General features: G+C 61.6%; 56 protein-coding genes (1 of these 56 cut by a window edge). 24 read left to right on the top strand and 32 right to left on the bottom strand.

The window, feature by feature from the left end:
• On the bottom strand, positions 1 to 780 hold a 780-nt coding region (locus AC07OV_RS14580), incomplete at its 3' end, for an AlgP family protein (protein ID WP_495092457.1).
• 192 nt (positions 781 to 972) lie between these two features.
• Between AC07OV_RS14580 and AC07OV_RS14585 the strand changes: the two genes are divergently transcribed.
• Positions 973 to 1650 (top strand): FKBP-type peptidyl-prolyl cis-trans isomerase, encoded by a 678-nt coding sequence (locus tag AC07OV_RS14585; protein WP_176994417.1) that lies wholly within the window; start codon positions 973 to 975, stop codon positions 1648 to 1650.
• Positions 1651 to 1705: 55 nt separating this feature from the next.
• Here the strand turns inward: AC07OV_RS14585 and rsd are convergent, their stop codons facing one another.
• The 7 genes from rsd to AC07OV_RS14620 form a co-directional block, all read right to left on the bottom strand.
• Positions 1706 to 2164 (bottom strand): sigma D regulator, encoded by a 459-nt coding sequence (rsd, locus tag AC07OV_RS14590; RefSeq protein WP_176994418.1) that lies wholly within the window; start codon positions 2162 to 2164, stop codon positions 1706 to 1708.
• A 210-nt stretch (positions 2165 to 2374) separates the two neighbouring features.
• Complete coding sequence (locus tag AC07OV_RS14595; protein WP_494996302.1) at positions 2375 to 2896, bottom strand: disulfide bond formation protein B; 522 nt, start codon at positions 2894 to 2896, stop codon at positions 2375 to 2377.
• 236 nt (positions 2897 to 3132) lie between these two features.
• Positions 3133 to 4374, bottom strand: coding sequence for a heme biosynthesis protein HemY (locus tag AC07OV_RS14600; RefSeq protein WP_494996303.1), 1242 nt, complete (start codon positions 4372 to 4374; stop codon positions 3133 to 3135).
• Between the two features lie 5 nt (positions 4375 to 4379).
• Positions 4380 to 5495, bottom strand: coding sequence for a uroporphyrinogen-III C-methyltransferase (locus tag AC07OV_RS14605; protein ID WP_495092458.1), 1116 nt, complete (start codon positions 5493 to 5495; stop codon positions 4380 to 4382).
• 42 nt (positions 5496 to 5537) lie between these two features.
• Positions 5538 to 6287 carry a uroporphyrinogen-III synthase gene (locus tag AC07OV_RS14610; RefSeq protein WP_495092459.1) on the bottom strand — a complete coding sequence of 250 codons (750 nt, stop codon included), beginning with the start codon at positions 6285 to 6287 and terminating at the stop codon, positions 5538 to 5540.
• Positions 6284 to 7225 (bottom strand): hydroxymethylbilane synthase, encoded by a 942-nt coding sequence (gene hemC, locus AC07OV_RS14615; RefSeq protein WP_495092460.1) that lies wholly within the window; start codon positions 7223 to 7225, stop codon positions 6284 to 6286. The genes AC07OV_RS14610 and hemC overlap by 4 nt, the downstream gene beginning before the upstream one ends.
• A gap of 137 nt (positions 7226 to 7362) precedes the next feature.
• Positions 7363 to 8109 carry a LytR/AlgR family response regulator transcription factor gene (locus AC07OV_RS14620; RefSeq protein ID WP_176994422.1) on the bottom strand — a complete coding sequence of 249 codons (747 nt, stop codon included), beginning with the start codon at positions 8107 to 8109 and terminating at the stop codon, positions 7363 to 7365.
• A 503-nt stretch (positions 8110 to 8612) separates the two neighbouring features.
• On the opposite strand from AC07OV_RS14620, the gene argH reads away from it, so the two are divergent.
• Entirely contained in the window at positions 8613 to 10007 is a 1395-nt protein-coding gene (gene argH / locus AC07OV_RS14625) for an argininosuccinate lyase (RefSeq protein WP_176994423.1), read from the top strand.
• 105 nt (positions 10008 to 10112) lie between these two features.
• On the opposite strand, the gene AC07OV_RS14630 is transcribed toward argH, so the two are convergent.
• A complete protein-coding gene (locus AC07OV_RS14630) occupies positions 10113 to 10772 on the bottom strand; it encodes a glutathione S-transferase family protein (protein ID WP_494996306.1) in 660 nt (219 codons plus the stop codon).
• Positions 10773 to 10898: 126 nt separating this feature from the next.
• Between AC07OV_RS14630 and AC07OV_RS14635 the strand changes: the two genes are divergently transcribed.
• From AC07OV_RS14635 to AC07OV_RS14645, 3 genes are all read left to right on the top strand, one after another.
• Complete coding sequence (locus AC07OV_RS14635; RefSeq protein WP_178920286.1) at positions 10899 to 11183, top strand: hypothetical protein; 285 nt, start codon at positions 10899 to 10901, stop codon at positions 11181 to 11183.
• Positions 11184 to 11278: 95 nt separating this feature from the next.
• The gene (locus tag AC07OV_RS14640; protein WP_176994426.1) at positions 11279 to 11533 is read left to right on the top strand and encodes a TIGR02647 family protein; all 255 of its coding nucleotides are present in this window, start codon (positions 11279 to 11281) and stop codon (positions 11531 to 11533) included.
• 167 nt (positions 11534 to 11700) lie between these two features.
• The gene (locus AC07OV_RS14645) at positions 11701 to 14541 is read left to right on the top strand and encodes a class I adenylate cyclase (RefSeq protein WP_495092461.1); all 2841 of its coding nucleotides are present in this window, start codon (positions 11701 to 11703) and stop codon (positions 14539 to 14541) included.
• On the opposite strand, the gene rnk is transcribed toward AC07OV_RS14645, so the two are convergent.
• The 3 genes from rnk to cyaY form a co-directional block, all read right to left on the bottom strand.
• On the bottom strand, positions 14538 to 14951 hold the full coding sequence (gene rnk / locus AC07OV_RS14650) for a nucleoside diphosphate kinase regulator (RefSeq protein WP_135311347.1): 414 nt from the start codon (positions 14949 to 14951) through the stop codon (positions 14538 to 14540). The two genes, AC07OV_RS14645 and rnk, sit on opposite strands and share 4 nt — an antisense overlap.
• 131 nt (positions 14952 to 15082) lie before the next feature.
• Entirely contained in the window at positions 15083 to 15301 is a 219-nt protein-coding gene (locus tag AC07OV_RS14655) for a DUF1289 domain-containing protein (protein ID WP_494996308.1), read from the bottom strand.
• Between the two features lie 2 nt (positions 15302 to 15303).
• Positions 15304 to 15636: an iron donor protein CyaY gene (gene cyaY, locus AC07OV_RS14660; RefSeq protein ID WP_248485311.1), complete on the bottom strand. Its 333-nt coding sequence runs from the start codon at positions 15634 to 15636 to the stop codon at positions 15304 to 15306.
• 238 nt (positions 15637 to 15874) lie between these two features.
• Between cyaY and lptM the strand changes: the two genes are divergently transcribed.
• Genes lptM through AC07OV_RS14690 form a run of 6 tightly spaced genes read left to right on the top strand, consistent with a single transcriptional unit; the run spans position 15875 to position 20460 of the window.
• Positions 15875 to 16045 carry an LPS translocon maturation chaperone LptM gene (lptM, locus tag AC07OV_RS14665; RefSeq protein ID WP_034110232.1) on the top strand — a complete coding sequence of 57 codons (171 nt, stop codon included), beginning with the start codon at positions 15875 to 15877 and terminating at the stop codon, positions 16043 to 16045.
• 9 nt (positions 16046 to 16054) lie between these two features.
• Positions 16055 to 17302: a diaminopimelate decarboxylase gene (gene lysA, locus AC07OV_RS14670; protein ID WP_494996309.1), complete on the top strand. Its 1248-nt coding sequence runs from the start codon at positions 16055 to 16057 to the stop codon at positions 17300 to 17302.
• A gap of 3 nt (positions 17303 to 17305) precedes the next feature.
• Complete coding sequence (gene dapF, locus AC07OV_RS14675; RefSeq protein ID WP_495092462.1) at positions 17306 to 18136, top strand: diaminopimelate epimerase; 831 nt, start codon at positions 17306 to 17308, stop codon at positions 18134 to 18136.
• Positions 18137 to 18149: 13 nt separating this feature from the next.
• Positions 18150 to 18866, top strand: coding sequence for a DUF484 family protein (locus tag AC07OV_RS14680; RefSeq protein WP_495092463.1), 717 nt, complete (start codon positions 18150 to 18152; stop codon positions 18864 to 18866).
• Positions 18867 to 18868: 2 nt separating this feature from the next.
• Positions 18869 to 19768, top strand: coding sequence for a tyrosine recombinase XerC (xerC, locus tag AC07OV_RS14685; protein WP_495092464.1), 900 nt, complete (start codon positions 18869 to 18871; stop codon positions 19766 to 19768).
• Positions 19765 to 20460, top strand: a complete 696-nt coding sequence (locus tag AC07OV_RS14690; protein ID WP_494996313.1) for an HAD family hydrolase — start codon at positions 19765 to 19767, stop codon at positions 20458 to 20460. The genes xerC and AC07OV_RS14690 overlap by 4 nt, the downstream gene beginning before the upstream one ends.
• A 176-nt stretch (positions 20461 to 20636) precedes the next feature.
• Here AC07OV_RS14690 and sutA read toward each other — a convergent pair whose 3' ends face one another.
• The 4 genes from sutA to glnK form a co-directional block, all read right to left on the bottom strand.
• Positions 20637 to 20963 carry a dormancy-specific transcriptional regulator SutA gene (gene sutA, locus AC07OV_RS14695; RefSeq protein WP_015886504.1) on the bottom strand — a complete coding sequence of 109 codons (327 nt, stop codon included), beginning with the start codon at positions 20961 to 20963 and terminating at the stop codon, positions 20637 to 20639.
• Between the two features lie 103 nt (positions 20964 to 21066).
• Positions 21067 to 21492, bottom strand: coding sequence for a secondary thiamine-phosphate synthase enzyme YjbQ (locus AC07OV_RS14700; protein WP_176994433.1), 426 nt, complete (start codon positions 21490 to 21492; stop codon positions 21067 to 21069).
• Between the two features lie 211 nt (positions 21493 to 21703).
• Positions 21704 to 23044, bottom strand: coding sequence for an ammonium transporter (locus AC07OV_RS14705; protein ID WP_176994434.1), 1341 nt, complete (start codon positions 23042 to 23044; stop codon positions 21704 to 21706).
• 34 nt (positions 23045 to 23078) lie between these two features.
• Positions 23079 to 23417 (bottom strand): P-II family nitrogen regulator, encoded by a 339-nt coding sequence (glnK, locus tag AC07OV_RS14710; protein WP_002555808.1) that lies wholly within the window; start codon positions 23415 to 23417, stop codon positions 23079 to 23081.
• Positions 23418 to 23839: 422 nt separating this feature from the next.
• Here glnK and AC07OV_RS14715 point away from each other — a divergent pair, with 422 nt between their 5' ends.
• Together AC07OV_RS14715 and AC07OV_RS14720 are read left to right on the top strand one after the other, a co-directional pair.
• A complete protein-coding gene (locus AC07OV_RS14715; RefSeq protein ID WP_176994435.1) occupies positions 23840 to 24100 on the top strand; it encodes an accessory factor UbiK family protein in 261 nt (86 codons plus the stop codon).
• A gap of 213 nt (positions 24101 to 24313) precedes the next feature.
• Positions 24314 to 25810: a YifB family Mg chelatase-like AAA ATPase gene (locus AC07OV_RS14720; protein ID WP_495092465.1), complete on the top strand. Its 1497-nt coding sequence runs from the start codon at positions 24314 to 24316 to the stop codon at positions 25808 to 25810.
• A 111-nt stretch (positions 25811 to 25921) separates the two neighbouring features.
• Here the strand turns inward: AC07OV_RS14720 and AC07OV_RS14725 are convergent, their stop codons facing one another.
• Positions 25922 to 27898: a methyl-accepting chemotaxis protein gene (locus AC07OV_RS14725; RefSeq protein ID WP_495092466.1), complete on the bottom strand. Its 1977-nt coding sequence runs from the start codon at positions 27896 to 27898 to the stop codon at positions 25922 to 25924.
• A gap of 177 nt (positions 27899 to 28075) precedes the next feature.
• Positions 28076 to 28996 carry a LysR substrate-binding domain-containing protein gene (locus AC07OV_RS14730; RefSeq protein WP_176994438.1) on the bottom strand — a complete coding sequence of 307 codons (921 nt, stop codon included), beginning with the start codon at positions 28994 to 28996 and terminating at the stop codon, positions 28076 to 28078.
• Between the two features lie 150 nt (positions 28997 to 29146).
• Here AC07OV_RS14730 and AC07OV_RS14735 point away from each other — a divergent pair, with 150 nt between their 5' ends.
• Complete coding sequence (locus tag AC07OV_RS14735; protein ID WP_495092467.1) at positions 29147 to 30550, top strand: NorM family multidrug efflux MATE transporter; 1404 nt, start codon at positions 29147 to 29149, stop codon at positions 30548 to 30550.
• 294 nt (positions 30551 to 30844) lie between these two features.
• Here the strand turns inward: AC07OV_RS14735 and AC07OV_RS14740 are convergent, their stop codons facing one another.
• Positions 30845 to 32509 carry a putative bifunctional diguanylate cyclase/phosphodiesterase gene (locus AC07OV_RS14740; protein ID WP_259172374.1) on the bottom strand — a complete coding sequence of 555 codons (1665 nt, stop codon included), beginning with the start codon at positions 32507 to 32509 and terminating at the stop codon, positions 30845 to 30847.
• A gap of 255 nt (positions 32510 to 32764) precedes the next feature.
• Here AC07OV_RS14740 and rep point away from each other — a divergent pair, with 255 nt between their 5' ends.
• A complete protein-coding gene (gene rep, locus AC07OV_RS14745) occupies positions 32765 to 34774 on the top strand; it encodes a DNA helicase Rep (RefSeq protein WP_102061199.1) in 2010 nt (669 codons plus the stop codon).
• Positions 34775 to 34832: 58 nt separating this feature from the next.
• A complete protein-coding gene (locus AC07OV_RS14750; RefSeq protein WP_010207474.1) occupies positions 34833 to 35405 on the top strand; it encodes a xanthine phosphoribosyltransferase in 573 nt (190 codons plus the stop codon).
• 113 nt (positions 35406 to 35518) lie between these two features.
• Here AC07OV_RS14750 and AC07OV_RS14755 read toward each other — a convergent pair whose 3' ends face one another.
• The 6 genes from AC07OV_RS14755 to dadA form a co-directional block, all read right to left on the bottom strand.
• Positions 35519 to 37441: an acetyl-CoA hydrolase/transferase C-terminal domain-containing protein gene (locus AC07OV_RS14755; protein WP_495092468.1), complete on the bottom strand. Its 1923-nt coding sequence runs from the start codon at positions 37439 to 37441 to the stop codon at positions 35519 to 35521.
• 139 nt (positions 37442 to 37580) lie between these two features.
• On the bottom strand, positions 37581 to 37994 hold the full coding sequence (locus AC07OV_RS14760) for a c-type cytochrome (RefSeq protein WP_176994669.1): 414 nt from the start codon (positions 37992 to 37994) through the stop codon (positions 37581 to 37583).
• Between the two features lie 181 nt (positions 37995 to 38175).
• Positions 38176 to 38724: a cupin domain-containing protein gene (locus AC07OV_RS14765; RefSeq protein ID WP_003176893.1), complete on the bottom strand. Its 549-nt coding sequence runs from the start codon at positions 38722 to 38724 to the stop codon at positions 38176 to 38178.
• Positions 38725 to 38840: 116 nt separating this feature from the next.
• On the bottom strand, positions 38841 to 39914 hold the full coding sequence (gene alr, locus AC07OV_RS14770) for an alanine racemase (RefSeq protein WP_494997539.1): 1074 nt from the start codon (positions 39912 to 39914) through the stop codon (positions 38841 to 38843).
• 79 nt (positions 39915 to 39993) lie between these two features.
• Complete coding sequence (locus tag AC07OV_RS14775) at positions 39994 to 40347, bottom strand: RidA family protein (protein ID WP_145158111.1); 354 nt, start codon at positions 40345 to 40347, stop codon at positions 39994 to 39996.
• Positions 40319 to 41620, bottom strand: coding sequence for a D-amino acid dehydrogenase (gene dadA, locus AC07OV_RS14780; RefSeq protein WP_176994443.1), 1302 nt, complete (start codon positions 41618 to 41620; stop codon positions 40319 to 40321). Before dadA ends, AC07OV_RS14775 begins: the two co-directional genes overlap by 29 nt.
• Before the next feature lie 156 nt (positions 41621 to 41776).
• Between dadA and AC07OV_RS14785 the strand changes: the two genes are divergently transcribed.
• A complete protein-coding gene (locus AC07OV_RS14785; RefSeq protein ID WP_003176896.1) occupies positions 41777 to 42265 on the top strand; it encodes an Lrp/AsnC ligand binding domain-containing protein in 489 nt (162 codons plus the stop codon).
• 104 nt (positions 42266 to 42369) lie between these two features.
• Here AC07OV_RS14785 and AC07OV_RS14790 read toward each other — a convergent pair whose 3' ends face one another.
• Positions 42370 to 42723, bottom strand: coding sequence for a YkgJ family cysteine cluster protein (locus tag AC07OV_RS14790; protein WP_016975913.1), 354 nt, complete (start codon positions 42721 to 42723; stop codon positions 42370 to 42372).
• A gap of 115 nt (positions 42724 to 42838) precedes the next feature.
• Between AC07OV_RS14790 and AC07OV_RS14795 the strand changes: the two genes are divergently transcribed.
• Positions 42839 to 44131: an NAD(P)/FAD-dependent oxidoreductase gene (locus AC07OV_RS14795; protein WP_495092469.1), complete on the top strand. Its 1293-nt coding sequence runs from the start codon at positions 42839 to 42841 to the stop codon at positions 44129 to 44131.
• On the opposite strand, the gene AC07OV_RS14800 is transcribed toward AC07OV_RS14795, so the two are convergent.
• On the bottom strand, positions 44132 to 44356 hold the full coding sequence (locus AC07OV_RS14800) for a DUF1127 domain-containing protein (RefSeq protein ID WP_178920322.1): 225 nt from the start codon (positions 44354 to 44356) through the stop codon (positions 44132 to 44134).
• A 166-nt stretch (positions 44357 to 44522) separates the two neighbouring features.
• Between AC07OV_RS14800 and AC07OV_RS14805 the strand changes: the two genes are divergently transcribed.
• Positions 44523 to 45947 carry an aminotransferase-like domain-containing protein gene (locus AC07OV_RS14805; protein WP_494997537.1) on the top strand — a complete coding sequence of 475 codons (1425 nt, stop codon included), beginning with the start codon at positions 44523 to 44525 and terminating at the stop codon, positions 45945 to 45947.
• Between the two features lie 62 nt (positions 45948 to 46009).
• Positions 46010 to 47578 (top strand): phospholipase D family protein, encoded by a 1569-nt coding sequence (locus AC07OV_RS14810; RefSeq protein ID WP_176994448.1) that lies wholly within the window; start codon positions 46010 to 46012, stop codon positions 47576 to 47578.
• A 96-nt stretch (positions 47579 to 47674) separates the two neighbouring features.
• Here the strand turns inward: AC07OV_RS14810 and AC07OV_RS14815 are convergent, their stop codons facing one another.
• Together AC07OV_RS14815 and AC07OV_RS14820 are read right to left on the bottom strand one after the other, a co-directional pair.
• Positions 47675 to 48817 carry an MFS transporter gene (locus AC07OV_RS14815; RefSeq protein WP_494997536.1) on the bottom strand — a complete coding sequence of 381 codons (1143 nt, stop codon included), beginning with the start codon at positions 48815 to 48817 and terminating at the stop codon, positions 47675 to 47677.
• 179 nt (positions 48818 to 48996) lie between these two features.
• Positions 48997 to 50490 carry an aldehyde dehydrogenase gene (locus AC07OV_RS14820; protein WP_176994450.1) on the bottom strand — a complete coding sequence of 498 codons (1494 nt, stop codon included), beginning with the start codon at positions 50488 to 50490 and terminating at the stop codon, positions 48997 to 48999.
• 230 nt (positions 50491 to 50720) lie between these two features.
• Here AC07OV_RS14820 and AC07OV_RS14825 point away from each other — a divergent pair, with 230 nt between their 5' ends.
• A complete protein-coding gene (locus AC07OV_RS14825; protein ID WP_176994451.1) occupies positions 50721 to 51083 on the top strand; it encodes a cupin domain-containing protein in 363 nt (120 codons plus the stop codon).
• A 71-nt stretch (positions 51084 to 51154) separates the two neighbouring features.
• On the opposite strand, the gene rpmG is transcribed toward AC07OV_RS14825, so the two are convergent.
• Positions 51155 to 51310, bottom strand: a complete 156-nt coding sequence (gene rpmG / locus AC07OV_RS14830) for a 50S ribosomal protein L33 (RefSeq protein ID WP_003176906.1) — start codon at positions 51308 to 51310, stop codon at positions 51155 to 51157.
• Between the two features lie 11 nt (positions 51311 to 51321).
• Positions 51322 to 51555: a 50S ribosomal protein L28 gene (gene rpmB / locus AC07OV_RS14835; protein WP_003176907.1), complete on the bottom strand. Its 234-nt coding sequence runs from the start codon at positions 51553 to 51555 to the stop codon at positions 51322 to 51324.
• 458 nt (positions 51556 to 52013) lie between these two features.
• Here rpmB and AC07OV_RS14840 point away from each other — a divergent pair, with 458 nt between their 5' ends.
• The gene (locus AC07OV_RS14840; RefSeq protein ID WP_495092470.1) at positions 52014 to 53606 is read left to right on the top strand and encodes an ABC transporter substrate-binding protein; all 1593 of its coding nucleotides are present in this window, start codon (positions 52014 to 52016) and stop codon (positions 53604 to 53606) included.
• A gap of 108 nt (positions 53607 to 53714) precedes the next feature.
• Here AC07OV_RS14840 and radC read toward each other — a convergent pair whose 3' ends face one another.
• Positions 53715 to 54389, bottom strand: a complete 675-nt coding sequence (gene radC, locus AC07OV_RS14845) for a RadC family protein (protein WP_176994453.1) — start codon at positions 54387 to 54389, stop codon at positions 53715 to 53717.
• A gap of 143 nt (positions 54390 to 54532) precedes the next feature.
• On the opposite strand from radC, the gene coaBC reads away from it, so the two are divergent.
• Positions 54533 to 55741: a bifunctional phosphopantothenoylcysteine decarboxylase/phosphopantothenate--cysteine ligase CoaBC gene (coaBC, locus tag AC07OV_RS14850; protein WP_099586016.1), complete on the top strand. Its 1209-nt coding sequence runs from the start codon at positions 54533 to 54535 to the stop codon at positions 55739 to 55741.
• 5 nt (positions 55742 to 55746) lie between these two features.
• Positions 55747 to 56157: the 5' portion of a dUTP diphosphatase gene (dut, locus tag AC07OV_RS14855; RefSeq protein WP_176994454.1), read on the top strand. It continues 45 nt past the right edge of the window; the window shows 411 of its 456 coding nt (coding positions 1–411); its start codon is at positions 55747 to 55749; the stop codon falls past the right edge of the window.

The following is a 56157-nucleotide window of genomic DNA, read 5'->3' on the forward strand; positions in this document are numbered from 1 at the left end:
AGCGGTTTTAGCAGCTGGCTTGGCGGCTGGTTTTGCAGCAGCAGGTTTGGCAGCTGGCTTAGCGGCTGGTTTCGCAGCGGTGGTTTTAGCAGCTGGCTTAGCGGCTGGTTTTGCAGCAGCAGGTTTGGCAGCTGGCTTGGCGGCTGGTTTCGCAGCAGCGGTTTTAGCAGCTGGCTTGGCGGCTGGTTTTGCAGCAGCAGGTTTGGCAGCTGGCTTAGCGGCTGGTTTCGCAGCAGCGGTTTTAGCAGCTGGCTTAGCGGCTGGTTTCGCAGCAGCAGTTTTAGCAGCTGGCTTAGCGGCCGGTTTTGCAGCAGCAGTTTTGGCAGTTGGCTTGGCAGCAGCTTTAGCAGGTGCTTTCGCAGCAACAGCTTTTGCAGGCGTACGAGCGCCCAGCACTTTGGCTACAGCTTCCTTCACACGACCAACGCCCTGGGCCAGTTTCAGGCTTTCTTGAGCGTCTTTTTTGAGTTGGGAAATGTAGGTGCGGGTTTCAGCTTGGCGATCCTTGAGGGCGTCCAGCAGGTCCTCAAGTTCTTTGACAGCGTCTTTGGCTTTGGCTTGTGCCTTGGCCTTGCCGGCAGTGGCGGCGTCTTGCAGTTTGGTGCGGGATTTGTGCAGCTTCTCTTGCGCTTTACCGCGTTGTTTTTCCAGCTTGGCGAGCAGCTTTTCTGCATCGGCCAACGCTTGGGAACAAGCGCTTTCCAGGTGTTCGAGCAAGCTGCCCGAAAGTTGTTGGAGTAAATGCAACGGGGTATTAACAGGCTTCTGTTTGGCCGACATGGTTTACCTCCTGGCTGACGTGGGTGCGGCTCATACTAGCCCTCTGCTCTTACCGCCGCTAGGGCATGTTGACAGTATCGTTTGCGTTGCGTTGCAACGCGCGAAAATTCTTATCGATATAACGAAAAACCGCGCCACTTTTTACCCATCCACACTGGCATAATCCGTCGCACTTTCGGCGGGAGAATGCCCATGTCGCGTTACCTTTTTCTAGTGCTTGGCTTGGCGATTTGCGCAGCCAATGCGGGCGAGCAAACGCCGTCCAAAACGACGGCCCCAGACCCGCACGACCTCGCCTACAGCCTGGGTGCCAGTCTGGGCGAGCGCTTGCGCCAAGAGGTTCCCGACCTGCAGCTCCAGGCATTGCTCGACGGTCTCAAACAAGCCTACCAAGGCAAACCCCTGGCCCTGGACAATGCGCGCATTGAACAGGTGCTCGCCCAGCATGAAGCGCAAAGCGAAGCCGATGCCCAGGTTCCACAAACCGAAAAGGCACTCGCCGCCGAGCAGCAATTTTTAGCCAAGGAAAAAGCACTGAGTGGCGTGCGCGAATTGGCGGATGGCATCCTGCTCACCGAGCTCTCGCCCGGCAGTGGCAGCAAGCCATTGGCCAGTGATGAGGTACAGGTCAAATACGTGGGGCGATTGCCCGATGGGACCGTCTTCGATCAGAGCACGCAACCGCAGTGGTTCCGCCTGGACAGCGTAATCAGCGGCTGGAGCAGCGCCTTGCAGCAGATGCCGGTCGGCGCGAAATGGCGCTTGGTGATTCCTTCTGCCCAAGCCTATGGCGCTGACGGCGCAGGTGAGTTGATCCCACCCTATTCGCCACTCGTATTCGAGATCGAACTGCTCGGAACCCGCCACTGACCCAATAAAAAACGGTGCGCCATGCGCACCGTTTTTTTTACCTCGCCATCAGGGTTCAGGCCTGGGTGGCGGACTCTTCCTTGTGCGCGTTGTGCAACACTTCGATCAGGCAATCTTCCAGCTCGAAACGCTCATGAAGCAGCGCGCCCAGCTCCTGGAATTTCGCCGCCACGCAGTTGCCGGCATCGCACAGATCAGTGAACGCCAGCAACTTTTCAGTGATGGCGTCGATACGCGGATAAATGGTTTCGGCAAGGTCCAGGCCACGCTGATCGTCAAAGGCTTCCGCCTCCTTGGTCAGTTGCTCGTAGACCCCGAAGTGGCCAGCAGACACGTAGTCCACCAAGACCCCACAGAAATCCTGCAACGGTTCGCGGTTCTGTGCCAATGCTTCGGGCTTGGCGCCGAGAGCATCAAAGGCCCGAACCAGTTCGTGACGTGCCTTCAGCCAGCTGTCGATCAGCTTATGCACACCACCCCAGCGTTCCTGAGCATTCTGACAACTTTCCAGCATGATGATCTCTCTTCCCTAGTAGGGGCGCTGCCGCCTGGTGCCCGCGCAACACTTCAAGGATAAAGCAGCAGCCGGACAAGGCTGCATCTGACAAACGGTTTCGCTAATGCGTGCGGGCCAGATTATGCCCGCATGACTATGGCTTCAAGGTACGCAGGACAGAAAGTTCATACAAGTGTTTAATCCCGTCCTACAACCTTCGGCCCACTCTCAGCGCTTTGCCAACCCCAAGGATTGGCTGAAAAACAGCCGTGAAAACTGCAGGATGCCCAGGATCAGCATCGCCACGAAGCACAACAGACTCCACTCCGGCAGGCTCAGGTCAAACAGCGTCCAGTTGATCTCGACGCAGTCCACGGTGCCTTTGATGGTCGATCGCAAAGCTTGCCAAAACGACAGGTTTTCGATCATCGATTGCAAGCTGGGCCAGCACTCGGCCGGCTGATCCGGTGCGACATTTTGCAGCAACACCTGGCGTACAGCAGTGACCGCCCCCAGCAACGCACAACCCATACTGGCCACCCCATACAGGACGACCGCAGGGCGCTTGGGGTTATGAAGGGCGGCCACCAGGTTGATCAAGGTGAACGTCGCCACAAAGAGGCGTTGCACCTGACACAGGAAGCAGGGACGTAGCAGCGCGCCGTACTCGACATAAAAAGACGCGCCCAACGTCAGCGCACCCGCCAGGAACGCCAGGAAAAACAAGGAGCGTGAAGGGGCCAAAGACATTGTTTATCCGTACCGCAGGAGACAGGCCGCTACGGTAGAGGAAAGGCCTGACTCCTTTCAATACGCACTAGAGCAGACGATTCGGCGAGGGCATGAGGATATGCCGTCAGAACCTGGATGACTTCGAGCAGCCAACAGTAGGAATTTGCTTGCCCATCTTCTGTCCCCCGTATTTACAGGGAATCGAACGGCTGGCCCCGGAAACTTCCGAACCAGCCTCCGCTTGTTTTCCTATCTCACGCTCGCACAGGTACTGGCAACGGTGACGCCAGCAAACGATTGTCCAGAAGCCCCAAGCCTTCCTGGAACAACTGGTTGCTGCGTTCTGTGTCACCCAATTGCGCGAGCAAGCGTGCCAGCTCGGCACAGGCTTCAGGATTGCGCTGCACCTGCAAGCTGCTCTCCAAGTAGTCCCGCGCCTTGCCCCACAGGCTGTTCTGCAGGCACAGGCGCCCCAGCGTCAACAGCAGGCTGGCGTCCCCCGGATGGTCCTTGAGCCAGCCTTCGGCAAACTTCAACTGGCGGGCCGGATCGCTACCACGCAGCAGACCATAGAGCCGGATCAAGTGGCTGTCGTAGCCGCGTTTGATAGCACCGCGCAGTACTTCCTCGGCTTTCGTATCGGCGCCCAGCCGGCGCAGCTGCTCGGCGTAGGCCAAGACCAGGGGCGGCTCCTGACGTTGGGCAGAAGTGAGTTGTTCCCACGCACGCTCAAGGGACTGCAACCCGGCTTCGCTCTGGTCTTCGCGCTGGGCTGCCAGGCTGAGGTTTTCACCCCAGGCGCGGCGCTCAAGTTCGGCCAGTTCCGGGGCAGGCAGCACCTTGTCTTTACGCAGCTCAGGCATCAGTCGAATCACCGACGACCAATCGCCGCGCTGCTGATGCAGGCGCTGCAACTGGCGCAATACCTGGGCGTTATGCGGGTGGCGCTCGTGCATCGCCTGCAGGGTGGTCAGCGCACCGTCGGTATCGCCACGGTCCAGTTGCAGCTGCGCATGGCTCAGGGCAACCGCCAGCTCGGCCTGGGGCTGACGCTCCAGGGCGCGCTCCAGCAGGCCGTCGGACTCTTCATAACGCCCCTGTTCGTTGGCGGCACGCGCGGCGCCAAGGTAGTAAAGCAGCGGCTGGCGCTCAGCCTCAGCGGCACGGTGCAAGTGGCGTTCGGCGCTGGCCCAGCGGCCTTCGGCAAGGTCCATCTGGCCCTGCTCGATCGCAATCTGTACGCGGCGGCTGCGGTTGCGTCGCGACCATGGGTTGACCACCCCACCCGAGGTCGTGAGCAGGCTCAGCAACACGCGGACCAGGTAGATCGCCAGGCCGACCACAAACAACGCGACCAGCGTGGCCCACAGGCTCGACTCGTAATGCAGCAGATGGGGATAGGTAATCAGCACGTAGCCGGTGTGTTTCGAAATGCCCACGGCCAGTGCCAGGGCGATTGCAACCGCCAGCACCAGGATCACATAGAAACGCTTCATCGGCTCTACTCCTGGGTCGCCGGCGTACCCGCCGCCGCCTTGGCTTCATCAGCAGACAGGTGACGACGATCCAGGTAGGCCTGCACCGCCGCAAGGCTCGCCGCCAGGTCCGGTGTCACCACCGAAACGGCTTTCGGCTCAAGCTCGGCGATACGCGCCAGCATGGCCTTGCTCTGCGGGTTGTCCTGATTGAAGTTGTCCTGCAATACGCTGCGCGCTTCACCAAGGGCACGGCTATACACCGCCGTTTCGCCATTGAGCGCGGCCCACTGCGCCTGCTCCAGTGCCAGGCTCAACGCCAGGCGCACCTGGTTCAAGCCCTGGCCCGCGAGCAGCGGACGGATGTTGTCATCGGGGTTGAAGTCGATGCGAAAATAGCGGGATATCTGCTCCCACCATTGGCTCCAGCGGCTGTCCGTATCGGTGGTCGGACGCCCTTGCGACGCCGGCTCGGTGAGTTGGTATTCCGGCGCGATGGCCGCCAGTTGCACCACCTGGTCACGCAGCGCTGCCAGCTGCAGGTACAGCCCGGTGCGGTCCGGCTGCTCGACACTGCGCAGGGCAACGAGGCTCTTGGCCAACTGCTCACGCGCGGCATAGGAACCCGGGTCGCTCTGCTCACGCAGGATCTCGTCGGCACCCTGCACCAGCGCCTGGGCACTGTTGATGTCCTGCAGGGCAGACAGGCGCAAGCTGGCCAGACGGATCAGGTGCTCGGCTTCCGCCAAACGCCAGTCCTGGCGGCTGGCGCCCAGCACGGTTTCCAGGCGCTGGCTCAGGCGTTGCTGATCGCCTTGTAGCTGGGCGACCAGACGTCGGCGCTCCTCCAGTTCATCTGCGGCGGGCAGCTGTGCCAGGCGAGTGGCCAGTTGCTGCTGGCTCTGCTTGAGCGACTGGGATTGGTCATCGAGGGTCTGCACCTGCCCCAGCTGTTGCTGGCTGCTGGCTTGCAGGGCACGGACCTGCCAGATCCCCCAACCGCCGGCAGCAACCCCCGCGGCGCCGAGCAACAGGGCCACGACTGCCAGACCATTGCCACGACGTGGCGCGGTGACTGGTGGCTCAACCGGCGCACTCAGTGCGGGCTGGGCTTCTTCTTTAGGCAAGGCTGTTTCGCTCACGTATCCGTCCTTTGCGTATTCAGAGAGTGGGAGCGGCTTGCCTCATGGGGCAGAGCTGCGCAACGCCACTAACAAAGCCGCAGCACTCGCGCCGCGACAATCCACAACTTTTTCTGCGCCCGCTGCCCGTGCCATCTCACAGACTCGCGGGCTCGGCACGAACAACGGCAACTGTGCCACGTGCGTCCAATCCGGGCCGGCCAACGCCTGCAGGTGTAAAAAACCCTGCCCACTGCTGACCACCAGGCCATTCAAGCGTTCCAACTGGATGCGTTGCATCAGTGCCCCGGCGGCGTACACCGGCAGGAAACGGCGGTACAACTCCAGATACTCGACACTAGCACCTTGCTCGCGCAAACGCTCAGCCAGCAGCTCCCGGCCGCCCTCCCCGCGCAGGATCAACACCCGTGCACCGGGCCGTGCAATCGCTTCACGCAGGGCCGGCAGCGCCAGCAAGGCCTCGCTGTCGTCGCCGGTTTGCGGATAATGAACGTCCAGGCCCTGGTCGGCCAGTACCTGCGCAGTCGCAGCACCGACACTGAACCACGGCAGGTGCGGCCAGCGTCGGTCCAACCGCTGCACAGCGAGGCGCGCAGCCGGCTTGCTGACGACGATCACCGCGCAATAGCGGCCTAGATCATCGAACACAGCCTGCTGTGCCGGGGTGATGGGTAAAGGTTCGGTGTCCAGCAAGGGCAGGCTGCTGCTGAAGATGCCCGCATCGGACAACGTCGCCGCCAGTGCTGCCGACTCCTCGGCAGGCCGCGTCAGCAGCACACGCCAGTCGGTCACTGCGGACCGGCCTCGCCATAGACTTTCTGCAGGATGGCGCCGGCACCTTTTTCCAGCAGCTCTTCGGCCACCTGAATGCCCAAGGCCGTGGCATCACGCTGTGGGCCGCGCACTTCAGCAGTCAGCAAAGTGCCGCCGTCTGGGTCACCCACCAGGCCACGCAGCCACAGGTTTTCACCCTCAAGCACGGCGTAGCAGGCGATCGGCACCTGGCAACCGCCATTGAGGTGCTTGTTCAAGGCACGCTCGGCGGTCACACGAACTTCGGTGTCGGGATGATCGAGAGGCTTGAGCAACGCGTGGATTTCACTGTCGGCGGTACGGCATTCGATGCCCACGGCGCCCTGCCCGCCTGCTGGCAGGCTGTCCTCGACGCTGATGGCCGAGGTGATGCGATCCTCGAAACCCAGGCGGATCAGGCCGGCGGCGGCGAGAATGATCGCGTCATACTCGCCCGCATCCAACTTGGCCAGGCGCGTATTGACGTTGCCCCGCAGGAAGCGGATCTGCAGGTCCGGGCGACGGGTCAGCAACTGTGCCTGGCGACGCAGGCTGGAGGTGCCGACGATGCTGCCTAGCGGCAGATCGTCGAGAGAAGCATACGTGTTGGAAACGAACGCATCGCGTGGGTCTTCACGCTCGCAGATGCAGTACAGGCCCAGGCCTTCGGGGAAGTCCATCGGCACGTCTTTCATGGAGTGCACGGCGATGTCGGCTTCGTTTTCCAGTAGCGCGGTTTCCAGTTCCTTGACGAAAAGCCCCTTGCCGCCGATCTTCGACAGCGGCGAGTCGAGCAGCTTGTCGCCGCGACTGACCATGGGCACCAGGGACACTACGAGGCCCGGGTGGGCCTGCTCAAGGCGTGCTTTGACGTATTCGGCCTGCCACAAGGCCAGGGCGCTTTTACGGGTGGCGATGCGGATTTCGCGAGAGGACATGGATCAATCCGTACTGAATAGATACGGCAGATAATAACAGCTCAGGCAAATACGCTTTGATTTGAATCAGCAAGTGCGGGGCCTCCCTGGCCACGTCGCACCGGGATATGGATTACAGGCCGCGCCAGAGCCGCGGGCTAAAGTTGCTGCATCATCTTGCGCACACCGGCGACATGGCGTCGGCTGACGATCAGGGCATCGCCGTTAAGCCCTTTGAGGAACAATTGGAAGTGCCCCAATGGCGTGCGCTGCAGGCGTTCTATTCGCTCGCGGGCAACCAGCGCGTTGCGGTGGATGCGCACGAAACGATCGCCGAATTCATCTTCAAGGGCCTTGAGCGGCTCATCGAGCAATACCTCGCCGGCCTCATGGCGCAGCGTCACGTACTTGTGATCGGCAATGAAGTAGACCACCTGGCTCAGGGGAATCAGCTCGATGCCTTTACGGGTACGGGCGCTGATATGGCTGCGCGGCCCGTTGCCGCTCTGGGCTGCCGGCTGGGTCAACGCCGCGAGCTGGACACGGTTGGGGCGCTCGGCCTTCTTCAAGGCCTTGAGCAGCGCTTCGCCCGTCACTGGCTTGAACAGGAAGGCTACGCCACTGTCCTCCAGGGTCTGCGCGGGGAACTCGTCCTGGGCGGCGCACAACACCACGGCCGGTGGTGATTCACGTTCGCTCAGGCGGGCAGCGACTTGCAGGCCATCGAGGCCGGGCAGGCGGATATCAAGCAACACCACGTCCGGCTTGAGGCTGTCGATCAACGCCAACGCCTCTTCGCCCGTGGTGGCGCTCGGTTCAAGGACTGTATAACCCTCGAGTTCACTGACCAGTCGGCTCAGTCGCTCGCGGGCTTGGGGTTCGTCATCAACGATCAGGACATTCATATTGCGCTGGATTCCTGCGTGAGTCTCGCACAAGGATAGCGTAGACAGGTGCGGTGACTTGCGTCACAGCGATCCACGCTAAGACTAGCGCGAGCGGCAAAAAGTGCCCCGAGAGCGGCACCCATATTTACCCGGACCTGTTCAATTGCGCCCAAGACCTGCTGCCTTCGGGCACCGTCGTAGGGTTTGCTGATACACAATCCGAATACCCCCCTTTTTAAATGGATAGTCTGGGCTCTGACCGCATCACCCGACTTTGGTGCATTCACGCTCTATCAGTGCAACTGTAGACGCTCACTGAGACGACATTGTGCAATCGTCAAATATCGTTTCAATAAACAGCTGCCTCCAGTCTCTTCCCGGACGCGTTCGGCGGCAAGGCACTTAGCCATCCTTCGCACAAATAAAAATGCCGACCACCCGCAGCACCGCCTTCCCGGGCAACCCTGTTATTATCGCCAGCACACCTCAACGCCTCTTTTAAGCAGATCACGAGCGAATCCATGAGCACCGACAAGACCAACCAGTCCTGGGGCGGCCGCTTCAGTGAACCCGTCGACGCCTTCGTCGCCCGCTTCACCGCCTCCGTCACTTTCGACCAGCGCCTCTACCGCCACGACATCATGGGCTCCATCGCCCATGCGACGATGCTGGCCAAGGTCGGCGTACTGACCGACGCCGAACGCGATAGCATCATCGACGGCCTGACCACCATCCGTGGCGAGATCGAGGCCGGTACGTTCGACTGGCGCGTCGACCTGGAAGACGTGCACATGAATATCGAGGCCCGCCTCACCGACCGTATCGGTGTGACCGGCAAGAAACTGCACACCGGGCGTAGCCGTAACGACCAGGTGGCCACCGATATCCGCCTGTGGCTGCGTGACGAAATCGACCTGATCCTGGGCGAAATCACGCGCCTGCAAAAAGGCCTGCTGGAGCAGGCAGAGCGTGAGTCCGGCACCATCATGCCCGGCTTCACCCACCTGCAAACCGCGCAGCCCGTGACCTTCGGCCACCACCTGCTGGCCTGGTTCGAAATGCTCAGCCGCGACTACGAGCGCCTGGTGGATTGCCGCAAGCGCGCCAACCGCATGCCCCTGGGCAGCGCCGCACTGGCCGGCACCACCTACCCGATCGACCGCGAATACACCGCACAACTGTTGGGCTTTGATGCCGTAGGGGGCAACTCTCTGGACGGCGTGTCGGACCGTGACTTCGCCATCGAATTCTGCGCCGCCGCCAGCATCGCGATGATGCACCTGTCGCGCTTCTCCGAAGAGCTGGTGCTGTGGACCAGCGCGCAATTCCAGTTCATCGACCTGCCGGACCGCTTCTGCACCGGCAGCTCGATCATGCCGCAAAAGAAAAACCCCGACGTGCCGGAGCTGGTACGTGGCAAGAGCGGCCGCGTATTCGGCGCATTGATGGGCCTGCTGACCCTGATGAAAGGCCAACCCCTGGCCTACAACAAGGACAACCAGGAAGACAAGGAACCGCTGTTCGACGCCGCCGACACCCTGCGCGACTCGCTGCGTGCCTTTGCCGACATGATCCCGGCGATCAAGCCCAAGCACGCGATCATGCGTGAAGCGGCACTGCGCGGTTTCTCCACCGCCACCGACCTGGCGGACTACCTCGTACGCCGTGGCCTGCCGTTCCGCGACTGCCACGAAATCGTCGGCCATGCCGTGAAATACGGCGTGGACACCGGCAAGGACCTGGCAGAGATGAGCCTGGAAGAACTGCGTCAGTTCAGCGACCAGATCGAACAGGACGTGTTCGCCGTACTGACCCTGGAAGGTTCGGTGAATGCGCGCAACCACGTGGGCGGCACAGCACCGGCACAGGTCAAGGCAGCCGTCGCTCGCGGCCAGGCCCTGCTCGCCAGCCGCTGATCCACCCTCTGTAGGAGCCGGCTTGCCGGCGATGAGGCCCTCAAGACTGCAGCGATCTTGAGGTCGCCATCGCCGGCAAGCCGGCTCCTACGGGTTTGATCGACACTATTTTTTGGCGGCAATCATCGCCATGAACGCCGGCATCGCCGCCTCTCGGTCCGCTGCCACCTTTTGCGCATTGGGCATGGCGTGCAGCTTGTCCAGCAACACCTTGGCCGTCGGCATCTCAGCCAACAAATCCAGCCCAAACAGCTTCTCGCCCACCGCACAGGCGAGGTTCATGCTGTACATGAAATACAGATCGGCAAGCGTGAAGCTCTCCCCCGCCACATAGGGTGCGAACTTGCCATGTCGCCCCAGCGAACCCACCCCCAGCAGCAATTCGGCCTTGGATTTGTCCTTGATTGCCTCCGGCACCGGCATCCCGAAAAACGCTTCGGCGAAACAGGCGCGGGCAGGCAATTCGATGTACAGCTCGATTTCCCGGCACAGCGCCAGCACCTGAGCGCGCTGGAACGGCTCGGCGGGCAGCAGCGAAGGCCCTTCCTGGGTTTGCTCGAGGTATTCGAGGATCACGCTGGTCTCGTTGATAAACCCCTGCTTGACGCCTAGCACCGGCACCTTGCCACGCGGGCTGACCGCCAGGGCTTCGGGGGTTTGCCCGGCAAAGAACGGCACCTCTTCGAAAGGCAGCCCTTTCTCCAGCAGCGCCAGCTTGACCATGTTGTAGTAGTTGCTGACCGAAAAACCGTAGAGCTTGAGCATTGCAGGTGCCTCCAGGCCGGGTATGGGGTTGGCTGCAAGAGTTATAGATCCCTAGCGCCCACCTGACCAGCAGCATCACCCGCCTGAATGGGCGTAGACTGGCGGCCTTTCCTTGAGGAGCCTGCCATGAGCGAGCCAACCGATATCGACAACGACGAAGAAGAATTCGCCGAAACCACCCTGATCGAAGCGATCGAGAACCAGATCGAAAGCGAGAACCCGCCCGCGGCCAAGGCCACGTTCAACAAGCTGACGCTGGTGGGTTACGAGCGTGAAGACATCCTGCAAATGATGGCCCACGTGCTGGCCGTCGAGATCGACGCGTTGCTGGAAGAGGACCGCGCGTTCAATACCGAATGGTATGAAACTGCACTGCGTGCCCTGCCAACACTGCCCCCTGAAAAGCAATAAACCCGGCACACTCAACACGCTGGACAGTTCGGCAAAGTGCGTTCACCTTATGGCCTGCTAGCCTCTAATAAATTCTTAGAAAGTCTGGAGTCCTTATGTCGTATACCCCTGAGTTGGTTGCCGAACTGGAAATCCTTGTACTCTTCCCATTGGACAGCACCAAAGAAGGCCTGAAAGTCCATCAGACCGCCTCCCCGACTGCCATCGCCGCTGCCAAACGCCTCCACGCCAAAGGGCTGATCGACCAGCCGGACGGGGGCTACCTGACCAGCCTTGGCCGTGACGCTGCAGAGCAGGCCCAAACCCTGCTGACTATCCTGACCACTGCCACGACCAAAGAAGCTGCCTGACACTTGATACCGCCCATGGAGTCCGCCGATTGCGGATTCCGAGGGCGTTGCCGTGGAGCCGATAAAATTCTGACGTCAAAAACCTTTTACCTCTAAACCTCCTACGCTTCTGACTGTAAACTCCTACATGGCCGCCCACGTCGGGCCTGCGAGCCTACGAAGCCGAAATGACCCGCACCCATGAAATCCGCCCCGACCTGGACGAAGGCATCGACCGCAAGGTGCTGGCCCAGTTGCGCGCGCGTTTCATGGCCCTCAACGACGGGCGCATGGCCCGGGCAATCGAGGGGCTGACACCCCGCCAGCAAAGCGTGCTGACGCTGTTGCCGCTGTTTTTCCATGTCAATCACCCGCTGCTGCCAGGTTATGTATCTGGCAGTACGCCTGCCGGGCTGTCGAACTTCGAACCCGACGCCCAGGCCCTGACCGAAGCCCAGCGCCTGACCCGTTCGTTTTCCTACAAGCCGCGCCATGGCAACCCGCCCCGGCCTATCCACGGCCTGTTCCTGATGGGCAGCCTCGGCACACTGGCCCAGGCCGACCAGAGCGATATGGACGTGTGGGTGTGCCACGCGCCGGACCTGGGCGAAAGCGAACTGGCCGAACTGCGCAAGAAATGCCAACTGCTGGAAACCTGGGCGCTGAGCATGGGGGCCGAGGCGCATTTCTTCCTGATCGAGCCCACGCGCTTTGTGCTGGGAGAGCGTGACACCCAGCTCAGCTCCGACGACTGCGGCACCACCCAGCACTACTTGTTGCTGGACGAGTTCTATCGCACCGCCATCTGGCTGGCCGGGCGCACGCCGATCTGGTGGCTGGTGCCGGTGTACGAAGAGACGCGCTACGCCGAGTTCACCCACGCGCTGATCTCCAAGCGTTTTATCCGCGCTGACGAAACCCTCGACCTCGGCCACTTGGCGCACATTCCCCCGGGTGAGTTCATTGGTGCCGGCCTGTGGCAACTGTTCAAGGGCATCGAATCCCCCTACAAGTCCGTGCTCAAGCTGCTGCTGACTGAGGTCTATGCCAGCGAACACCCCAAGGTGCATTGCCTGAGCCTGCGCTTCAAACGCGCAGTGTTCGCCAACCAGATGGACCTGGATGAGCTGGACCCGTACATCGTGGTCTACCGCCGCATCGAGGAGTACCTCAAGGCCCGTAACGAGCCGGAACGCCTGGAACTGGTACGGCGGGCGCTGTACCTGAAGGTCAACCGCAAGCTCAGTGCCGGCAAGGGCAGCACCAGCTGGCAGCGTTTGCTGCTTGAGCGCCTGGCCCATGAATGGGGCTGGGACCAGCGCCAACTGGCGCTGCTGGACAGTCGCAGCCAGTGGAAAGTACGCCAGGTGGCGTCCGAGCGCCGCGCCCTGGTCAATGAGCTCAACTACAGCTACCGCTTCTTGACCCAGTTTGCCCGCACCGAGCAGACCGTCAGCCTGATCAACAAACGCGACCTCAATGTGCTGGGCAGGCGCCTGTACGCAACCTTTGAACGCAAGGCCGGCAAGGTCGAGTTCATCAACCCGGGGATCGCCCCGGACCTGGCCGAAGACACCCTCACCCTGGTGCAGTCGCCCAACCGCAAGGAGCCGGGCCAGCACCATTGGGGCCTGTACAACGGCAACCTCACGGCTCTGGAGTGGGAACACTTCGCGCCGATCAAGCGCAGCCGCGACCTGTTGGAGATGCTGACCTGGTGCCATCGCAACGGAGTGATCGACACCAGCACACGCCTGGCCCTGCACCCGGGCACCAGCGACATGACCGAGTTCGAGCTGTTCAACCTGCTCGGCAGCCTGCAACAAACCATCGCCCTGCCCCTGGCCAGCGTCGACGAAGAGCGCCTGCTGCGCTCGGCGGTGCCGGAGGAAGTGTTGCTGCTGATCAACGTCGGGGTCGATCCGCTCAAGCATCACCGCGATTTGAACATCCTGATGACCACCGAGCGCACCGACTCCCTGAGCTACGCCGGGGTGCGCGACAACCTGGTGCTGACCCTGGACCAGGTCACGCTCAATAGCTGGAACGAGGTGATGGTCAGCCGCTACGACGGCCCCCACGCCTTGCTCGATTGCCTGCGCGACTACCTCAACCAACTGCCGTCGGATCACCTGCCTCGGCTGCGGGTGCGCTGCTTCTGTCACAACCGTGCGCAGTTCATTGCCCAGCGCGTTGAGGAAATTTTCGACACCGCGCAAAACCTGCTGCTGGGCCAGGGCAACCATCGCTACCTGCTTCAGGTGCAACAGCACTATCACGTCATGGAGCTGATGCCGGGGCAAGCTACCCATGTCTCGCTGCCGACCCAGGACGCGCTGATCGCCTACCTCAGCGAAGAACTGGCCAGCTACAGCCCGCTGCACCTTGACGCCATGGCCCTGGAGGATCATGACCTGGCACTGCTGCTGCCCATGGGCCAGGCCGATTGTGTGCAGGTGTTCTACCGGGTCAATGAGGGTTTCGCCGAGCTGTACGTGCTGGATGAATTCAATGCGCTGTGGCAACAGCGCCTGCCATTTCATGATGAACAGAGCCTGTTGGCGCCGCTGCAACGCTTCCTGCAGTCGATCATCTATCGACGCGAGGCGCTCTCGCCCCTGGACACCCAACAACCCTTGGGCGGCGTGCAAACCCTGTATTACCAGCTGTTGCCGTCCGGCAGTACGCGCGCGCGCGGCATCGAGCCACGCCCGGCGCCGCAGAACCCGGCGAACAAGCCGTTCTACGATGTGCAGGCGATCATCGGCAAGGCGGCGCCGGGTTTGGTTGGCATCACCCTGTATTGCAACCAGCGGGAATTTTCGGAGTTGGAATTTGGTGACCAGTTGTTTGCCGTGGTTGCCCAGGAGATTGTCGGGCAGCGCCGCGAGACCGAGCGCTACCGTTGCTACATCACCGACCTGGACCTGTCCGGCCTGCTCGGTGATGTGCAAAGCCCGAGCAACCTGTACCTGCGCTACAAGGCCGAGCTGGAGCTGTCGCTCAACGAAGCGTTGAGCCAGCTTTAGAGAGGGAAGGCGCCGCCGTCTTTCGGCTGGCCTTCAACGCTGAGCAGTTCCAGCTTGAGCGTCTTGCCGCCCGGCGCCGGCCAGTCGATGTGCTGGCCCACTTGCAGGCCCAGCAATGCGCTGCCCACCGGTGCCAGGATCGAAATCTTGCCTTCGTCGGCATTCGCGTGCTTCGGGTAGACCAGGGTCAGGTGGTAGTCCTTGCCACTGCCCTGCTCACGGCAATGCACGCTGGAGTTCATGGTCACGACACCCGCAGGCACTTCATCGTGGCCAACCACATCTTCGGCGCGGTCGAGTTCGGCTTGCAACGCTTCGACGCCGGGAGACTCGTCGCCCAGGCGGTCGATCAGTTGCTCCAGACGCTGCACGTCAAGACGGGTGAGGATGATGGACGGTGCGGTGGTCATGATTCAGGCAGACTCCTTTTTTCTGCACAAAAAAGCAAAACCCCGCCAGGAAAAGGCGGGGTTCTCACGGGCCTCGATGAGTTGAGGCGTACCCGGACACTACCACAGCGTCACAAATAAACAAGACGACCTCAGGCGCGCGCCCTGCGCTGCTCGGCCTCGGCGCAGATCACCCGGCGCCGCGCATCGTCGGCGGAGCGCCATTCCCGGATGTCTTCCACGTGGCGGAAGCAGCCGAGGCAGACTTTTTGCTCATCCAGGCGACACAAACTGATACAAGGTGACGGCACCGCCGGACTGACATTACTGAACAGCGGCTTGGGCGGGCGAATGGGTGCAGGCTGGGTCACGGTCAGATCTCGTCGAAATCCAGCGCTTCGCCGGTATATTCCTCGACCAGCCGCGCGAGCATTTCACCCAGCAGTTCCTCACTCTTGTCGCACTGCCATTTGCCGCTTTCTTCGTCATAGTCGAAGTGAACGCCACCGGAACGTGCTGCCAGCCACAGCTGACGCAAAGGCTCCTGGCGACTGAAGATCAATTGCTGACCGCTCTCGAACTTGACGGTCAGCACGCCGGCCGAGTTTTCCAGGTCCACGTCCAGGCCGCTGTCGTCGAAAATATCTTCCAGCGCCTGCTGGGTCGAATCCACCAGGTCGTGAAAACGGGCTTCGGTCAAACTCATTGTGGCAACCTCAAAAGTGTCTGGTTTTGCTCAAGCGCCGCACGATACGGGCGAGCTTCGCCGATTGCAAAGGATACCGATTTCATCACAGGTGACGGCATGAAATATCCTCAGCCAGCGTAGTACGCATCCCAACTATCTCGGCAAACCCCCGCCAGACGGGTATTCCAGCGCATAGGCAAGCTGGCGGGTGGTCGGTATACTCGGGCGCAATTAATGCATATTCAAGGATTTCGCCATGAAGCGCCTGATCTCTTCTCTTGCTGCGCTCGTCGCGGTCGCTTGCCTCGTTAGTGCCTGTGGTCAAAAAGGCCCGCTGTACCTGCCCGATGACAGCAAAGACCCGAATGAACAGGCGCAATCGTCGCAAAAGCCAGCCAAAGCGCATAAGCACGACACCTACGAATAAGGGAAACCCATGGACGCTTTTAACTACCGGGACGGCGAGCTGTTCGCGGAAGGCGTGGCGTTGTCCGCGATTGCCCAGCGCTTTGGCACCCCGACCTATGTGTACTCCCGTGCGCATATCGAAGCCCAGTACCGTTCTTTCACCGACGCGCTGAACGGCGTGCCGCATCTGGTTTGCTACGCGGTCAAGGCCAACTCCAACCTGGGAGTCCTGAATGTCCTGGCGCGATTGGGCGCTGGTTTTGACATCGTATCCCGTGGCGAGCTGGAACGCGTGCTGGCCGCTGGCGGCACCGCTGACAAAATCGTGTTTTCCGGCGTCGGCAAGACCCGCGAAGACATGCGCCGCGCCCTGGAAGTCGGCGTGCATTGCTTCAACATCGAATCCACCGACGAGTTGGAGCGCCTGCAGGTCGTGGCCGCCGAGATGGGCGTGCGTGCGCCGATCTCCCTGCGCGTCAACCCGGACGTCGACGCCGGCACCCACCCGTACATTTCCACCGGTCTCAAAGAGAACAAGTTCGGCATCGCCATTGCCGACGCCGAGGACGTGTACATCCGCGCCGCCCAGCTGCCAAACCTGGAAGTGCTGGGTGTTGACTGCCATATCGGCTCGCAACTGACCAGCCTGCCCCCCTTCCTCGATGCCCTCGACCGCCTGCTGGCGTTGATTGACCGCCTCGGCGAATGCGGCATCTACCTGCACCACATCGACCTCGGTGGCGGTGTGGGCGTGCGTTATCGCGACGAAGAGCCGCCGCTGATCGCCGACTACATCAAGGCCGTGCGTGAGCGCATCGAAGGCCGCGACCTGACCCTGATGTTCGAGCCGGGCCGCTACATTGTCGCCAACGCCGGCGTGTTGCTGACCCAGGTCGAGTACCTCAAGCACACTGAGCACAAGGATTTCGCCATCGTCGACGCGGCGATGAACGACCTGATCCGCCCGGCGCTGTACCAGGCCTGGATGAATGTCACCGCCGTGACGCCGCGCGAAGGCGCTGGCCGCAGCTATGACATCGTCGGCCCGATCTGCGAAACCGGCGACTTCCTGGCCAAGGAACGTCAACTGGCGCTGGAAGAAGGCGACCTGCTGGCCGTGCATTCGGCTGGTGCCTACGGGTTTGTCATGAGTTCCAACTACAACACCCGCGGCCGTACCGCCGAGGTGCTGGTGGACGGTGATCAAGCGTTTGAAGTGCGTCGCCGCGAGACGGTAGCCGAGTTGTATGCTGGCGAAAGCCTGCTGCCGGAGTAAGCCATGCTGCTGCGTTTTACCAAGATGCACGGGCTGGGCAATGACTTCATGGTCCTGGACCTGGTCAGCCAGCACGCGCATATCCTGCCCAAGCACGCCAAACAGTGGGGCGACCGTCACACCGGGATTGGTTTCGACCAGTTGCTGATCGTCGAGGCGCCGAGCAACCCGGAGGTGGATTTCCGTTATCGGATCTTCAACTCCGACGGTTCCGAAGTGGAGCAGTGCGGCAACGGTGCCCGCTGTTTCGCCCGCTTTGTGCTGGACAAGCGCCTGACCGCCAAGCGGCAGATTCGCGTCGAGACCAAGAGCGGCGTGATCGAGCTGGATATCCGCAGCGACGGCCAGATCAGCGTCAACATGGGTGCGCCGCGCCTGATGCCGACGGACATCCCGTTCCAGGCCACCGAGCAGGCGACCAGCTACGCGGTCGACGTCGACGGTCAGATCGTCGACCTGGCAGCGGTCTCCATGGGCAACCCCCATGCGGTGCTGCGGGTCAATGACATCAACAACGCTCCCGTGCATGAACTGGGGCCGAAGATCGAACATCACCCGCGCTTTCCGGCGCGGGTCAATGTGGGCTTCCTGCAGGTGATCGACCGTTCCCGCGCGCAACTGCGCGTTTGGGAACGCGGCGCCGGCGAAACCCAGGCCTGCGGTACCGGTGCTTGCGCCGCTGCCGTGGCCGCGATCAGCCAGGGATGGATGGATTCGCCCCTGCTGATCGACCTGCCCGGTGGACGCTTGTCCATCGAATGGGCAGGCCCTGGCCACCCGGTGATGATGACCGGGCCGGCCTCGCGCGTATACGAAGGACAGGTCCGTCTATGAGTGAGCCAAGCCAATGACCGATAAGCCTCAAGTACCCGCACACGCGTCCCCGAGCGAAAGTCTGGAGGCCGCCGCCGTCGCGGCGTACCTTGAGGCTAATCCGGACTTCTTCGTTGAACACGAAGAACTGCTGCCGGCCCTGCGCATTCCCCACCAGCGCGGCGACACCGTGTCGCTGGTGGAGCGGCAGATGAAGATCCTGCGCGAGCGCAATATCGAAATGCGCCACAAGCTCTCGCACTTGATGGACGTCGCCCGCGACAACGATCGCCTGTTCGAGAAAACCCGCCGCCTGATCCTGACCCTGATGGACGCCACCAGCCTGGAAGAAACGGTGATCGCCGTGGAAGACAGCCTGCGCCAGGACTTTCAGGTGCCGTTTGTCAGCCTGATCCTGTTCAGCGACAACCCGATGCCCGTGGGTCGCTGGGTCAGCGGCGGCGAAGCGCAAACGGCCATTGGCGGCTTGCTGTCCGAAGGCAAGACCATCAGCGGTACCTTGCGGGAGCATGAGCTGGACTTCCTGTTTGGCGTCGAGCAACGCAAGCAGATCGGCTCCACCGCCGTGGTCGCTCTCAGCCATCAAGGCCTGCATGGTGTACTCGCCATCGCCAGCCGCGACCCTGCGCACTACAAAAGCTCGGTGGGCACGCTGTTCCTGACCTACATCGCCGAAGTGCTGGGCCGCGTGCTGCCCCGCTTCACCACCGCCTTGCGCGCGGTGCGCTAGCCATGGAACGGCAACTGGACGCTTATTGCGCTCACCTGCGCAATGAGCGCCAGGTGTCACCCCATACGCTGGAAGCGTACCGGCGGGACTTGAACAAGGTCCTGGCGTACTGCGAAAAACAACACATCAGCAGCTGGAAGGCCCTGGATATCCAGAGCCTGCGCAGCCTGATTGCGCGCCTGCACCAGGCCGGGCAATCCTCGCGCAGCCTGTCCCGTCTGCTGTCGGCAGTGCGTGGGCTCTATCACTACCTGAACCGTGAAGGCCTGTGCGATCACGACCCGGCCAATGGCCTGTCTCCGCCCAAAGGCGAACGGCGCCTGCCCAAGACCCTCGACACCGACCGTGCCTTGCAGCTTCTGGACGGTGCAGTCGAAGATGACTTTCTCGCCCATCGCGACCAGGCGATTCTGGAGCTGTTCTATTCGTCAGGCCTGCGCCTGTCGGAGCTGACCGGCCTGAACCTCGATCAACTCGACTTGGCGGACGGCCTGGTACAAGTGCTCGGCAAGGGCAGCAAAACCCGCGTATTACCGGTGGGCAGAAAGGCTCGGGAAGCCTTGGAACTGTGGCTGCCATTGCGGCTGCTGACCAACCCTGCGGATGACGCCGTGTTTGTCAGCCAGCAAGGCCGGCGCCTGGGGCCACGGGCGATCCAGGTACGGGTGAAGGCAGCCGGCGAACGCGAGCTGGGCCAAAACCTGCATCCCCATATGCTGCGGCACTCCTTTGCCAGCCATATGCTGGAGTCGTCCCAGGACCTGCGCGCCGTGCAGGAACTGCTCGGCCACTCCGACATCAAGACCACGCAGATCTACACCCATCTGGACTTCCAACACCTGGCAACGGTGTACGACAGCGCCCATCCACGGGCCAAACGCATCAAGGGCGGCGACTCATGAGTATCAAGCTGATCACCTTCGACCTGGACGATACACTCTGGGATAACGTACCCGTCATCATCAGCGCTGAAGCGTCGATGCGTGAATGGCTGGCGGTTAATGCGTCCAAGGTCGGCGACTTGCCCCTGGAGCATTTCGCCAGTCTGCGCCAGCAAGTGCTGGAGCGTCATCCCGAGCTCAAACACCGTATCAGCATCTTGCGTCATCGCGTGTTGATGCATGCGTTCGAAGAGGCCGGTTATCCACAGCCACAGGCCACGGAAATGGCGGATGTGTGTTTTGAAGCGTTCATTCATGCGCGCCATCAGCTAACCCCGTTCCCCGAAGCCGAGCCGATGCTTCAAGCCCTGCGCCAACATTTTTTGCTGGGGGTGATCACCAACGGCAATGCCGATGTGCAGCGCGTTGGCTTGGCCGATTACTTTCACTTTGCCTTGCGTGCTGAAGACATCGGCATTGCCAAGCCGGATGCGCGGTTGTTTCAAGAGGCGTTGCAACGTGGCGGCGTGGACGCGGGCCAGGCGGTGCACATTGGCGACCATCCTGGGGATGACATTGCCGGCGCACAGCAGGCGGGTTTGCGGGCGGTGTGGTTTAACCCGACAGGTAAGGTATGGGATGCAGACAAGCGCCCGGATGCAGAGATCCGCAGCTTGAACGAGCTGCCGCCACTGCTCCAGAGCTGGAAATAATCACCCTGTAGGAGCCGGCTTGCCGGCGATAGCGGTGGGCCAGACAGCACAGGGCCAGCTGATAGACCGCCATCGCTGGCAAGCCAGCTCCTACAGGTGATGTGCCCGTCTCAAATAACAGGCATGAAAAAGCCCGCAGCGACGGCGGGCTTTTTCCTACAAGCAGGTGGCTGACCTCAGATAGGTCGGCTGCCGTACTTGTTATCCGGCTTCTTCGGTGGATCTGCCACCACGTTGGCCTCGACTTCCTGCACTTTGCCGCCTTTAGCGAGGAATTCTTCCATCGCACGGGCCAGCGCATCGCGCTCTTTGTTCTTGGCTTCAACGCTCGGCAGTTCGTCTACCGACACAGCGGCCTTGGCTTTGCCTTTGGCGGCTGGAACAGGTGCATCATCGCCACCGTCGTCGTCAGCAACGTCTTCCGCCGCCGCTTCAAGACCTTCTTCGGTGTCGTCTTCGTCACCTACTTCGAGTTCGTCGTTTTCCAGATCATCGTCGCTCATGTTCTACCTCATGACTTGCGAAAAGCAGATTAGTTATAGCCCAGCTTCACCATCTGTCGAAGGCTGCCGGAAAAAAATCAACATCCACTGGGTTTCCAGTGGCTTATGCCTCTTCACCGTGCAAGGTGGCGAGGACTTTACGAGCACCGCCATGATCACGGTGCTCGCCCAGATAAACACCTTGCCAGGTCCCCATCGCCAAGCGGCCGGCCTTGACCGGCAAACTCAGCTGGCAGCCCAGGAGACTGGCCTTGAAGTGCGCCGGCAGGTCATCCGGACCTTCGTCGTTGTGTTCGAACCCGGCACGGCCTTGCGGCACCAGCGAATTGAAATAACGTTCGAAGTCACGGCGAACCGCCGGGTCGGCATTCTCGTTGACGGTCAACGATGCCGAGGTGTGCTGCAGCCACAGGTGCAAAAGCCCCACACGACAGGCCTTCAATTCAGGCAAGCCGGCCAGCAACTCATCGGTCACCAGGTGAAAGCCCCGGGGCTTTGCCCGCAGGGTAATCAGGGTCTGTTGCCACATACAGTTCTCCGCCCATCGGCGCGCATTCTAGCGCGCTCTGGGAAAAAACAAAGTGTCGAATACGCCTACATGCCTGTAAGACATTCGCATGCTGAAAAGTGCCGTGTGCATCCCATCACAAACTCGATGCAAAAACCGTTACAGCGCTCCATGACTGACAAACACCAGACAAAAAAATGCCCGGCAAGCCGGGCATCTTTTTTTCGCGTACTTACAAGTTGTAGCCGCGTTCGTTGTGTTGCGCCAGGTCGAGGCCAACCGCCTCTTCCTCTTCGGTAACCCGCAGGCCCATCACAGCATCCAGCACCTTGAGGATGATGAAGGTCACGATGGCCGTGTAGATCACGGTGAAGCCGACGCCTTTGCACTGGATCCAGACTTGCGCCGCGATGTCAGTGGTAGCCGCGTTGAAGCCACCCAGCGAAGGGGCTGCGAACACGCCGGTCAGGATCGCGCCGAGGATACCGCCGATACCGTGCACGCCGAAGGCGTCCAGGGAGTCGTCGTAGCCCAGTTTGCGTTTCAGGGTAGTGGCGCAGAAGAAGCACACCACGCCAGCTGCCAGGCCGATCACCAGGGCGCCCATCGGGCCCACGGTACCAGCGGCCGGAGTAATTGCTACCAGGCCAGCCACGACACCCGAGGCGATGCCCAGTGCGCTTGGCTTACCGTGGGTGACCCACTCGGCGAACATCCAGCCCAGGGCCGCAGCAGCGGTCGCGATCTGGGTAACCAGCATCGCCATGCCGGCGGTGCCGTTGGCCGCCGCAGCGGAACCGGCGTTGAAACCGAACCAGCCCACCCACAGCATGGCCGCGCCCACCAGGGTGTAACCCAGGTTGTGCGGTGCCATTGGCGTGGTCGGGAAACCTTTGCGCTTGCCCAGTACCAGGCACGCCACCAGGCCAGCCACACCGGCGTTGATGTGCACCACGGTGCCGCCCGCGAAGTCCAGCACGCCCCAGTCGCCCAGCAACGAACCCGGACCGCCCCATACCATGTGGGCAATCGGCGCGTAGACCAGGGTGAACCAGACGCCCATGAAGATCAGCATCGCGGAGAACTTCATGCGCTCGGCGAATGCACCGACGATCAGTGCAGGGGTGATGATGGCGAAGGTCATCTGGAAGGTGACGAACACCGCCTCAGGGAACAGCGCCGCAGGGCCGGTGATGCTCGCCGGGGTGACGCCCGACAGGAACAACTTGGACAGGCCGCCCACGAAGGAATTGAAGTTGACAACGCCCGCTTCCATACCGGTGGTATCGAACGCCATGCTGTAGCCGTAGACAAACCACAGGATGGTGATCAGACCGGTGATGGCGAAGCACTGCATCATCACGGAAAGAATGTTTTTGGAGCGAACCATGCCGCCGTAGAACAGCGCCAGGCCCGGAATGGTCATGAACAGTACCAGCGCGGTGGATGTGAGCATCCACGCCGTGTCGCCGGAATTGAGGACTGGAGCAGGGGCTGGGTCCGCCGCCAATGCCAGGGCCGGCATTACGAGGGACAACAGGGCTCCTAGCCCTGCGAATTTACGCAGAGTCATATTGTTTTCTCCTGGGGCGTTGGGGTTTGGCGGCTTAGATTGCGTCGGTATCGGTTTCGCCGGTACGGATGCGAATAGCCTGTTCCAGATTGACCACGAAGATCTTGCCGTCACCGATCTTGCCGGTGTTGGCGGCCTTGGTTATCGCTTCGATAACCCGGTCAAGATCCTTGTCGTCAATGGCGACATCAATCTTCACCTTCGGCAGGAAATCGACCACGTATTCCGCGCCGCGATACAGCTCGGTGTGACCCTTCTGCCGACCGAAGCCTTTGACCTCAGTAACGGTAATGCCCTGCACGCCGATCTCGGACAACGACTCGCGTACATCGTCCAACTTGAACGGCTTGATGATGGCAGTGACTAGCTTCATGAAAACTCTCTCCCGAATTGGTGGACTTGCCCCAGGAAAACAAACCCGTCTCAAGTCTAAGCGCAGTGCCTGGCTTTGTAACGCGTCGTCGCCTCGGCATTTGCCTTTGCGACGCCAGCGAACCACTGGTGACGAAACCTGTACCCCTGATCCGTCGGCGCACTGCATTCGTCACAGCGACTGCATCAGTGCATGGGTCATGATCGTCTAAGCAGAAACCTTGCCAGCTCCGTAAAAATCACTGAAATCAGTCCTTTGCCCACTTATGCCCACCTGCCGGGCTTTTTGGCGGCGGCAATGCGCACAAAAACAGTGCGCCACTGCCCGCCCCATTGCGCGAAAAGCGTGCGCCCCAGGCCGTGAAAAAGACTATAGACGGTGCGTGGTACACTGCCGGCCAACAGTTTTCCGGAATATTTCCCATGCTCGCGCCCAAAGACCTCCTCGACGCCCTGAGCGGCCACGCCTCTCGCCTGTTCAGCGGCGACACCCCGCTGCCCCGCAACGAAATCGAAAGCCAGTTCAAGGCGCTGCTGCAAAGTGGCTTCAGCAAACTCGACCTGGTGAGCCGGGAAGAGTTTGATAGCCAGATGGTGGTCCTGGCCCGCACGCGTGCGCGGCTGGAGAGCCTGGAGGCGAAGGTGGCAGAGCTGGAAGCACGGCTGACACCGCCGTCTGAATAACGCCACCCCCTGTAGGAGCTGGCTTGCCAGCGATCGCATCACCTCGGTACAACTGAAATACCGAGTCGTCTGCATCGCAGGCAAGCCAGCTCCCACATAAAGCGCCGTGGGTTGCTCTGGATACGTTCTGTAAAACCTCCCCCGCCTCGCTCTTCCCCACCTCGTCTACCCTTGAAAAACCGCAGGAAGCGGCCCTCCATTCAAGGAACGAGCATGTCCCTCGCCATCGTCCACAGCCGCGCCCAGGTTGGCGTAGAAGCCCCTGCCGTCACCGTCGAAGTGCACATGGCCAACGGCTTGCCGTCCCTGACCCTGGTCGGCCTGCCCGAAACCGCCGTCAAGGAAAGCAAGGACCGCGTACGCAGTGCCATCCTCAACAGCGCGCTGCAATACCCCGCCCGTCGCATCACCCTCAACCTCGCGCCCGCCGACCTGCCCAAGGACGGCGGGCGTTTTGATTTGGCGATTGCCTTGGGAATCCTCGCGGCCAGCGTGCAGGTGCCGTCGTTGATGCTCGATAACGTGGAATGCCTGGGGGAGTTGGCGTTGTCGGGTGAGGTGCGTGCCGTGAAGGGGGTGTTGCCGGCCGCGCTGGCGGCACGCAAGGCCGGGCGCACCGTGATAGTGCCCCGGGCGAATGCCGAGGAGGCGTGCCTGGCGTCGGGGTTGACGGTGATCGCCGTCGACCACCTGCTGCAGGTGGTGGCGCACCTGAATGGGCACGTACCGATCGAGCCGTACAAGTCCGACGGCCTGCTGTACCTGAACAAGCCTTACCCGGACCTGAGCGAGGTGCAAGGGCAGCTTGCGGCAAAGCGCGCGCTGCTGATCGCGGCGGCGGGCGCACATAACCTGCTGTTGAGCGGGCCGCCCGGTACGGGCAAGACCTTGCTCGCCAGCCGCCTGCCGGGGTTGCTGCCGCCGCTGAGTGAACAGGAAGCCCTGGAAGTCGCGGCGATTCAGTCCGTCGTCAGCTTGGCGCCCTTGAGCCATTGGCCCCACCGGCCGTTTCGCCAGCCGCACCATTCAGCGTCCGGCCCGGCATTGGTCGGGGGCGGGTCAAAGCCACAACCAGGAGAAATCACCCTGGCCCATCACGGCGTGCTGTTCCTGGATGAACTGCCGGAGTTTGATCGCAAAGTGCTGGAGGTGCTGCGCGAGCCGTTGGAGTCGGGTCACATCGTGATTTCTCGCGCCCGCGACCGGGTGAGTTTCCCGGCACGCTTCCAACTGGTGGCAGCCATGAACCCCTGCCCTTGCGGCTATCTGGGCGAACCCAGCGGGCGCTGCCGCTGCACGCCGGAACAGATACAGCGCTACCGCAACAAGCTCTCGGGGCCGCTGCTGGACCGCATCGATTTGCACCTCACGGTCGCCCGGGAAACCACGGCGCTCAACCCGACCCAACAGGCTGGCGACAACACCGCGACCGCCTCAGCGCAGGTGGCCGAGGCTCGGGAGCGTCAACAACGGCGACAAGGGTGCGCGAATGCCTTCCTCGACCTGCCGGGGCTGAAGGAGCATTGCCAATTGGTGAAGACCGACGAAAGCTGGCTGGAGAACGCGTGCGAGCGGCTGACCTTATCGCTGCGCGCAGCTCACAGACTGCTGAAAGTAGCACGCACCCTGGCCGACCTTGAGCAGGCAGACGCAATTGCACGCCATCACCTGCAAGAGGCCCTGCAATATCGGCCGGCAGCCATCACCTAAGCCCAACACCGCCCCTGTAGGAGCCGGCTTGCCGGCGATAGCTACTTCAAGGTTTGCGCCAGGCCTGAGGGCCTTATCGCCGGCAAGCCGGCCCCTACAGAGGGCGGGGTGTCAGCGGAAGCGGTCGACCTCTTGGCGCAAGCCCGCCGCCAGGGTTTCCAGTTCCTTGGCGGTGATCGCCAGGTTCGACACCACTTCACGTTGCTCGCTGTTGGCCAGCGCAATGCTTTGCAGGTTGCTGCTGAGCACGTTCGCGGTGCTGCTCTGTTCCTGGGTCGCGGTGGTGATCGCCGCAAATTGCTGGCCAGCCGAGCGGCTTTGCTCGTCGATGCGTGCCAGGGCCGAAGCCACGTCCGCGTTGCGCGACAGCCCTTCCTGCATCAACACATTACCGCGCTCCATAGTGCTGATGGCGTTGCCGGTTTCCTGCTGGATACTCTGGATCATCCCGGAGATTTCATCGGTAGCCTCACGGGTGCGCGACGCTAGGTTACGCACTTCATCGGCAACCACGGCAAAACCACGGCCTTGCTCGCCAGCCCGTGCAGCTTCGATGGCGGCGTTGAGCGCCAGCAGGTTGGTCTGCTCGGCAATCGAGGTGATCACCCCCACAATCCCGCCGATTTCCTGGGAGCGCTGGCCCAAGGTGTTGATCACCGTGGCCGTGCTGTTCAGTGCTGTGGCGATATGTTCCAGGGACGACGAGGCTTCTTGCATCGAGGTGCGGCCGATGCGGGTTTGCTGGGCATTTTCCTGGGCCAGACGTTCGGTGTTGCCCATGTTGTCGGCAATGTTCAGCGAGGTGGCACTGAACTCTTCCACTGCGCCGGCCATGCTGGTGATCTCGCCGGATTGCTGTTCCATGCCTTCATAAGCACCACCGGACAACCCCGACAAGGCCTGTGCCCGGCTATTGACCTCTTCCGCCGCCTTGCGGATATGCGAAACCATGGTCGACAAGGCTTCACCCATCTGGTTGAAGCTGCGCGCCAACTGGCCGATTTCATCATGGCTGGCCACGTTCAAACGGGCGCTCAAATCACCGGCGCCGAGGGCTTCGGCCTGGCGCACCAAGTCACTCAATGGCTGCAGTTTGCTGCGCAGCAGCCAGACCGCCGCGCCGACCGCCAACAGCATCGCCAGCACGCTGCCGATCACCAGGCGAATACCCACCGCCCAGGTGACTGCGCGGATCTCGGACTTCGGCATGCTTGCCACCACCGACCACGGGCCGCCTTCGAACGGTACCGAGACGCTGTAGAAGTCTTCGCTCTTGTCGCTCCAGAAGCGGCCTTCACCGGGCTTTTTCGCCAGGTCGAGCATCACCGGGATCGCTTGATCCAGTGCCTGCACACCCGCCGGTGGCACCAGCCAGTGTTTCTGCTCGTCCAACAGCGCCAGCGAGCCGGTCTGGCCGATACGGAAGCGCTTGAGGTTGTCGAACTGGGCCTTCTGCTCGTCGGTGTAGTCAAAGCCGATGAACAACACGGCGATGACCTTGCCACTGGCGTCACGCACCGGGGTGTACTGGGTCATGTAGGAGCGGTCGAACAGCACGGCCCGGCCCACATAGTTCTGTCCGGTCAGCAGGCGCTGGTACGCCGGGTGTTGGTGGTCGAGCACGGTGCCGATGGCCCGGTTGCCGTCCTGCTTGGTCAGCGAGGTGCTGATGCGGATGAAGTCTTCGCCGCTGCGCACGAATACCGTGGCCACGCCGCCGGACATCTGCTTGAACTCGTCCACTTCATCAAAGTTGTTGTTCAGCACATCCTCGCCCAGGTACAGGCTTGGGGTTTGCACGCCGGCCACGGTGACTGGCCGGTCTGCACGCACACTCAAGCCGGCGCCGAAGCGCTTCTCGAACAGCCCGCTCAAACGCTGAGTACTCTCGCGCAAGGTGCTGTGGAAGGTGTTGAGTTGGTCGGCCAGCAAACGCGCCTCGCTGGCCAGGTGCTCCTCGCGGGTGTCGAGGTTGGCCGAGTCAAGGGAACGCAAAGCGAAGACGGTACTGCCGCTGATGACGACAGCCAAAATAACGGCCAAGGCGAGGCCTAGTTGGGAGGCGATCCGAGCGCGAGGTTGAGACATGACAGCTCCTGGCCGAGGCCAGGATCATCCTGATCTCATAGCGCTGCTCGGCAAATTATCTGGTGGGAAACGTTGGTGCACGATGGTTCCAACACACCTTCTTCGGCGGGCCTGGGCAATACTTGAGCGATTCACAGGGGTATCGCGCAAACGATTGCACGAACGGTAGTCCGCGCATCAGTCGAGGCGCTGCACCTGAGGCAATTCCATCGCCTTGACTTCGCCTTGAAGAAACTCCGCCAACCGCCGCAAGCGTTCACCTCCGGGGCGGGTTTTCGGCCACACCAGGTAATAATTTTCGCCACTGGCCACGGCGGTGGGCCACGGCAGGCTCAACCGCCCTTGCGCCACGTCCTCGGCCACCATCAGCAGGTCGCCCATGGACACTCCATAGCCCCGCGCGGCGGCGATCATGCCCAGTTCAAGGGTATCGAACACCTGCCCGCCCTTGAGCGACACCTGGGACGACAAGCCCATGCGCTCCAACCAATTGCGCCAGTCGCGCCGATCGGGCGTGGGGTGCAGCAGCTCGGCGGTGGCCAGGCGCGCCGCATCCCAAGGGCCGTCGTCGAGCAGGTTGGGCGCCCCCACTGGAATCAGCAATTCCGGGAACAGGTAGCTGGCTTCCCAATCGGCTGGAAAATGCCCGTAGCTCAGCAGCACCGCACAATCGAATGGCTCCTGGTTGAAGTCCACCTCGTCCACACTCATCCACGCACTGGTCAGTTGCACCTCGTTGCCCGGCTGCAAGGCGCGGAATCGACTGAGACGCGCCAGCAGCCAGCGCATGGTCAGGGTCGAGGGTGCCTTCATGCGCAGGATGTCATCTTCGGCATTCAGGGTATGGCAGGCCCGCTCCAGCGCGGCAAAGCCTTCACGCACGCCGGGCAGCAGCAGGCGCGCCGCCTCGGTGAGTTGCAGGGTCCGCCCGCTGCGCTGGAACAGGCGGCAGGCAAAATGCTCTTCCAGCGTGCGGATGTGCCGGCTGACCGCGCTCTGCGTGATCGACAGCTCCTCGGCGGCGCGCGTGAAGGAGTTATGCCGGGACGCGGCCTCGAATGCACGCAAGGCATAAAGCGGAGGAAGGCGGCGCGACATAAGGAAAACTCCTACAAGGCAATCCGGCACCCTAGCAGAATCTATAAGTATGAGTATTAGTCATGCGAACGATCGCTTTTATCCTTTTGTGTAATGCGCCAGGAGCGCCGAGAATCAACCCTTCCCCAACCCTCTGACTTTTTGAGTGTGATGATCATGCAGCATCCGGCGCGTACCGAACTCTGGGCCATTCTGCGGCTGTCAGGGCCGTTGATTGCCTCACAGTTGGCGCACATGCTGATGGTGCTGACCGACACCCTGATGATGGCCCGCCTGAGCCCTGAAGCCCTGGCCGGTGGAGGCCTGGGCGCGGCCAGCTATTCCTTTGTGTCGATTTTCTGCATCGGCGTAATTGCTGCCGTGGGCACCCTGGTGGCCATTCGGCACGGCGCGGGCGATATCGAAGGCGCCACCCGCCTGACCCAGGCCGGGCTTTGGCTGGCGTGGCTGATGGCGCTGGTGGCGGGCTTACTGCTGTGGAACCTCAAGCCGCTGTTGCTGATGTTTGGCCAGACCGAAGCCAACGTGCACTCGGCCGGGCAGTTCCTGACGATCCTGCCGTTCGCCCTGCCGGGTTTCCTCAGCTTCATGACGCTGCGCGGTTTTACCAGCGCGATTGGCAAGGCGCAGCCGGTGATGGTGATCAGCCTCGGCGGTGCGGTGGCCAACTACCTGCTCAACCATGCACTGATCGAAGGCATGTTCGGCCTGCCGAAACTGGGGCTGATGGGCATTGGCCTGGTCACCGCCCTCGTCGCCAACAGCATGGCCCTGGCGCTGTGGTGGTACATCCGCAGCAACCGGACTTACGTGGCCTACCCGCTGGGCAAAGGCCTGTTGCGCCTCAACACCCAGTATTTGCGCGAGCTGTGGCGCCTGGGCCTGCCGATTGGCGGCACGTACGCGGTGGAAGTCGGGCTGTTTGCCTTCGCCGCGCTGTGCATGGGCACTATGGGCAGCACACAGTTGGCGGCGCATCAGATTGCCCTGCAGATCGTGTCGGTGGCCTTCATGGTGCCGGCCGGCATGTCCTATGCGGTGACCATGCGCATCGGCCAGCATTACGGCGCCGAGCAGTTGCTGCAGGCACGCCTGGCCGGGCGTGTGGGTATCGGGTTTGGCGCGGCAGTGATGCTAGGGTTTGCAGCGGTACTGTGGCTGTTTTCCGATCCGCTGATCGGACTGTTCCTCGACCATAACGACCCCGCCTTCCACGACGTGATCGTGCTGGCTGTCAGCCTGCTGGCGGTGGCGGCCTGGTTTGAACTGTTCGACGGCGTGCAGACCATCGCGATGGGCTGCATCCGTGGGCTGAAGGACGCCAAGACCACCTTCCTGGTGGGGTTGGGTTGCTATTGGTTGATTGGCGCGCCGTCGGCGTGGTGGATGGCCTTCCACCTGGGCTGGGGCCCGACCGGGGTGTGGTGGGGGTTGGCCCTGGGCCTGGCCTGCGCGGCCATCAGCCTGACGTGGGCATTCGAAGCGAAGATGAAACGCATGATCCGCAAGAACCCTGCGACTCAAACTGAATTTGGGGCCATGCAACCTGAATAGAGGATGTACCCGATCAATGTAGGAGCTGGCTTGCCGGCGATGACGGTATACCAGACAACTCATCTGGCGCTGAAATTCCGCCATCGCAGGCAAGCCAGCTCCCACAGTTTTATCCGCGTTGTGTCAGACGGCAGCGGCGCAGATCAGGATTATCTGCCTGAAGAAGCTGGGGATCCACCGGTTCAATTGTGGGAGCTGGCTTGCCTGCGATGGCGGTGTGTCAGATAACTCATCTGGTACTGATACACCGCTATCGCCGGCAAGCCGGCTCCTACAGTTGATGGGGTTTGCAATTCAACCGAGAAGGGCTTGTTGGCCTTTGCCGAAGGTCAGGTACTCCACCAGCTCCGGCAACGGCAACGGCTTGCTGATCAGGTAGCCCTGGGCCTGGTCGCAGCCAAACAAACGCAACAGCGCCAGTTGCTCAGGGGTTTCCACGCCTTCGGCCACCACTTCCAGGTTCAGGTTGTGGGCCAGGTTGATCATCGCGTGCACCAGCTTGCGGTTCTCTTCACGCTCCTCCATGCCGCCGACGAAGCTCTTGTCGATCTTCAACAAGGCAATCGGCAGGCTGTTGAGGTGCACGAACGAGGAGAACCCAGTGCCGAAGTCATCCAGAGAGAAGCGCACACCCAGGCGGCCGAGCGCGTCCATGGTCTGCTTGACCAGGTCACTGCGGCGCATCACGGCGGTTTCGGTCAGCTCGAACTCCAGCCATTGCGCTTCCACACCACGCTCGGCAATCAGCCGGCTGAGGGTGGAAAGCAACTGGCTGTCCTGGAACTGACGGAACGACAGGTTGACTGCCATGTGCAACGGCGGCAGGCCGCGCTCGCGCAAGTCCTGCATGTCACGCAGCGCCCGGGAAATCACCCAGTAGCCCAAGGGCACGATCAGGCCGCTCTGCTCGGCCAGGGGCACGAACTCACTCGGCGGCAACAGGCCGCGCTCGCCATGGCGCCAGCGCACCAGGGCTTCCAGGCCGACGATATGCCCGTCGTCCAGATCCAGGCGCGGTTGGTAATGCAGTTCCAGCTCATCACGGCGCAGGGCGCGGCGCAGCTCGCTTTCCAGGTCGGCCAGGCTGCGCGCGTTGCGGTTGATGCGTTCGTTGAAGATATGAAAGGTACAGCCCTGGGTGCTCTTGGCTTGCTGCATGGCGATATGCGCGTGCCACATCAGCGGGTCGGCACCGGCGCGGGCGCGGGCATGGGCCACGCCCAGGCTGCAGCCGATCAGCAGGCTCTCGCCATCCACCCAATAGGGTTCGGCCATGACTTCGGTGATGCGCTCGGCCATCCATTCGGCGCGCTGGGGGGCACGGCGGGTGTCGATCAGCAGGGCGAATTCATCGCTGCCAAGGCGTGCCAGTTGATCCCCGGCCTCAAGCTGGCTTTTGAGACGCGAGACCACTTGCAGGATCAGCCGGTCACCGGCCTGGTGGCCGAGGGCGTCGTTGGCGTGGCGGAAGTTGTCGAGGTCCAGGTGACCGAGGGCCAGGCCGCGGCCTTCGTTCTCGGCCAGCCGTGCTGCCAGCAGGGTCTGGAAACCCTGACGGTTGGCGATACCGGTGAGCGGGTCCTGTTCGGCCAGACGCTGCAAGGTGTTTTCCAGCACGCCCCGCTCGCGCACATGGCGCAGGCAGCGGCGCAATGTATCGGCATCCAATACATCACGGATCAACCAATCGCTGACACCGAGGGGAGAAACCAGCGGCTCCTGCTCCAGCAGCAATACACAAGGCAAGCTGCAGCGGCCCGGGCCAGGTTGCAGGTGGGGGGTGGTCAATAGCACGGCACCGTGGTCGTCATCGAACAGACGGCTCACGGAATCCCAATTTGGCGCGCTGATCAGCACAGCCCCATCGCCCATCGGCGCCAGGCACTCGCGCAATAACGCTGCCCACGCTGGCTCATCGGCCAGTAGCAGCAAACGCAAGGGTTCGACAGGCGTAGACAAGCTAGCTCCCTAGACTCTGCAAGAATTCGTTGGCGGCGGGCATTATGACGTGCGGTCTGATAATCACCAATGATAGGGGTTATCAAATACGCCGATTACAAACAATAGTCGCAAATGCCCGTACATCCTGCGGCAAAGTATCAAAACCGGCAAATTTAGATCGAGTGGTACGTCACACTGTCGTTCTGACAGAGCAGAATCCTGCGAGCCTGTTAAAATGCCCGCCCTTTTGAATAACGACTCCTAAAATTCTGTATGTCCCGACTCAACCCCCGGCAGCAAGAAGCCGTGAACTACGTCGGCGGCCCTCTATTGGTGCTCGCCGGTGCAGGCTCCGGCAAGACCAGCGTGATCACCCGCAAGATCGCGCACCTGATCCAGCAGTGCGGCATCCGCGCCCAGTACATCGTCGCCATGACCTTTACCAACAAGGCGGCGCGGGAAATGAAAGAGCGCGTCGGCACCCTGCTCAAGGGCGGCGAAGGCCGTGGCCTCACCGTGTGCACCTTCCACAATCTGGGCCTGAACATCATCCGCAAGGAGCACGTGCGCCTGGGCTACAAGCCCGGTTTCTCGATCTTCGACGAGACCGACGTGAAGTCGCTGATGACCGACATCATGCAGAAGGAATACGCAGGCGACGACGGCGTGGATGAGATCAAGAACATGATCGGCGCCTGGAAGAACGACCTGATCCTGCCCGCCCAGGCCCTGGAAAATGCGCGCAATCCCAAGGAACAGACGGCCGCCATCGTCTACACCCACTACCAGCGCACGCTCAAGGCGTTCAACGCGGTGGACTTCGACGACCTGATCCTGCTGCCCGTAAAGCTGTTCGAGGAACACGCCGACATCCTCGAAAAATGGCAGAACAAGGTGCGCTACCTGCTGGTGGACGAATACCAGGACACCAACGCCAGCCAATACCTGCTGGTGAAAATGCTGATCGGCAAGCGCAACCAGTTCACCGTGGTAGGTGACGATGACCAGTCGATCTACGCCTGGCGCGGCGCCCGCCCGGAAAACCTGATGCTGCTCAAGGACGACTACCCGTCCCTGAAAGTGGTGATGCTGGAGCAGAACTATCGCTCCACCAGCCGCATCCTGCGTTGCGCCAACGTGCTGATCTCGAACAACCCCCACGAGTTTGAAAAACAACTGTGGAGTGAGATGGGCCATGGCGACGAGATCCGCGTAATCCGCTGCCGCAACGAAGACGCTGAAGCCGAGCGCGTGGCCGTGGAAATCCTCAGCCTGCACTTGCGTACCGACCGGCCCTACAGCGATTTCGCGATCCTGTATCGCGGCAACTACCAGGCCAAGCTGATAGAGCTGAAATTGCAGCACCACCAGGTGCCGTATCGCTTGTCGGGCGGCAACAGCTTTTTCGGACGCCAGGAAGTCAAGGACCTGATGGCCTACTTCCGCCTGATCGTGAACCCGGACGACGACAACGCCTTCCTGCGCGTGATCAACGTGCCGCGCCGCGAGATCGGCTCCACCACCCTGGAAAAGCTCGGCAACTACGCCACCGAGCGCAAGATCTCGATGTACGCCGCCACCGACGAGATCGGCCTGGGCGAACACCTGGACACGCGCTTCACCGATCGCTTGTCGCGCTTCAAGCGCTTTATGGACAAGGTGCGCGAGCAGTGCGCCGGCGAAGACCCGATCAGCGCCCTGCGCAGCATGGTCATGGACATCGACTATGAAAACTGGCTGCGCACCAACAGTTCCAGCGACAAGGCCGCGGATTACCGCATGGGCAACGTCTGGTTCCTGATCGAAGCGCTGAAGAACACCCTGGAGAAAGACGAAGACGGCGAGATGACCGTCGAAGACGCCATCGGCAAGCTGGTGCTGCGCGACATGCTCGAGCGCCAGCAGGAAGAAGAAGATGGCGCCGAGGGCGTGCAAATGATGACCTTGCATGCGTCCAAGGGTCTGGAATTCCCCTACGTGTTCATCATGGGCATGGAAGAGGAAATCCTCCCACACCGCTCCAGCATCGAAGCTGACACCATCGAGGAAGAACGCCGGCTGGCCTACGTGGGCATTACCCGCGCACGTCAGACCCTGGCCTTTACCTTTGCCGCCAAGCGCAAGCAATACGGCGAAATCATCGATTGTGCCCCCAGCCGGTTCCTGGATGAACTGCCGCCGGATGACCTGGCCTGGGAAGGCAACGACGACACCCCGACCGAGGTGAAGGCCGTTCGCGGCAACACCGCGCTGGCGGATATACGCGCGATGTTGAAGCGCTAGAATCGACTACTTTTTAATCTACTTTCGGCGCCCGTTGCGTCAACAGAGGAAGCTTTCCGTGGAAGCACTGCACAAGAAAATTCGCGAAGAAGGCATCGTGCTTTCCGATCAGGTACTCAAGGTCGACGCCTTTCTGAACCACCAGATCGACCCGGCACTGATGAAACTGATCGGCGACGAATTCGCCGCGCTGTTCAAGGACTCGGGCATCACCAAGATCGTCACCATCGAAGCCTCAGGGATAGCACCGGCCATCATGACCGGCCTGAACCTGGGCGTGCCGGTGATCTTCGCGCGCAAGCAACAGTCCCTGACCCTGACCGAAAACCTGTTGTCGGCGACGGTGTACTCCTTCACCAAGAAGGTCGAAAGCACCGTGGCGATCTCCCCACGCCACCTGACCAGCAGCGACCGCGTGCTGGTGATCGATGACTTTTTGGCCAACGGCAAGGCGTCCCAGGCGCTGATTTCGATCATCAAGCAAGCTGGCGCTACCGTGGCCGGCTTGGGGATCGTGATCGAGAAGTCGTTCCAGGGTGGTCGTGCGGAGCTGGATGCGCAGGGTTACCGGGTTGAGTCGCTGGCGCGGGTGAAATCGTTGGCCGGTGGCGTAGTCACCTTCATCGAATAACACCAAATCCCTGTAGGAGCCGGCTTGCCGGCGATGGCGGCCTTGAGTCTTGTGATGACTTCAAGGACCTCATCGCCGGCAAGCCGGCTCCTACAGGGAGGTTGTGGTGGCTGTTAGTGTGCGGTGGCCTGTAGGCCGGCCAGTAGCAGGCGCTGGTAGAGGTCTTCTTTCAAGCCTTCAGGCTTATCCAACCCCATCCGCTTCAAATGCCCGGGAAACGCCTCCGGCTCCGGCGCGTCCAACGCAGCCTTGCCCAACTCCAGAATCTCCGTCAGCTTGAATTTGCTCTTGAGCCAGTTCAACGCCCGCAACAGATCCCGCTCTTCCTCCGTGAAATCGCTGCCCAGCGGGTACTCCGGAAACAACCGTCGATGCCGCGCCTGAATGCCCTTGAGCCGTTCCGGGGTGTTGTCGGTAAAACGCGGCTCCAACTGGAAACCCTCGGGCAGCTTGCCGGCCTTTTGCGCCTGCTCGATCAAATCATCCTGGAAGCGTGAGTCAGTGATCTTGAGCAACGCCTCGATCACGTTGGCATCCGTCTGACCGCGCAAGTCGGCAATACCATATTCGGTGATGACAATGTCCCGCAGGTGTCGCGGAATGGTGCAGTGGCCGTAGTCCCAGACGATATTGGAACTCACCTCTCCCGCCGATTCGCGCCAGCTGCGCAAAATCAGGATCGAGCGCGCCCCTTCCAGTGCATGGCCCTGGGCGACAAAGTTGTATTGCCCGCCCACGCCACTGAGTACGCGGCCGTCTTCCAGCTGGTCGGCAACGCCCGCGCCCAGCAGCGTGACCATGATCGCGCTGTTGATAAACCGTGCATCCAGGCGCTGCAGGCGCTTGAGTTCTTCCTGGCCGTACAGCTCGTTGATGTAGCTGATGCGGGTCATGTTGAATTCGAGACGCTTGGCGTGGGTCATTTCCTGCAAACGCTGGTAAAAACTGCGCGGCCCGAGGAAGAAACCTCCATGGATCGATACACCGTCGGGCTGCGCGGCGTCGTCCAGCGTGCCGGCGTTGGCCTGCTCCTGGGTGGCCACATCCGGGTACACCTTGCGCCGTACGATCCCGGCATCCGCCAGCACGAGCAAGCCGTTGACGAACATCTCGCTGCAGCCATACAGGCCCCGCGCAAACGGCGCGACGCCACCTTCATGGCTGATCAGCGGCGCCCACTGGTACACATCAAGGTCGGTCAGCAACAAGCGGTAGGCTTCGTTATCAGCCTGACGGGCCAGCAACGCGGCGGTCAACGCATCGCCCATGGAGCCGATGCCGATCTGCAACGTGCCGCCATCGCGCACCAGCGTGCTGGCATGCAGACCGATGAAATGGTCCTGGAACCCCACCGGCATGTTCGGTGTGGAGAACAGCGTGGTGCTGTCTTTTTCATCGATCAGGTAATCGAACGCGTCCATGCCCAGCTCGGAATCCCCCGGCATGTAGGGTAAGTCGCTGTGGACCTGGCCCACCACCAGGATGGTTTCCCCGGCGTCGCGGCGCTTGGCGATCATCGGTAGCAGGTCGAGGGTGATATCCGGGTTGCAGCTCAGGCTCAGGCGATCGGGGTGTTCGGCACTGCTGGCGACCAGTTGCGCCACCAGGTTCAGGCCGGCGGCGTTGATGTCGCGCGCAGCGTGGCTGTAGTTGCTGCTGACGTAGTCCTGCTGCGCCGAACGGCTGTGGAGCAAACTACCAGGCTGCATGAAGAACTGCTGAACGCGAATATTGGCCGGCAGGCTGTCCTTGTGCAGGTCAGCGAGGAAATCCAACTCGGGGTAATCGCCGAACACTCGCTCGATAAAAGGCCCGAGAAAGCGCTTCTGCAAACCATCACCAAAAGGCGGACGACCCAGGCTCAAGGCGGTGTAGATCGTCAGTTGCCGCTCTGGCAACTTGGCGATACGCCGGTACAGCGCGTTGACGAACAGGTTGGGCTTGCCCAGGCCCAACGGCATGCCCATGTGGATATGCGCCGGCAAGCGCGCCAGTACGTCGTCAACTGCTTGCTCGATTGAACACAACTGCACCATCCGACCCTCCCGAACATTCCATGATTAGGGGTTGGACCGAGCTTGCCGGGTCTTTGCTGCAATGAACAGCGTTGAAACACAAATCGCGGGCACAAAAAAAAGCCGCTTAAAAGCGGCTTTTTTGGCGAAGATCGGTTGATCAGAGGCCGGACATCTTCTTGATCGCACCTTTGAGGTCATCATCCGAGCAATCGGCGCAGGTGCCTTTGGGCGGCATGGCGTTCAGGCCGGTGATGGCCTTGGCCAGCAGGCCGTCGAGGCCACCCTGGTGGTCGGCGCGGTCTTTCCAGGCGGCGGTGTCACCTATTTTCGGGGCGCCCAGCAAACCAGTACCGTGGCACGCGTTGCAGTGCTTGGCGATCACGTCATCCGGGGTCTTGGCAGCACCGCCGCCACCTGCGGCCACGGCCACTTCCATGCCCTTGCATTCCTGGCCCTGGACACAGACCTGGCCCACGGGCTCCAGGCGCTTGGCAATTTCATCATTGGTCGCAGCTTGAGCGCTGACAGCCCATAGGGCCAGTACGGTTGCTGGTGCAGCCAGCATTTTCATAATTAGGTTCACGCGTTCACCCTCAATGGTGGCTATTCACGCCTGCGGCCACGGTTTCGCAGGCGGCGAAAGTATAACGGTTAGCCCGCCCGGCCGAAACAACCCTATTAAATAAAGGGAGATTCGGCGCCACGGTTAAAGCTGCGGGTGTGTCTGCAACGCTGGCAGCACGCCTCTTCTGTCAAAAGTTCGCCGGTGTGGCTGCGCTGATTAGTCGCGCCGGCACATCGAACGGGTTGCGAAAACGATGGGGCTTGGTGCTTTCAAAGTAGTAGCTATCGCCGGCTTCGAGCACAAAAGTTTCAAGACCGACCACCAATTCCAGGCGGCCTTCCACCAGAATCCCGGTTTCTTCGCCCTCATGGGTGAGCATTTCTTCGCCGGTGTCGGCGCCTGGCGGGTAGATCTCGTTCAGGAACGCAATTGCCCGGCTGGGGTGCGCCCGGCCTACCAGTTTCATGGTGACGGCACCGTCGGAGATGTCGATCAGCTCATTGGCTTTATAGACGATCTGCGTCGGTATTTCCTGGAGGATCTCCTCGGAAAAGAACTCGACCATGGACATGGGGATGCCACCCAGCACCTTGCGCAAGGAGCTGATCGAGGGGCTGACGCTGTTTTTTTCGATCATCGAAATGGTGCTGTTGGTGACACCCGCACGCTTGGCGAGCTCACGCTGGGAAAGACCCTTGAGTTTACGGATGGATTGCAGTCGTTCGCCGACGTCCAATGCAGGAGCCTCCTAGGATTCAGGCGTTGTTGTAATTGAGCGTTATCATGGCGACAGCGTTCAGTATTTACAACACTTGGGCCTAAATCCCGGGCACCTGCGTTCGTACCCGGCGGTCAAGCGCCGGAATAGAGCCTTGGCACGCGGCGCAGGTTGCAGAAGATCTGGTAAGGGATGGTCTCGGCGGCCACCGCAACATCACTGGCGAGGATGTTTTTGCCCCACAGCTCCACCGTGGAACCGAGGCCGGCCTGGGGCACGTCCGTCAGGTCGATGCACAGCATGTCCATGGATACGCGGCCCAGCAATTGGCTACGTTGCCCCGCGACCAGTACCGGCGTGCCGGTCGGCGCATGACGCGGGTAGCCATCGGCGTAGCCCATGGCAACCACGCCAATGCGCATCGGCTTGGGCGTGATGAACTTGGCGCCATAGCCCACCGGCTCGCCAGCCGGCAGCTCACGCACAGAAATCACTTTGGACTCCAGGGTCATCACCGGCTGCAAACGTGCGGCCACCGCCTGGTCTTCGCCAAACGGCGTGGCGCCATAGAGCATGATGCCCGGGCGTACCCAGTCGCTGGACACATTCGGCCAGCCCATGACCGACGGCGAGTTACGCAGGCTGACCTCGGCCGACAAACCTTGGCGCGCCGCTTCAAACACCGCCACTTGTTCATTGCTGCGCACGCAGTCGAGTTCATCGGCGCGGGCGAAGTGGCTCATCAAGACGATCTTGGCGACTTTGCCACTGGCCAGCAGGCGCTGGTACGCCTCGTGGTAATCCTTGGGGTGCAAGCCAACCCGGTGCATGCCGGAGTCGAGCTTGAGCCAGACGGTCAGCGGCTTGCTCAGCCTGGCCTGCTCGATTGCCTCCAACTGCCACAACGAATGCACCACGCACCAAAAATCATGCTCGTTGATCAGCGGCAGCTCGTCGGCCTCAAAAAAGCCTTCGAGCAACAGCACCGGCGCCCGGATGCCGGCTGCGCGCAGCTCCAATGCCTCTTCGATGCACGCCACGGCAAACCCATCGGCCTCGGCTTCCAACGCCTGGGCCACACGCACGGCACCATGGCCGTAGGCATCGGCCTTGACCACGGCAAGCGCCTTGGCCCCCGTGACTTCACGGGCCAATTGGTAGTTGTGGCGCAGGGCTTGGAGATCGATCAGGGCACGGGCAGGACGCATGGCGGCAGGCTTCTAGGCGGCAGAGTAAAGAAAAACCGGCACCGACCGACAACGTCGGCACCGGGAGAGGGATCCAGGTTTAAGGCAGCGCCGCCACGACGGACAGCTCTACCAGGATTTCCGGTTCGCACAGCTTGGCTTCAACCGTGGCACGGGCCGGAGCGACGCCCTTGGGCAGCCACTTGTCCCACACCGCGTTCATGCCGGCAAAGTCGGCATCAATGTCTTTGAGGTAGATCGTCACCGACAGCAACTTGCTCTTGTCGGTGCCGGCCAAGTCCAGCAAGCGCTCGATATTGGCCAGGGTTTCACGGGTCTGCTGTTCAATTCCGGCACTCATGTCGTCGCCGACTTGCCCTGCCAGGTATACGGTGCCGCTGTGGACAACGATCTGGCTCATGCGCTCATTGGTGAGCTGGCGCTGGATTGACATGTTTTGCGGACTCCTGGTGGTTGCCGTAACGGGAAATATCGAGGCCAGCAGCACTGATTTGCGGGGTTTTCTTCGCCATCAGGTCGGCCAGCAGGCGGCCGGAGCCACAGGCCATGGTCCAGCCGAGGGTACCGTGGCCGGTGTTCAGGAACAGGTTCTTGAACGGTGTGGCACCCACAATCGGCGTGCCGTCGGGTGTGGTCGGGCGCAGGCCGGTCCAGAAGCTGGCCTCGGTCAAATCGCCGCCCTGAGGATAAAGGTCGTTGACGATCATCTCCAGGGTTTCACGTCGACGCGGGTTCAGCGACAGGTCAAAACCAGCTATTTCAGCCATGCCGCCAACGCGGATGCGGTTGTCGAAACGGGTGATCGCGACCTTGTAGGTCTCGTCCAGAATGGTCGAAGTCGGCGCCATCGCCGGGTTGGTGATCGGCACGGTCAGCGAGTAACCCTTGAGCGGGTACACCGGCGCCTTGATCCCCAGCGGCTTGAGCAGCTTCGGCGAGTAGCTGCCGAGGGCCAGCACGTAACGGTCGGCGGTTTCCAGCTTGCCATCGATCCACACGCCGTTGATGCGGTCGCCGGCGTAGTCGAGGCGCTGGATATCTTGTTCGAAGCGGAATTCCACGCCCAGTTGCTTGCACATCTCGGCCAGGCGAGTGGTGAACATCTGGCAGTCGCCGGTCTGGTCGTTCGGAAGGCGCAGGGCGCCGGCGAGGATGTCGGTGACGCTGGCCAGGGCCGGTTCAACGCGGGCGATGCCGGCGCGGTCGAGCAGCTCAAAAGGCACGCCGGACTCTTTCAGCACGGCGATGTCCTTGGCGGCACCGTCCAACTGGGCCTGGGTGCGGAACAGCTGGGTAGTCCCCAGGCTGCGGCCTTCGTAGGCAATGCCGGTCTCGGCGCGTAGTTCGTCGAGGCAGTCACGGCTGTACTCGGACAAACGCACCATGCGCTCTTTGTTCACCGCATAACGGCTGGCGGTGCAGTTGCGCAGCATCTGCGCCATCCACAGGTATTGGTCGATATCGGCGGTGGCCTTGATCGCCAGCGGCGCGTGGCGTTGCAGCAGCCATTTGATGGCCTTGAGCGGCACGCCTGGCGCGGCCCAGGGCGACGCATAGCCTGGAGACACCTGGCCGGCGTTGGCGAAACTGGTTTCCATGGCAGCGGCAGGCTGACGGTCGACGACCACGACTTCAAAGCCGGCCCGAGCCAAATAGTAGGCACTGGTCACACCAATGACGCCGCTACCCAAGACCAGAACGCGCATTTTTATATCCTCATCGCGGGCATGGCCGCTGACGTGTGTTGTTCGAGCAATGATGTGCGCAGTGTAAAAAACTATTGCCAGTGCATTTCACTATATAAGTGCCTATATTTGGCGACAATTCTTGGCAAAAACCCTTTTCACAGAGGCGTATCCCCTATGCGTACGAACACCCAGACCAAGCGGGAGCTGGACAAGATCGACCGCAACATCCTGCGCATCCTGCAAACCGATGGGCGAATCTCGTTCACGGAGCTGGGAGAAAAGGTCGGGCTGTCCACCACGCCGTGCACCGAACGGGTCCGTCGGCTGGAGCGCGAGGGGATCATCATGGGCTACAACGCACGGCTGAACCCGCAGCATTTGAAGGGTAGTTTGCTGGTATTTGTCGAGATCAGCCTCGATTACAAGTCTGGCGACACCTTTGAAGAGTTTCGCCGCGCCGTGCTGAAACTGCCCCACGTGCTGGAATGCCACCTGGTGTCAGGCGACTTCGACTACTTGGTGAAAGCGCGGATTTCCGAGATGGCGTCGTACCGCAAGTTGCTGGGCGACATCCTGCTCAAACTGCCCCATGTGCGGGAGTCCAAGAGCTATATCGTGATGGAAGAAGTGAAAGAAAGCCTGAACCTGCCAATTCCTGATTAACCAAATGACACAACTCGGTCAAATGTGGGAGCTGGCTTGCCTGCGATAGCGGTGGCGACTGACCCACCGTCATCGCAGGCAAGCCAGCTCCCACATTAACCGAGTTAAACCAGCACTTGCCGAGTGCTGGCCATGTACTCATGGATCTGCTTTTCCACCCGTGGGTGAATCAGCTCCACCGGCCGCCGCCCGTTCGGGCACGGCAACGTCTTGGTGGTGCCGAACAATCGGCAGATCAGCGGGCGCTCGTCGTACACCGTGCAGCCGTTTGGCCCCAGGTGCACGCAGTTCAACTCGTCCATGGCCGCATCCTGCTCGGCAGCGGTCTTGCGCGGCAGGCGCGACATTTCCTCGGGCGAGGTGGTCACCGGCCCACAGCAGTCGTGGCAACCCGGGACGCACTCGAACGATGGGATCTGACGGCGCAGCGCGCTGATTTTCTGACTGTTGCAACTCATCGAAACACGTACCGAACGGCGAATAGGCGTGGATTCTGCCGCAAAAGCCTGCGGTGAGACAGCTTCGCCCGACCGCTGTATCCTGCGTCAAATTTTCCAAACAGGGATGCTCCCCATGACCGCCAGCGCCCGGCACACCGCTTCCTACTACGCCGCCAGCAGCGTGCCGCAACCCGATTACCCGGCGCTGGCCGGTGAAGTGACGGCAGATGTGTGCGTCATCGGCGGCGGTTTTTCAGGGCTCAACACCGCGCTGGAACTGGCTGAGCGAGGTTTGCGCGTGGTGCTGCTGGAAGCGCGCAAGATCGGCTGGGGCGCCAGCGGGCGCAACGGCGGCCAGTTGATCCGGGGCGTCGGCCATGGCCTGGACCAGTTCACCCACGTGATCGGCACCGACGGCGTGCGCCAGATGAAACTGATGGGCCTCGAAGCGGTGGAGATCGTGCGCGAGCGCATCGAGCGTTACCAGATCCCTTGTGACCTGACCTGGGGCTATTGCGACCTCGCCAACAAACCCCGCGACCTGCATGGCCTGGCCGAAGACGCCGAAGAACTGCGAAGCCTCGGCTATCGTCACGAAGTGCGCCTGCTGCAAGCCGACGAGATGAGCAGCGTGATCGGCTCCGAGCGCTATGTGGGTGGCATGATCGACATGGGTTCCGGCCACCTGCACCCGCTGAACCTGGCCCTCGGCGAAGCAGCTGCCGCGCAGCAATTGGGCGTGGAGCTGTACGAACAATCCGAAGTGACCCGCATCGACTACGGCCCCGAGGTCAACGTGCACACCGCCTCGGGCAACGTACGCGCCAAGACCCTGGTACTGGCCTGCAACGCCTACCTGAATGACCTGAACCCACAGTTGGGCGGCAAGGTGCTGCCAGCCGGCAGCTACATCATCGCCACTGAGCCGCTGAGCGAAGCGCAGGCCCACGACCTGTTGCCACAAAACATGGCGGTGTGCGACCAGCGGGTGACGGTGGACTACTTCCGACTGTCCGCTGACCGACGCCTGCTGTTCGGTGGTGCCTGTCACTATTCCGGCCGCGATCCCCAGGACATCGGCGCCTACATGCGTCCGAAAATGCTCAAGGTGTTCCCGCAACTGGCCAACGTGAAAATCGACTACCAATGGGGCGGCATGATCGGTATCGGTGCCAACCGTTTGCCGCAGATTGGCCGGTTGGCCGACCAGCCCAATGTGTATTACGCCCAGGCCTACGCGGGCCACGGTCTCAATGCCACGCACCTGGCGGGCAAGCTGCTGGCCGAAGCCATCAGCGGCCAGCAGCAGGGCCGCTTCGATCTGTTCGCCCAGGTGCCACACATCACCTTCCCAGGCGGCAAGCACCTGCGCTCGCCGCTGCTGGCCCTGGGCATGCTCTGGCACCGCCTCAAGGAACTGGTCTGATCAATCACGCCAGAAGGGTTTAAGACCTTCCTGGCGTGCCTGTTCCACTGTCAGCCCAACATCGCGCAACTGCTCGCGGGTCAGGTGCAGCAACGCCTTGCGGGTGTGGCGACGGTGCCAGAACAGGTCCCAGCGACTGATATTGCGCGGCGCCCTCGCCCGCTCCTCTCCGGCCTCCAGTTCCTGGCTGTATAACGCCAACCGCACATCGCTCATGCCGCTCATTTTGCTGCCCCTCATTTGCTTGTTGCCATGAGTGACTAGAATGGGCGGACGGCCAAAACCAATACAGATTCAACCAACTTTTATTAAATACATACAGAAGCTGCCTATCGACGGCTGAATCCTGTATTTTCGCCTTATCTGTACTGGTCCCTTGGGAGCGACCGCCATGACCCTCTACGTCAACCTCGCCGAACTGCTGGGCACCCGCATCGAACAGGGCTTCTACCGCCCGGGCGACCGCTTGCCCTCGGTCAGGGCCTTAAGCGTGGAACACGGGGTCAGCCTGAGCACCGTGCAGCAGGCCTACCGCCTGCTGGAAGACAACGGCCTGGCGATGCCCAAGCCCAAATCCGGCTACTTTGTGCCGGTCGGCCGCGAGCTGCCGGCGTTACCTGAAGTGGGGCGTCCGGCACAGCGTCCGGTGGAGATTTCGCAGTGGGACCAAGTGCTCGATCTGATTCGCGCCGTGCCGCGCAAAGACGTCATACAGATGGGCCGGGGTATGCCAGACGTATTGTCGCCCACCATGAAACCCCTGCTGCGCAGCCTCGCACGGGTCAGCCGACGCCAGGATCTGCCGGGCCTGTATTACGACAACATCCTCGGCTGTATGGAACTGCGTGAGCAGATTGCGCGGCTGTCACTGGATTCGGGCTGCCAGCTGACCGCCGAGGACATCGTGATCACCACCGGTTGCCACGAAGCACTGTCCGCCAGCATCCACGCCATCTGTGAGCCCGGCGATATCGTTGCCGTGGATTCGCCGAGCTTTCACGGCGCCATGCAGACCCTCAAGGGCCTGGGCATGAAAGCCCTGGAAATCCCCACCGATCCCATCACCGGGATCAGCCTCGAAGCCCTTGAACTGGCCCTGGAACAGTGGCCGATCAAGGTCATCCAACTCACGCCCAACTGCAACAACCCGTTGGGCTACATCATGCCGGAGGCCCGCAAAAAAGCATTGCTGACCCTGGCACAGCGCTTTGACGTGGCGATCATCGAAGACGATGTGTATGGCGAGCTGGCCTACAGCTACCCTCGCCCGCGCACCATCAAGTCGTTCGACGAAGACGGCCGCGTGCTGCTGTGCAGTTCGTTCTCGAAAACCCTGGCGCCCGGGCTGCGCATTGGCTGGGTGGCGCCCGGGCGCTACCTGGAACGGGTGCTGCACATGAAATACATCAGCACCGGCTCCACCGCGACCCAACCGCAGATCGCCATCGCCGAATTTCTCAAAGGCGGGCACTTCGAGCCACATTTGCGGCGGATGCGCACCCAATATCAGCGCAATCGCGACTTGATGATCGACTGGGTCAGCCGCTACTTCCCAGCCGGCACCCGGGCCAGTCGCCCCCAGGGCAGCTTTATGCTCTGGGTAGAGCTGCCCGAAGGTTTCGACACGCTCAAACTCAACCGTGGCCTGGTGGAACAGGGCGTACAGGTGGCGGTGGGCAGTATCTTTTCTGCCTCCGGCAAATACCGGAACTGCCTGCGCATGAACTACGCTGCCAAGCCAACCCCGCAGATTGAAGACGCGGTGCGCAAGGTCGGTGCCGCGGCAATCAAGTTGCTGGCTGAGGCGGCCGACTGACCTTTCGCGGGAAATGGCCGTCATATGCCCACAACCGCCCTGAACTGGAAGCAGCGCCCTTGATGATTCGACGGCTTTTACCGTTTTTAATGCTGGGCGCCCTGGCGCTGGGTGGCTGTGCGACGGTGGATGTACCGCGCGTCCCCAGCGACGCACTGCCCGCAGCGCAATCCTCATTCGGCCGCTCGATCCAGGCCCAGGCGGCGCCCTATCAAGGACGCTCGGGCTTTCGCCTGCTGCCCAACAGCAGCGAAGCCTTCATGGCCCGCGCCGAACTGATCCGCAACGCCCAGGTCAGCCTCGACCTGCAGTACTACATCGTGCACGACGGTATCAGCACCCGCATGCTGGTGGACGAGCTGCTCAAGGCCGCCGACCGGGGCGTGCGCATCCGCATCCTGCTGGACGACACTACCAGCGATGGCCTTGACCAGATCATCGCCACCCTCGCCGCCCACCCCAAGATCGAGATTCGCCTGTTCAACCCGCTGCACCTGGGGCGCAGCACGGGCGTAACCCGGGCCATGGGCCGCCTGTTCAACTTGTCGCTGCAACACCGGCGCATGCACAACAAGCTGTGGCTGGCCGACAACAGCGTGGCCATCGTGGGCGGGCGCAACCTGGGGGATGAATATTTCGACGCCGAGCCCAACCTGAATTTCACCGACATCGACATGCTCAGCGTGGGCCCGGTGGCCGAGCAACTGGGCCACAGCTTTGACCAGTACTGGAACAGTGCCCTGAGCAAACCCATCGATGAGTTTGTTTCCAGCGCCCCGTCCAAAGGCGACCTGGCCGCTGCCCGCGTGCGCTTGGAGGCCTCGCTGGCCGAATCACGCCAGCAGAACCACGCACTGTACAACCGCTTGCGCACTTACCAGACCCAACCGCGCATGGATACCTGGCGGCGCGAACTGATCTGGGCCTGGAACCAGGCGCTGTGGGATGCACCCAGCAAGGTATTGGCCACGGCCGAGCCGGACCCGCGACTGCTGCTGACCACCCAATTGGCGCCGGAGCTGGAAGGGGTCAATCACGAGTTGATGATGATCTCGGCGTACTTTGTGCCGGGGCAACCCGGCCTGCTCTACCTCACCGGCCGCGCGGATGCGGGCGTCTCGGTTAGCCTGCTGACCAACTCTTTGGAGGCGACGGACGTGCCTGCCGTGCACGGTGGCTACGCGCCCTACCGCAAGGCGTTGCTCGAGCACGGCGTGAAACTCTACGAGCTGCGTCGCCAACCGGGCGATGCCGGGGGCGGCAGCGGCCCGCACCTGTTTCGTCGCGGCACGTTCCGCGGTTCGGACTCCAGCCTGCACAGCAAGGCGATGATCTTTGATCGCGAGAAGTCGTTTATCGGCTCGTTCAATTTCGACCCGCGCTCGGTGTTGTGGAACACCGAAGTCGGCGTGCTGGTGGACAGTCCCGAGCTGGCGGAGCACGTTCGCAACTTGGCGCTGCAGGGCATGGCGCCTGCCTTGAGCTACGAAGCGAAATTGCAGGATGGCCAGGTGGTGTGGGTGACTGAAGACAACGGCCAGTTGCACACCCTGACCCGAGAGCCGGGCAGTTGGTGGCGGCGGTTCAATGCGTGGTTCGCCACCAGCGTTGGCCTGGAACGCATGCTGTAGGAGCCGGCTTGCTGGCGATAGCGGAGTGTCGGCCGAATAATTTGTTGACTGACATACCTCAATCGCCGGCAAGCCGGCTCCTACAGGGGTTGTATTTCAGGCAGGTTGTGCGGCGCCGAATGCGCCTTGGCGCAACAGCAGCACCACCAGACCCAACGCCCCGGCAGCCATCAACAGCGGCAACGCATGCCCGCTGATCCACTGGCTGCCCGCGCCGGCCACCAACGGCCCGATCAGGCAACCGATCCCCCACAACTGCGCGATGTGGGCATTGGCGCGCACCAGCGCATCATCGCGATAACGCTCGCCGATCAAGATCAACGACAGGGTGAACAACCCGCCCGCACTGGCGCCGAACAACACCCACACCGGCCAGATCACCAGCGTGTGCAACACCACGGGAATCGCCAGGCTCGAGGCCAGCAACAGCACCGCACAACTCAGAAACAGCGTGCGCCGCGGCAGGTAGTCGGCCAGCGCGCCGATAGGCAACTGCAACAGCGCATCGCCGACCACCACCGTGCTGACCATGGCCAAGGCGATTTCGGCGGTGAAGCCCTGTTGCAGGCAATACACCGGCAGCAGCGTCAGAATCATTGCTTCGAACGCGGCGAACAAGGCCACCGCCCAGGCAATTGCCGGCAGGCTCAGGCAGAAGCGCCACAGGTCGCCCAGGGTCACGCTGAAGGATTCGGCGGTCGGCGCACCGCTGCGGCCCAGCAACAACAAGGGCGCTACCATCAGCAAACCCACGCCCACCCAGAAACCGTAGTCATGGTCGGTGCCCAGCACTCCCAGCAGCAGCGGCCCCGACAGCTGGCTCAAGGCATAACTGCAGCCATACAGCGCCACCAGCCGGCCGCGCCATTGCTCCACCACCAACTGGTTGATCCAGCTTTCGCCGAGGATAAACACGATGGTGAGGATCACCCCGATCATCAGCCGCAGCACCAGCCACACCGGGTAGCTTGGCAGGATCGCCAGCAAGCCAATGGACACCGCGCCCGCCCACAAGCACAGGCGCATCAGGTTGGCGGTGCCCAGCCATGACGCCATCCTGCTGGAGACTTTGGCTCCCAGCAGGACGCCAAAGGCTGGCATCGCCGCCATCACCCCAATCGCAAAACTGCCGTAGCCCCAGCTTTCAAGGCGCAGGGACACCAGCGGCATGCTCACACCCAGGGCCAGGCCGACGCTGAGGACTGAGGCCAAGACGGCGAAATAAGTCGCCCAACGCATTTCCACGCTCCTGTGGATCATTTTTGAGGTCACACAAAACAGTGTGGGAGCGGGCTTATGTGGGAGCTGGCTTGCCTGCGATGCAGGCACCTCGGTTGTTCAGATGAACTGAGGTGATGCTATCGCAGGCAAGCCAGCTCCCACACAAGCCGGCTCCCACATGTTGCCAGCAGTGTTGCTTACAGCTTGATCCAGGTCGCCTTCAGCTCGGTGTACTTGTCGAACGCGTGCAGCGACTTGTCGCGGCCATTGCCCGACTGCTTGAAGCCACCAAACGGGGCGGTCATGTCGCCGCCGTCGTACTGGTTGACCCACACGCTACCGGCACGCAGTGCCTTGGCGGTCAGGTGCGCCTTGGAGATGTCGGCAGTCCACACCGCTGCGGCCAGGCCGTAGACGGTGTCGTTGGCGATCTTCACCGCTTCCTCGGCGCTGTCGAAGGTGATCACCGACAGGACTGGGCCAAAGATCTCTTCCTGGGCGATCTTCATGGCGTTGGTCACACCGTCGAAGATCGTCGGTTCGACGTAGGTGCCACCGGTTTCTTCCAGGGTGCGCTTGCCACCCGCGACCAGCTTCGCACCATCGGCGTGGCCGGCCTCGATGTAGGACAGCACGGTGTTCATCTGCTGGGTATCCACAAGGGCGCCGACGTTGGTCGCCGGGTCCAGTGGGTTGCCCGGCTTCCAGCCCTTGAGGGCCTCGATCACCAGCGGCAGGAATTTGTCCTTGATGGAGCGCTCGACGAGCAGACGCGAACCGGCCGTGCAGACTTCGCCCTGGTTGAAGGCGATCGCGCCGGCCGCTGATTCGGCAGCGGCCTTGAGGTCCGGGGCATCGGCAAACACGATGTTCGGACTCTTGCCACCGGCTTCCAGCCAGACGCGCTTCATGTTCGACTCGCCGGAGCGGATCAACAATTGCTTGGCGATCTTGGTAGAGCCGGTGAACACCAGGGTATCGACGTCCATGTGCACCGCCAGCGCGTTGCCCACGGTGTGGCCGTAGCCTGGCAGTACGTTCAGCACGCCTTTTGGAATGCCGGCTTCAACCGCCAGGGCCGCGATGCGGATGGCGGTCAGCGGGGATTTTTCGGACGGTTTGAGGATCACCGAGTTACCGGTGGACAGCGCCGGGCCGAGCTTCCAGCAGGCCATCATCAACGGGAAGTTCCACGGCACGATAGCGCCCACGACACCGACCGGCTCGCGGGTCACCAGACCCAACTGATTGTGCGGGGTGGCGGCGACTTCGTCGTAGATCTTGTCGATGGCTTCACCGCTCCAGCTCAGGGCATTGGCGGCGCCGGGTACGTCGATTTCCAGGGAGTCGGTGATTGGCTTGCCCATGTCCAGGGTTTCAAGCAGCGCCAGCTCTTCGGCATTGGCGTTGAGCAACGCGGCGAAACGCAGCATGACGGACTTGCGCTTGGCCGGCGCCAGGCGCGACCACACACCGGAATTGAAGGTGGCGCGAGCGTTTTCCACGGCGCGCTGGGCGTCGGCGGCGTCACAGCTGGCAACAGTGGCCAGCAGGCGGCCATCGACCGGGCTGATGCATTCGAACGTGTCACCGGAAGCAGCGGCGGTGTATTCGCCGTTGATGTAGGCGCGGCCTTCGATCTTCAGATCCTTGGCGCGTTGTTCCCAGTCGGCACGGGTCAGGGTGGTCATGCGAGTGTCCTCCTCTTATTGAATACAAGGGCCAGGCGATGTCCCCCGGCAGCCTCACAGAATTCTTGCCCGGCCAGCCAGCTGTTCGGCTCAAGGCAGTTGCCACCCTAAACCAGCGGCTGGGGATGTTTCAATATATTTGACATAACGCCGGCAAACGCCCTTGCGATGTTCATTTTAATAAACATAGACTTTGGGCTCTCCAACCGCAGGCCAGACGGGACACGCACATGAGCATCCAGGACATCGTCGACTTCAGCCAAGCCAACACCGCCCCCGATCGCTACCGCCCTGCTGCGGAAAAAATCCTCAAGGGCGACCCGGAGCAAACGATCTACAACCACTACAACAGCCCGTGCGGCCAGATGAGCGCCGGGGTGTGGGAAGGTGAGGTCGGGCAATGGAAGGTCAACTACACCGAACATGAGTACTGCGAGATTGTGCAGGGCGTTTCGGTATTGCGAGATGCCGCGGGCAATGCCAAGACCCTGCGCGCCGGCGACCGCTTCGTGATTCCCGCTGGTTTCAGCGGCACCTGGGAAGTACTGGAACCGTGCCGCAAGATCTACGTGGTGTTCGAGCAGAAGGCCTGATCAGTAAATCGCAGGCAAAAAAAAGCCCGACTTGTGAGAGACGGGCTTTTTTTCACAAGGAGGAAAATCAATTACTTGATTTTGCCTTCTTTGTAGATCACGTGCTTGCGAACGCGCGGGTCGAACATTTTCTTTTCGAGCTTGTCCGGGGTAGTACGCTTGTTCTTGTCGGTAGTGTAGAAGTGACCAGTACCGGCGCTAGAGATCATTCGAATCAATTCACGCATGATAGAGCTCCTTAGATCTTGCCAGCGGCACGGATTTCGGCCAGCACGACAGTGATGCCACGCTTGTCGATGATACGCATGCCTTTAGCAGATACACGCAGGCGAACAAAACGTTTCTCTTCTTCAACCCAGAAGCGGTGATGCTGCAGGTTCGGCAGGAAACGACGACGGGTTTTGTTATTTGCGTGGGAAATGTTATTCCCAGTCACCGGACCCTTACCGGTAACTTGACAGACTCTCGACATGCCTCAGCCCTCTAAAACCACATGCCCAACCCGGCATGGGTTGGCCGCTTAATCTCTCAGTCATTTGGCGCCAGGCGCCGCGTTTCTTTAGGGTCTTACCGGCTACACCTACAAGCGAAGGAACCGGGCCCCTAGAAAAGAGCGCTGCTTTATACCAGAAAGACCCCAGTGCAACAACAGCCCGTGTGTTTTTACCGGCGTAAATCTTGGCAGCAGACGCCTGAACCGTTGCCAGGAGGGGCCGCTGTAATAGCCGACCGCTCGTCGCACAGAATGATTTACAGCGCCCGCCCGCACCGAAAAGTGAAGGGCGAAACGCGCTGAGGCGTCATCAAAACAGCATTTTGGCGAAAAGCACAGGCAAAAATGGGCTAGTCATTTGCCAATCAGACCACTACGGTAGGCTTTTTCCAGACTGCACTCGCAGATGGGCCTTCGATCTGCAAAGGAAACCGAATATGCGCTTCGCTGCCCTACCGCTATTGCTTGCCCCTCTCTTTATGGCGCCGCTGGCCCAGGCGGCCACCAACCTGAGTGTGTGTACCGAGGCCAGCCCCGAAGGGTTTGACGTGGTGCAATACAACTCGCTGACCACCACCAACGCCTCGGCCGACGTGCTGATGAACCGCCTGGTGGACTACGACGAGGCCAGCGGCAAGCTGGTGCCAAGCCTGGCCGACAGCTGGGACGTCTCGCCCGATGGCCTGACCTATACCTTCAAGCTGCACCCGGACGTGAAATTCCACCGCACCGAGTATTTCACCCCAAGCCGCACCCTGACCGCCGAAGATGTGCGCTTCAGCTTCGAACGCATGCTAGACCCGGCCAACCCATGGCATCAGGTCGCCCAAAGCGGCTTCCCGCACGCGCAATCCCTGCAACTGCCAACACTGGTCAAGAAAATCGACGCCCTCGACCCACTGACCGTGCGCTTCACCCTGGACCATGCCGACTCCACCTTCCTTGCCGCCCTGAGCATGGGTTTCGCGTCGATCTACCCAGCCGAATACGCCGACAAACTGCTCAAGGCCGGCACCCCCGAGAAGCTCAACAGCCAGCCGATCGGCACCGGCCCGTTCGTGTTCGTGCGGTTCCAGAAAGACGCCGTGGTGCGCTACAAGGCCAACCCGGACTACTTTGCCGGCAAACCGGCTGTGGATAACTTGATCTTCGCCATCACGCCGGACGCCAACGTGCGCCTGCAGAAACTCCACCGTGATGAGTGCCAGATCGCCCTGTCGCCCAAGCCCCTGGACGTGGGTGAAGCCGCCAAAGACGCAGCGTTGAAGGTGGAAAAAACCGCTGCATTCATGACGGCGTTTGTCGCCATCAACACCCAGCACCCGCCCCTGGACAAACCGGAAGTGCGTCAGGCCATCAACCTGGCGTTCGACAAGGACAGCTACCTCAAGGCCGTGTTTGAAGGCACTGCCGAAGCCGCCAATGGCCCTTACCCGCCCAACACCTGGAGCTATGCCAAGGATCTGCCGGGTTATCCACAAGACCTCGCCAAGGCCAAGGCCCTGCTGAACCGGGCTGGCCTCAAGGACGGCTTCAAGACCACGATCTGGACCCGCCCCACCGGCAGCCTGCTGAACCCCAACCCGAACCTCGGCGCACAACTGCTGCAGGCTGACCTGGCCAAGGTCGGCATCCAGGCAGAAATTCGCGTGATCGAATGGGGCGAGCTGATCCGCCGTGCCAAGGCCGGCGAGCACGACCTGTTGTTCATGGGCTGGGCCGGTGACAACGGCGACCCGGATAACTTCCTCACGCCGCAATTCTCTTGCGCGGCAGTGAAGTCCGGCACCAACTTCGCCCGTTATTGCGACCCGGCCCTGGACAAGCTGATCAGCGCGGGCAAGACCACCAGCGAACAAGGCGTGCGCAGCAAGTTGTACCAGCAGGCCCAGGCCCAGATCCAGCAGCAGGCACTCTGGCTGCCACTGGCTCACCCGACGGCATTCGCGCTGACCCGCAAGAATGTCGAGGGCTACAAGGTCAGCCCGTTCGGCCGACAGGACTTCTCCAAAGTCAGCCTGAAACCCTGACCGCCCTACCTGAACCCCCGACCCCGCCCTTGTAGGAGCCGGCTTGCCGGCGATGGCGTCCCGAAAACCTCATGGGTTTCATGGATGCTATCGCCGGCAAGCCGGCTCCTACAGCCATCCGTATTCAGCCATCGACAGCGGGTCACCATCGCCCACGATGATGTGATCCAGCACGCGCACGTCCACCACCTCCAGGGCCTTTTGTAGCAACTTGGTCATTTTTCGATCAGCTGCACTCGGTTCCGCATTCCCGGAAGGATGGTTATGACACAGGATCAGCGCCGCCGCGTTGTAGGCCAGGGCACGCTTGACCACTTGCCTGGGGTAAACGACCGCAGAGTCGATGGTGCCCTGAAACAACGCCTCGAACCCCAGCACCCGGTGCTTCGAGTCCAGAAACAGGCAACCAAACGTCTCATGAGGCTCATGCCGCAACAGCGCCTTGAGGTAACTGCGCACCGCCAGCGGGCTCTCCAGCACCGAATCACTGCGCAGTCGTTCGGCCATATGACGGCGGGACATTTCCAACACGGCCTGCAACTGGGCAAACTTCGCTGGCCCTAGCCCCAAATGCTGGCTGAACAGCGTCTGGCTCGCCTCCAGCAGCGGCCGCAAACCACCAAATTGCGCCAACAAATGGCGCGCCAGGTCGACCGCACTGCGGCCAGAAACCCCGGTGCGCAGGAAGATCGCCAACAATTCGGCGTCGGACAGACTCGCCGCCCCCCACTCCAAAAGCTTCTCCCGCGGCCGCTCCGCTACGGGCCAATCGCGAATACTCATCCCACCTCCGTGTGTACGTGCGCCGCTGTTGCCAGGCAGACGCTGTGTTATCTTAAGCCCTCTTTTTTGCCTGCGATTTCCCCTGGGGAGGGGGCATCGCAGGCGTCATTGAACTGGCATCACTGAACTGGAAAGGCAAACCAATGCAGCGTCTGTATCGGAAACGCATCGTTCTCGGCGTCGGCGGCGGTATCGCCGCCTACAAGAGCGCAGAGCTGGTTCGCAGGCTCCTGGACCAAGGCGCCGAAGTGCGCGTGGTCATGACCCGTGGTGGCAGCGAGTTCATCACCCCATTGACCATGCAGGCCCTCTCCGGCCACCCGGTTCACCTCGACCTGCTGGACCCGGCAGCTGAAGCCGCCATGGGCCATATCGAACTGGCCAAATGGGCCGACCTGGTGCTGATCGCACCGGCCACCGCCGACCTGATCGCCCGCCTGGCCCAGGGCATCGCCGATGACCTGCTGACCACCCTGGTGCTAGCCACCGACGCCACCGTCGCCATCGCCCCGGCCATGAACCAGGCCATGTGGCGTGACCCGGCGACCCAGGCCAACACCCAACTCCTGCAAAGCCGCGGCCTCAAGGTGTTCGGCCCGGCCTCCGGCAGCCAGGCCTGTGGCGACGTCGGCATGGGCCGCATGCTCGAGGCCACCGACCTGGCGCAGTGCGCCGCCGAGTGCTTCCAGCACCTGGCCCTGACCGGCAAGCACGTATTGATCACCGCCGGCCCGACCCAGGAAAACATCGACCCGGTGCGCTACATCACCAACCATAGCTCAGGAAAAATGGGCTTTGCCTTGGCAGAAGCGGCGGTTGAGGCAGGCGCGCGCGTCACCTTGATCACGGGCCCGGTGCATTTGCCGACCCCCGATCGGGTCACGCGAATCGACGTGGTCAGCGCCCGCGACATGCTGGCGGCCTGCGAAGCGGCTATTCCCTGCGACCTGTTCATCGCGTCGGCAGCGGTTGCAGACTACCGCCCGGAAGTCGTCGCCCCGCAAAAGCTCAAGAAAGACCCTACGAGCGGCGACGGCCTGCTCCTGCAAATGGTGCGCAACCCGGACATCCTGGCCACCATCGCCACGCGCCCGGACCGTCCGTTCAGCGTCGGCTTTGCCGCCGAGACCGAACACCTGCTGGACTACGCCGCACGCAAACTGAAAGACAAAAACCTCGACCTGATCGTCGCCAATGATGTCGCCAACCCGAGCATCGGCTTCAACAGCGAGGAAAACGCCTGCAGCGTGATTGACCGCGATCTGCACGCCACCCTTTTCGCCCAGACCAGCAAGGGCAAGATTGCCCGCCAACTGATCTCTTTTATCGCCCAACGGCTGAACCAGGTTTAATTCACATGCACGCTTTGCAAGCCAAGATCCTCGACCCACGCATCGGCAGCGATTTCCCACTGCCGGCCTACGCCACACCGGGCTCTGCCGGCCTTGACCTGCGCGCCATGCTCAAGGAGGACACTGTCCTTGAGCCGGGCCAGACAATCCTCATTCCGACCGGCCTGTCGATCTATGTCGGCGACCCCGGCCTGGCGGCTTTGATCCTGCCGCGCTCCGGCCTGGGCCATAAACATGGCATCGTGCTGGGCAACCTCGTGGGCCTGATCGACTCCGACTACCAGGGCGAACTGATGGTGTCGTGCTGGAACCGTGGCCAGACCGCGTTCAACATCGTTGTCGGCGAACGCATCGCCCAGCTGGTGCTGGTACCGGTGGTACAGGCGCACTTCGAGCTGGTTGAGGAATTTGTTGAA

This window comes from Pseudomonas sp. GW821-FHT09A09, from assembly GCF_059418405.1.

Excerpts from the sequence above, each read along its gene's own strand:
- AC07OV_RS14620 (WP_176994422.1), bottom strand. The coding sequence starts at position 8,109 with ATGAATGTCCTGATCGTTGATGACGAACCCCAAGCCCGCGAGCGACTG.
- AC07OV_RS14595 (WP_494996302.1), bottom strand. The coding sequence starts at position 2,896 with ATGTCTTTGGCCCCTTCACGCTCCTTGTTTTTCCTGGCGTTCCTGGCG.
- radC (WP_176994453.1), bottom strand. The coding sequence starts at position 54,389 with ATGAGTATTCGCGATTGGCCCGTAGCGGAGCGGCCGCGGGAGAAGCTT.
- coaBC (WP_099586016.1), top strand. The coding sequence starts at position 54,533 with ATGCAGCGTCTGTATCGGAAACGCATCGTTCTCGGCGTCGGCGGCGGT.
- AC07OV_RS14815 (WP_494997536.1), bottom strand. The coding sequence starts at position 48,817 with ATGCGTTGGGCGACTTATTTCGCCGTCTTGGCCTCAGTCCTCAGCGTC.
- AC07OV_RS14840 (WP_495092470.1), top strand. The coding sequence starts at position 52,014 with ATGCGCTTCGCTGCCCTACCGCTATTGCTTGCCCCTCTCTTTATGGCG.
- AC07OV_RS14790 (WP_016975913.1), bottom strand. The coding sequence starts at position 42,723 with ATGAGTTGCAACAGTCAGAAAATCAGCGCGCTGCGCCGTCAGATCCCA.
- AC07OV_RS14820 (WP_176994450.1), bottom strand. The coding sequence starts at position 50,490 with ATGACCACCCTGACCCGTGCCGACTGGGAACAACGCGCCAAGGATCTG.
- AC07OV_RS14635 (WP_178920286.1), top strand. The coding sequence starts at position 10,899 with ATGAGCGAGCCAACCGATATCGACAACGACGAAGAAGAATTCGCCGAA.
- rsd (WP_176994418.1), bottom strand. The coding sequence starts at position 2,164 with ATGCTGGAAAGTTGTCAGAATGCTCAGGAACGCTGGGGTGGTGTGCAT.
- AC07OV_RS14825 (WP_176994451.1), top strand. The coding sequence starts at position 50,721 with ATGAGCATCCAGGACATCGTCGACTTCAGCCAAGCCAACACCGCCCCC.
- rpmG (WP_003176906.1), bottom strand. The coding sequence starts at position 51,310 with ATGCGTGAATTGATTCGAATGATCTCTAGCGCCGGTACTGGTCACTTC.
- dapF (WP_495092462.1), top strand. The coding sequence starts at position 17,306 with ATGCTGCTGCGTTTTACCAAGATGCACGGGCTGGGCAATGACTTCATG.
- lysA (WP_494996309.1), top strand. The coding sequence starts at position 16,055 with ATGGACGCTTTTAACTACCGGGACGGCGAGCTGTTCGCGGAAGGCGTG.
- AC07OV_RS14705 (WP_176994434.1), bottom strand. The coding sequence starts at position 23,044 with ATGACTCTGCGTAAATTCGCAGGGCTAGGAGCCCTGTTGTCCCTCGTA.
- AC07OV_RS14755 (WP_495092468.1), bottom strand. The coding sequence starts at position 37,441 with ATGGTGCAGTTGTGTTCAATCGAGCAAGCAGTTGACGACGTACTGGCG.
- sutA (WP_015886504.1), bottom strand. The coding sequence starts at position 20,963 with ATGAGCGACGATGATCTGGAAAACGACGAACTCGAAGTAGGTGACGAA.
- AC07OV_RS14585 (WP_176994417.1), top strand. The coding sequence starts at position 973 with ATGTCGCGTTACCTTTTTCTAGTGCTTGGCTTGGCGATTTGCGCAGCC.
- AC07OV_RS14810 (WP_176994448.1), top strand. The coding sequence starts at position 46,010 with ATGATTCGACGGCTTTTACCGTTTTTAATGCTGGGCGCCCTGGCGCTG.
- argH (WP_176994423.1), top strand. The coding sequence starts at position 8,613 with ATGAGCACCGACAAGACCAACCAGTCCTGGGGCGGCCGCTTCAGTGAA.
- AC07OV_RS14645 (WP_495092461.1), top strand. The coding sequence starts at position 11,701 with ATGACCCGCACCCATGAAATCCGCCCCGACCTGGACGAAGGCATCGAC.
- AC07OV_RS14690 (WP_494996313.1), top strand. The coding sequence starts at position 19,765 with ATGAGTATCAAGCTGATCACCTTCGACCTGGACGATACACTCTGGGAT.
- rep (WP_102061199.1), top strand. The coding sequence starts at position 32,765 with ATGTCCCGACTCAACCCCCGGCAGCAAGAAGCCGTGAACTACGTCGGC.
- AC07OV_RS14640 (WP_176994426.1), top strand. The coding sequence starts at position 11,279 with ATGTCGTATACCCCTGAGTTGGTTGCCGAACTGGAAATCCTTGTACTC.
- AC07OV_RS14600 (WP_494996303.1), bottom strand. The coding sequence starts at position 4,374 with ATGAAGCGTTTCTATGTGATCCTGGTGCTGGCGGTTGCAATCGCCCTG.
- AC07OV_RS14800 (WP_178920322.1), bottom strand. The coding sequence starts at position 44,356 with ATGAGCGGCATGAGCGATGTGCGGTTGGCGTTATACAGCCAGGAACTG.
- AC07OV_RS14715 (WP_176994435.1), top strand. The coding sequence starts at position 23,840 with ATGCTCGCGCCCAAAGACCTCCTCGACGCCCTGAGCGGCCACGCCTCT.
- lptM (WP_034110232.1), top strand. The coding sequence starts at position 15,875 with ATGAAGCGCCTGATCTCTTCTCTTGCTGCGCTCGTCGCGGTCGCTTGC.
- AC07OV_RS14680 (WP_495092463.1), top strand. The coding sequence starts at position 18,150 with ATGACCGATAAGCCTCAAGTACCCGCACACGCGTCCCCGAGCGAAAGT.
- xerC (WP_495092464.1), top strand. The coding sequence starts at position 18,869 with ATGGAACGGCAACTGGACGCTTATTGCGCTCACCTGCGCAATGAGCGC.
- AC07OV_RS14630 (WP_494996306.1), bottom strand. The coding sequence starts at position 10,772 with ATGCTCAAGCTCTACGGTTTTTCGGTCAGCAACTACTACAACATGGTC.
- AC07OV_RS14735 (WP_495092467.1), top strand. The coding sequence starts at position 29,147 with ATGATCATGCAGCATCCGGCGCGTACCGAACTCTGGGCCATTCTGCGG.
- hemC (WP_495092460.1), bottom strand. The coding sequence starts at position 7,225 with ATGTCCTCTCGCGAAATCCGCATCGCCACCCGTAAAAGCGCCCTGGCC.
- AC07OV_RS14725 (WP_495092466.1), bottom strand. The coding sequence starts at position 27,898 with ATGTCTCAACCTCGCGCTCGGATCGCCTCCCAACTAGGCCTCGCCTTG.
- glnK (WP_002555808.1), bottom strand. The coding sequence starts at position 23,417 with ATGAAGCTAGTCACTGCCATCATCAAGCCGTTCAAGTTGGACGATGTA.
- dadA (WP_176994443.1), bottom strand. The coding sequence starts at position 41,620 with ATGCGCGTTCTGGTCTTGGGTAGCGGCGTCATTGGTGTGACCAGTGCC.
- AC07OV_RS14720 (WP_495092465.1), top strand. The coding sequence starts at position 24,314 with ATGTCCCTCGCCATCGTCCACAGCCGCGCCCAGGTTGGCGTAGAAGCC.
- rpmB (WP_003176907.1), bottom strand. The coding sequence starts at position 51,555 with ATGTCGAGAGTCTGTCAAGTTACCGGTAAGGGTCCGGTGACTGGGAAT.
- cyaY (WP_248485311.1), bottom strand. The coding sequence starts at position 15,636 with ATGAGTTTGACCGAAGCCCGTTTTCACGACCTGGTGGATTCGACCCAG.
- AC07OV_RS14795 (WP_495092469.1), top strand. The coding sequence starts at position 42,839 with ATGACCGCCAGCGCCCGGCACACCGCTTCCTACTACGCCGCCAGCAGC.
- alr (WP_494997539.1), bottom strand. The coding sequence starts at position 39,914 with ATGCGTCCTGCCCGTGCCCTGATCGATCTCCAAGCCCTGCGCCACAAC.
- AC07OV_RS14730 (WP_176994438.1), bottom strand. The coding sequence starts at position 28,996 with ATGTCGCGCCGCCTTCCTCCGCTTTATGCCTTGCGTGCATTCGAGGCC.
- AC07OV_RS14760 (WP_176994669.1), bottom strand. The coding sequence starts at position 37,994 with ATGAAAATGCTGGCTGCACCAGCAACCGTACTGGCCCTATGGGCTGTC.
- AC07OV_RS14700 (WP_176994433.1), bottom strand. The coding sequence starts at position 21,492 with ATGTGGCAACAGACCCTGATTACCCTGCGGGCAAAGCCCCGGGGCTTT.
- AC07OV_RS14805 (WP_494997537.1), top strand. The coding sequence starts at position 44,523 with ATGACCCTCTACGTCAACCTCGCCGAACTGCTGGGCACCCGCATCGAA.
- rnk (WP_135311347.1), bottom strand. The coding sequence starts at position 14,951 with ATGACCACCGCACCGTCCATCATCCTCACCCGTCTTGACGTGCAGCGT.
- AC07OV_RS14785 (WP_003176896.1), top strand. The coding sequence starts at position 41,777 with ATGCGTACGAACACCCAGACCAAGCGGGAGCTGGACAAGATCGACCGC.
- AC07OV_RS14775 (WP_145158111.1), bottom strand. The coding sequence starts at position 40,347 with ATGTCAATCCAGCGCCAGCTCACCAATGAGCGCATGAGCCAGATCGTT.